This is a genomic window from Hymenobacter elongatus, from assembly GCF_004745955.1.
Lineage (GTDB): Bacteria > Bacteroidota > Bacteroidia > Cytophagales > Hymenobacteraceae > Hymenobacter > Hymenobacter elongatus.
The window spans coordinates 1-57,671 of sequence record NZ_SRLD01000034.1 but is presented as its reverse complement, the minus strand read 5'-3'; the positions used below and the strand labels follow the sequence as shown (position 1 = coordinate 57,671).

48 protein-coding genes and 2 pseudogenes are annotated in these 57,671 nt (G+C 59.8%); 36 read left to right on the top strand and 14 right to left on the bottom strand.

Annotation, left to right across the window (positions count from 1 at the left end; genetic code table 11):
• Positions 1-60: 60 nt before the first annotated feature.
• From E5J99_RS15885 to E5J99_RS15870, 4 genes are all read right to left on the bottom strand, one after another.
• Positions 61-681 carry a hypothetical protein gene (locus E5J99_RS15885; protein WP_210114461.1) on the bottom strand — a complete coding sequence of 207 codons (621 nt, stop codon included), beginning with the start codon at positions 679-681 and terminating at the stop codon, positions 61-63.
• Between the two features lie 477 nt (positions 682-1,158).
• Positions 1,159-1,662 (bottom strand): hypothetical protein, encoded by a 504-nt coding sequence (locus E5J99_RS15880; RefSeq protein ID WP_135498797.1) that lies wholly within the window; start codon positions 1,660-1,662, stop codon positions 1,159-1,161.
• Positions 1,663-2,071: 409 nt separating this feature from the next.
• Positions 2,072-2,746 (bottom strand): hypothetical protein, encoded by a 675-nt coding sequence (locus E5J99_RS15875; protein ID WP_135498796.1) that lies wholly within the window; start codon positions 2,744-2,746, stop codon positions 2,072-2,074.
• A 1,049-nt stretch (positions 2,747-3,795) separates the two neighbouring features.
• Positions 3,796-5,985 (bottom strand): glutamine synthetase III family protein, encoded by a 2,190-nt coding sequence (locus tag E5J99_RS15870; RefSeq protein ID WP_135498795.1) that lies wholly within the window; start codon positions 5,983-5,985, stop codon positions 3,796-3,798.
• A 279-nt stretch (positions 5,986-6,264) separates the two neighbouring features.
• Here E5J99_RS15870 and E5J99_RS15865 point away from each other — a divergent pair, with 279 nt between their 5' ends.
• The 17 genes and pseudogenes from E5J99_RS15865 (at position 6,265) to mtaB (ending at position 28,956) form a co-directional block, all read left to right on the top strand.
• The gene (locus E5J99_RS15865) at positions 6,265-8,121 is read left to right on the top strand and encodes an LTA synthase family protein (protein ID WP_135498794.1); all 1,857 of its coding nucleotides are present in this window, start codon (positions 6,265-6,267) and stop codon (positions 8,119-8,121) included.
• A gap of 50 nt (positions 8,122-8,171) precedes the next feature.
• Positions 8,172-8,540 carry a hypothetical protein gene (locus tag E5J99_RS15860; RefSeq protein ID WP_135498793.1) on the top strand — a complete coding sequence of 123 codons (369 nt, stop codon included), beginning with the start codon at positions 8,172-8,174 and terminating at the stop codon, positions 8,538-8,540.
• Between the two features lie 259 nt (positions 8,541-8,799).
• Entirely contained in the window at positions 8,800-9,273 is a 474-nt protein-coding gene (locus E5J99_RS15855) for a hypothetical protein (RefSeq protein WP_135498792.1), read from the top strand.
• A gap of 30 nt (positions 9,274-9,303) precedes the next feature.
• Positions 9,304-10,440, top strand: coding sequence for a heavy metal-binding domain-containing protein (locus tag E5J99_RS15850; RefSeq protein ID WP_135498791.1), 1,137 nt, complete (start codon positions 9,304-9,306; stop codon positions 10,438-10,440).
• Positions 10,441-10,482: 42 nt separating this feature from the next.
• Positions 10,483-11,208: a DUF305 domain-containing protein gene (locus tag E5J99_RS15845; RefSeq protein WP_135498790.1), complete on the top strand. Its 726-nt coding sequence runs from the start codon at positions 10,483-10,485 to the stop codon at positions 11,206-11,208.
• Between the two features lie 48 nt (positions 11,209-11,256).
• Complete coding sequence (locus E5J99_RS15840; protein ID WP_135498789.1) at positions 11,257-11,805, top strand: heavy metal-binding domain-containing protein; 549 nt, start codon at positions 11,257-11,259, stop codon at positions 11,803-11,805.
• Positions 11,806-11,930: 125 nt separating this feature from the next.
• Positions 11,931-13,181, top strand: a complete 1,251-nt coding sequence (locus E5J99_RS15835; RefSeq protein WP_135498788.1) for a TolC family protein — start codon at positions 11,931-11,933, stop codon at positions 13,179-13,181.
• Positions 13,178-13,786, top strand: a complete 609-nt coding sequence (locus tag E5J99_RS15830; protein WP_135498787.1) for a hypothetical protein — start codon at positions 13,178-13,180, stop codon at positions 13,784-13,786. Before E5J99_RS15835 ends, E5J99_RS15830 begins: the two co-directional genes overlap by 4 nt.
• Positions 13,770-14,918 carry an efflux RND transporter periplasmic adaptor subunit gene (locus tag E5J99_RS15825; RefSeq protein ID WP_135498786.1) on the top strand — a complete coding sequence of 383 codons (1,149 nt, stop codon included), beginning with the start codon at positions 13,770-13,772 and terminating at the stop codon, positions 14,916-14,918. Before E5J99_RS15830 ends, E5J99_RS15825 begins: the two co-directional genes overlap by 17 nt.
• A 60-nt stretch (positions 14,919-14,978) precedes the next feature.
• Positions 14,979-18,203: an efflux RND transporter permease subunit gene (locus E5J99_RS15820; RefSeq protein ID WP_135498785.1), complete on the top strand. Its 3,225-nt coding sequence runs from the start codon at positions 14,979-14,981 to the stop codon at positions 18,201-18,203.
• 131 nt (positions 18,204-18,334) lie between these two features.
• Positions 18,335-18,670, top strand: coding sequence for a four-helix bundle copper-binding protein (locus tag E5J99_RS15815; RefSeq protein ID WP_135498784.1), 336 nt, complete (start codon positions 18,335-18,337; stop codon positions 18,668-18,670).
• A gap of 437 nt (positions 18,671-19,107) precedes the next feature.
• On the top strand, positions 19,108-23,514 hold the full coding sequence (locus tag E5J99_RS15810) for a CusA/CzcA family heavy metal efflux RND transporter (protein WP_135498783.1): 4,407 nt from the start codon (positions 19,108-19,110) through the stop codon (positions 23,512-23,514).
• A 110-nt stretch (positions 23,515-23,624) separates the two neighbouring features.
• The gene (locus E5J99_RS15805; protein WP_167852175.1) at positions 23,625-24,800 is read left to right on the top strand and encodes an efflux RND transporter periplasmic adaptor subunit; all 1,176 of its coding nucleotides are present in this window, start codon (positions 23,625-23,627) and stop codon (positions 24,798-24,800) included.
• Positions 24,801-24,870: 70 nt separating this feature from the next.
• A complete protein-coding gene (locus E5J99_RS22305; RefSeq protein ID WP_167852174.1) occupies positions 24,871-24,978 on the top strand; it encodes a YnfA family protein in 108 nt (35 codons plus the stop codon).
• Positions 24,962-25,156, top strand: coding sequence for a hypothetical protein (locus E5J99_RS15795; protein WP_135498781.1), 195 nt, complete (start codon positions 24,962-24,964; stop codon positions 25,154-25,156). Before E5J99_RS22305 ends, E5J99_RS15795 begins: the two co-directional genes overlap by 17 nt.
• An 87-nt stretch (positions 25,157-25,243) precedes the next feature.
• Positions 25,244-27,292 (top strand): annotated as a pseudogene (locus E5J99_RS15790) (heavy metal translocating P-type ATPase).
• 323 nt (positions 27,293-27,615) lie between these two features.
• Positions 27,616-28,956 (top strand): tRNA (N(6)-L-threonylcarbamoyladenosine(37)-C(2))-methylthiotransferase MtaB, encoded by a 1,341-nt coding sequence (mtaB, locus tag E5J99_RS15785; RefSeq protein WP_135498780.1) that lies wholly within the window; start codon positions 27,616-27,618, stop codon positions 28,954-28,956.
• 83 nt (positions 28,957-29,039) lie between these two features.
• Here mtaB and E5J99_RS15780 read toward each other — a convergent pair whose 3' ends face one another.
• From E5J99_RS15780 to E5J99_RS15770, 3 genes are all read right to left on the bottom strand, one after another.
• A complete protein-coding gene (locus E5J99_RS15780; RefSeq protein ID WP_135498779.1) occupies positions 29,040-29,723 on the bottom strand; it encodes a helix-turn-helix transcriptional regulator in 684 nt (227 codons plus the stop codon).
• Between the two features lie 625 nt (positions 29,724-30,348).
• Positions 30,349-30,600 (bottom strand): hypothetical protein, encoded by a 252-nt coding sequence (locus tag E5J99_RS15775; RefSeq protein WP_135498778.1) that lies wholly within the window; start codon positions 30,598-30,600, stop codon positions 30,349-30,351.
• Between the two features lie 73 nt (positions 30,601-30,673).
• Positions 30,674-31,912 carry an ABC transporter permease gene (locus E5J99_RS15770; RefSeq protein ID WP_135498777.1) on the bottom strand — a complete coding sequence of 413 codons (1,239 nt, stop codon included), beginning with the start codon at positions 31,910-31,912 and terminating at the stop codon, positions 30,674-30,676.
• Between the two features lie 237 nt (positions 31,913-32,149).
• Between E5J99_RS15770 and E5J99_RS15765 the strand changes: the two genes are divergently transcribed.
• The 3 genes from E5J99_RS15765 to E5J99_RS15755 all read left to right on the top strand — a co-directional run bounded on the left by E5J99_RS15765 (position 32,150) and on the right by E5J99_RS15755 (position 36,283).
• Entirely contained in the window at positions 32,150-33,421 is a 1,272-nt protein-coding gene (locus E5J99_RS15765; RefSeq protein WP_394345953.1) for an asparagine synthetase B, read from the top strand.
• Positions 33,422-33,603: 182 nt separating this feature from the next.
• Positions 33,604-34,308: a DUF6252 family protein gene (locus tag E5J99_RS15760; protein WP_135498776.1), complete on the top strand. Its 705-nt coding sequence runs from the start codon at positions 33,604-33,606 to the stop codon at positions 34,306-34,308.
• Positions 34,309-34,435: 127 nt separating this feature from the next.
• Complete coding sequence (locus E5J99_RS15755; RefSeq protein ID WP_135498775.1) at positions 34,436-36,283, top strand: glycoside hydrolase family 2 protein; 1,848 nt, start codon at positions 34,436-34,438, stop codon at positions 36,281-36,283.
• Between the two features lie 131 nt (positions 36,284-36,414).
• Here E5J99_RS15755 and E5J99_RS15750 read toward each other — a convergent pair whose 3' ends face one another.
• The 4 genes from E5J99_RS15750 to lpxK form a co-directional block, all read right to left on the bottom strand.
• Positions 36,415-36,876 (bottom strand): hypothetical protein, encoded by a 462-nt coding sequence (locus tag E5J99_RS15750; protein ID WP_135498774.1) that lies wholly within the window; start codon positions 36,874-36,876, stop codon positions 36,415-36,417.
• An 85-nt stretch (positions 36,877-36,961) separates the two neighbouring features.
• Positions 36,962-37,573: a tRNA-(ms[2]io[6]A)-hydroxylase gene (gene miaE, locus E5J99_RS15745; RefSeq protein WP_135498773.1), complete on the bottom strand. Its 612-nt coding sequence runs from the start codon at positions 37,571-37,573 to the stop codon at positions 36,962-36,964.
• Between the two features lie 40 nt (positions 37,574-37,613).
• Positions 37,614-39,623: a putative porin gene (locus E5J99_RS15740; RefSeq protein WP_167852173.1), complete on the bottom strand. Its 2,010-nt coding sequence runs from the start codon at positions 39,621-39,623 to the stop codon at positions 37,614-37,616.
• Between the two features lie 13 nt (positions 39,624-39,636).
• Positions 39,637-40,692, bottom strand: a complete 1,056-nt coding sequence (lpxK, locus tag E5J99_RS15735) for a tetraacyldisaccharide 4'-kinase (RefSeq protein WP_135498771.1) — start codon at positions 40,690-40,692, stop codon at positions 39,637-39,639.
• Between the two features lie 162 nt (positions 40,693-40,854).
• Here lpxK and E5J99_RS15730 point away from each other — a divergent pair, with 162 nt between their 5' ends.
• The 5 genes from E5J99_RS15730 (at position 40,855) to E5J99_RS15710 (ending at position 46,410) form a co-directional block, all read left to right on the top strand.
• Entirely contained in the window at positions 40,855-41,553 is a 699-nt protein-coding gene (locus E5J99_RS15730) for a uracil-DNA glycosylase family protein (RefSeq protein WP_135498770.1), read from the top strand.
• Between the two features lie 21 nt (positions 41,554-41,574).
• Complete coding sequence (locus E5J99_RS15725; protein ID WP_135498769.1) at positions 41,575-42,675, top strand: Nif3-like dinuclear metal center hexameric protein; 1,101 nt, start codon at positions 41,575-41,577, stop codon at positions 42,673-42,675.
• Positions 42,665-43,417, top strand: a complete 753-nt coding sequence (locus E5J99_RS15720) for a zinc ribbon domain-containing protein (protein WP_135498768.1) — start codon at positions 42,665-42,667, stop codon at positions 43,415-43,417. The genes E5J99_RS15725 and E5J99_RS15720 overlap by 11 nt, the downstream gene beginning before the upstream one ends.
• Before the next feature lie 81 nt (positions 43,418-43,498).
• A complete protein-coding gene (locus E5J99_RS15715; protein WP_135498767.1) occupies positions 43,499-45,070 on the top strand; it encodes a tetratricopeptide repeat protein in 1,572 nt (523 codons plus the stop codon).
• Positions 45,071-45,129: 59 nt separating this feature from the next.
• Complete coding sequence (locus tag E5J99_RS15710) at positions 45,130-46,410, top strand: anthranilate synthase component I family protein (protein ID WP_245319043.1); 1,281 nt, start codon at positions 45,130-45,132, stop codon at positions 46,408-46,410.
• A gap of 135 nt (positions 46,411-46,545) precedes the next feature.
• On the opposite strand, the gene E5J99_RS15705 is transcribed toward E5J99_RS15710, so the two are convergent.
• Positions 46,546-47,187, bottom strand: coding sequence for a CatA-like O-acetyltransferase (locus tag E5J99_RS15705; protein WP_135498766.1), 642 nt, complete (start codon positions 47,185-47,187; stop codon positions 46,546-46,548).
• 69 nt (positions 47,188-47,256) lie between these two features.
• Between E5J99_RS15705 and E5J99_RS15700 the strand changes: the two genes are divergently transcribed.
• From E5J99_RS15700 to groL, 11 genes are all read left to right on the top strand, one after another.
• Positions 47,257-47,952: an HAD family hydrolase gene (locus E5J99_RS15700; protein ID WP_135498765.1), complete on the top strand. Its 696-nt coding sequence runs from the start codon at positions 47,257-47,259 to the stop codon at positions 47,950-47,952.
• 375 nt (positions 47,953-48,327) lie between these two features.
• Positions 48,328-49,770 carry a tRNA (N6-isopentenyl adenosine(37)-C2)-methylthiotransferase MiaB gene (gene miaB, locus E5J99_RS15695; RefSeq protein WP_135498764.1) on the top strand — a complete coding sequence of 481 codons (1,443 nt, stop codon included), beginning with the start codon at positions 48,328-48,330 and terminating at the stop codon, positions 49,768-49,770.
• Between the two features lie 41 nt (positions 49,771-49,811).
• Positions 49,812-50,075: a hypothetical protein gene (locus E5J99_RS15690; protein WP_135498763.1), complete on the top strand. Its 264-nt coding sequence runs from the start codon at positions 49,812-49,814 to the stop codon at positions 50,073-50,075.
• 37 nt (positions 50,076-50,112) lie between these two features.
• Positions 50,113-50,328, top strand: coding sequence for a type II toxin-antitoxin system HicB family antitoxin (locus tag E5J99_RS15685; protein WP_135498762.1), 216 nt, complete (start codon positions 50,113-50,115; stop codon positions 50,326-50,328).
• A 23-nt stretch (positions 50,329-50,351) separates the two neighbouring features.
• Positions 50,352-50,810 (top strand): hypothetical protein, encoded by a 459-nt coding sequence (locus E5J99_RS21635; protein ID WP_135498761.1) that lies wholly within the window; start codon positions 50,352-50,354, stop codon positions 50,808-50,810.
• A gap of 44 nt (positions 50,811-50,854) precedes the next feature.
• A complete protein-coding gene (locus tag E5J99_RS15675; RefSeq protein ID WP_135498760.1) occupies positions 50,855-52,180 on the top strand; it encodes a sigma-54 interaction domain-containing protein in 1,326 nt (441 codons plus the stop codon).
• Positions 52,161-52,697 carry an LptE family protein gene (locus E5J99_RS15670; RefSeq protein ID WP_135498759.1) on the top strand — a complete coding sequence of 179 codons (537 nt, stop codon included), beginning with the start codon at positions 52,161-52,163 and terminating at the stop codon, positions 52,695-52,697. Before E5J99_RS15675 ends, E5J99_RS15670 begins: the two co-directional genes overlap by 20 nt.
• A 311-nt stretch (positions 52,698-53,008) precedes the next feature.
• The gene (locus E5J99_RS15665; protein ID WP_167852171.1) at positions 53,009-54,382 is read left to right on the top strand and encodes a hypothetical protein; all 1,374 of its coding nucleotides are present in this window, start codon (positions 53,009-53,011) and stop codon (positions 54,380-54,382) included.
• The gene (gene secG / locus E5J99_RS15660) at positions 54,382-54,774 is read left to right on the top strand and encodes a preprotein translocase subunit SecG (protein WP_135498757.1); all 393 of its coding nucleotides are present in this window, start codon (positions 54,382-54,384) and stop codon (positions 54,772-54,774) included. The genes E5J99_RS15665 and secG overlap by 1 nt, the downstream gene beginning before the upstream one ends.
• 291 nt (positions 54,775-55,065) lie before the next feature.
• Positions 55,066-55,356 (top strand): co-chaperone GroES, encoded by a 291-nt coding sequence (gene groES / locus E5J99_RS15655; protein WP_135498756.1) that lies wholly within the window; start codon positions 55,066-55,068, stop codon positions 55,354-55,356.
• Positions 55,357-55,397: 41 nt separating this feature from the next.
• Positions 55,398-57,041: a chaperonin GroEL gene (gene groL, locus E5J99_RS15650; protein WP_135498755.1), complete on the top strand. Its 1,644-nt coding sequence runs from the start codon at positions 55,398-55,400 to the stop codon at positions 57,039-57,041.
• A 159-nt stretch (positions 57,042-57,200) separates the two neighbouring features.
• On the opposite strand, the gene E5J99_RS21355 is transcribed toward groL, so the two are convergent.
• On the bottom strand, positions 57,201-57,374 hold the full coding sequence (locus E5J99_RS21355; RefSeq protein WP_167852170.1) for a hypothetical protein: 174 nt from the start codon (positions 57,372-57,374) through the stop codon (positions 57,201-57,203).
• Positions 57,375-57,552: 178 nt separating this feature from the next.
• Positions 57,553-57,671: pseudogene (locus E5J99_RS15645) on the bottom strand (IS5/IS1182 family transposase); the annotation flags it as partial.

Below are 57,671 nucleotides of genomic sequence, written 5' to 3'. Positions count from 1 at the left end.
TGAGTGATGTATAGCCCTAGCCGGACGAGACATCACGCGCTTAGCGTCCTGAGTCGCTACTCAGATTGTCGGTTCCGGTGCCGGGCCCATGACGCTTGCCCGTCGAAACAGCAACGCCGCGCCTATCCACAGCACGACGAAAAAGGCATTCACGCTCAGGATATCCACGATATTCCCGGCTTCCTCAGAGGCAACCTGGTGCGGCCCAATAAGCAGCGCAAGCACGGCGACACCGATTTGAGCGAGGGCCGTTGCGAGCAATGTGCGGGCCATGCCACGCGGCCGGAAACGCGCGGCGAGGGCCCCGCTGATTGCGACGGCAAGCACCCCGCCATACATCAGGTTGGCCGGGTTATTCTCGCTGCCGATGAGCCCCACGGCCAGATTCGTCCAGACGAGCAACAGCACCACCGCCACCGCCGCACCCACGGCAACCCGATAGGCAGTGTTGCCTCCTTTGCTCGCCACCACCTCATAGGTGAGCCCAGTGCCAAAAAGCAGCGTGCCCGCCACAGCAAAGTCAAATAAGTCCCAGACTACTTCCTTGGTAAACTGCATTGCTACCAGGGGTATCAGCAGCAGGAATCCAATAGCAAGCGCAATGCGCGCAATATTTCGGGGTTGCATGGTCATGGCAGTGCTTTTTGTAGTAGTAAAAAAAACAGGAACGAAGCGCAGCATGTATCCCCGGCTGGTGAGCGCCACTGGCGGCAGATACCCAAGGCAAGGAAGTATGAGCGGGACGATGCAAAGAAAACAAAAGAACTTTGTATTTCAAAGTAATCATAAGTAGTTGTCGTCAGCCTTTGGGTTTTGAATAGGCATCAGGCATTTTGCGGTGTCCGAAGTTGCCGTTGCTACCCGTTGCGGCAGGTCCTGTTCAGTTTCGTCTTGGCTTGTAAGCGCTTTTTATGAGCTGGGACTCAACCTGCGGCTGGAGCAGGAAGCGCAGCGCCAGGTGGGCTAGTAGCGCGTACGCCAGGCCGGGCAGCAGAACAGCCGCGGCGGCGGGGTGGGCATGTCAAAAAAACTGTTTACATACTGGAAACGACCGTTCACAGCATGTAAAAGGGCTTATTAGCTTATTTGAACCACCGTTTTCTTGAACGAATCGTTGCGTTAGTCAACTAACCAGAAGGAAGCCTAGGCTACGTTGGCTCAATCGAGAGACGACGCCATGAACCGTTTGTGACGGGTGTACCGTCCAGCAGTGGCTGCTAGCAAGTGCGGGAACACCTTTTCCAAGGGACTTTTGACCAACAATGAGGTCAGGTAATAAGTCTGTCCGTGACACTGTATTTTCAGGTAGTGGTAGGACTGAAAGGCATAAATCTCCCAATCTATTTGCAGGTACACGCCCCCAGCAGCATGTAACTCGACTGCCTCTATTTCCACGTACGGCAGCACGACTGTTGCTCCCACATGCGTCAGTTCCAGCCGGTCGTCAAAGGCGGCGACGCTCGTGTGGCGATTGCGCAGGTAATACTCCCCATGCACGTAAAGCCCAGGAGCGAAGTACGGAGCCATTGCTAACAAGATAAAGCCCACCGGCAACGCATAAGACCCCGTCACAGCCAAGAGAAATCCCAGCGCCACGAGCGAATAGAACAGGTGCTGCAGGGCGTACAGGTGCGTGAGTGGCGTGATAGCAAAGGGGCGCATCCAGTAGAAGCAGACAGGGAGAAATGTACCGGACAAAGGTGTGCTAAATGCGCCGGCAGGCAAAACCCTCCTTTCGTCAAACGCTTAAAGGTAAGCCTAGTCCCCGCTAAAGTACCATAATCTTAGTATAGGGGTAGTAAGGGCAAAAGCTGCCCTTATTCCAAGACCCCGCTTATAACTCCGATTATGTTAAGGGACAGAATCCAGATAAGGGAGGCAGTAGTTGCACTTCCCCACTGCCCCCAAAATTCTGTTTTGCTTTAGCTACCATTGTCCCTATCTGCTAGATAGAGTACTCAGTTCAGCAAGATATCCCAAGGCAACCTATTATTCCGGGGCAGAACAAATACCTGCCACTAGGTTATGCCAACTACTTGAGGCCTAGCGAGGTCGCTGTTTGGATTTGCGCTTAACTTTTTTTTGTGTCTATCGGGGCCGCAGGGAGCGTTTTAGTGGCCGCATTCACGCCAGTCAATCGTTCTTGCACTTGGTCGTAGCGGGTGACATCAAATGCTTTTTTGGTGCGGTACACCTTACCAGTTTCTTGTTGCAGGAGCACGTAAAGGCTTTTCTCAACATCCGGGTATACCCGAAATTTGGAAAAAGCGGCGTACTGCTCTGCTTGGTCTCCGCTGTAACGGATAAAGCCTTGCTGTCCGTAGGCCAGTTCACCAACCTGATTGCTTGCCAAGGTACTGCCCTCGCTAGGTTGTTGAGAAGGCTTAAGAAAAAACAAACCGACCGTATGTTCGTCCAACTTAACATTGGTTGTGGAACTCATACCGGTTTCTCCTACCCAGCCCCCGTACGTAATCAACTCGACATTAGAGCCCGTAACTTCTCCTTTAAAAACTCTGTAGACTTCAATTGTGGTAGCCGTGTAAATGGATGTGTGTTCGCGATTCCAAAAACTGCGAAAAGCAGTGGGCCGGCCTTCTACAATCAGGCTGGCTTGTTGGGTTAGTTGAGGTAGCTTGACCTCATGTGACACGTCCATTTGCGGGCTGCGCAACTGCTGTGCCTGCCCAGGACTACCACTGCCTAAGGCAATACATAATAGTGAGAGAGGAAGGAGTGTTTTCATACTGAAAAACGCTTAGAAGGTGGAAGTTCAAAACGTGTGCCGCAGGTGTGTAGAACAGACAGCAGGAAGTTTGGCCTTGGTTAAAAATTTGGCACAAAAGTTAAACGAGCCGTTGCTTGCCGGTCACCCGGCGCTGCCTGGTTCACGCTCACCACTGCGCGGCGTTGGGCCCAGACAGGTACACCTTGCCGGCCCCAATCAACAGGTGGCCGTTATGCAGGTAAAAATGGGGCCGGAAAGTGGGACCTCTTACGCATTCTGATGGCCCCACCTTGTTGACCTGTTCGGTACCCTCATCGCTTCTGCCTACATCAGGGCCAACGACTAACACTTCGACCCACGTTGAATAGATGACGGCACGCTGGAGTGTTAGCAGTTGCGCAGTTGTCAAGGCGAGTTCGACTTCTCCGGTAAACTATGGGAAACCTCGCTAATTTGACGTAGAAGTCTTATTCATTGTCAAGTGGAAGCTGATTTCCAGCCCGTCGTTTAACTTTTGGACCAAACTTTTAACCAAGGCCGAAGGTGCTGTTTGCCAGCGCATGAAACCAACAGCGTCTAAGAAATGCAATTACATTGTACGAACGTTTGCTTCTATGAACACGCGCCTGATTCGGGTAGGCAATTCCCAGGGGATTGTACTGCCCAAGAAGTTATTGCAGCAGTACCACGTTGCCGGTGAGGTCGGCCTGCAGTATTGATACTTATTACGCGAGCCATCAGCCAGCGCCGCCACTAGCACTTTACTTTTTTCCTGTCGTGCTTGATCTAGCGTCCGCTTGTCGAAGCATACAGAAACCAGCCTTTTTGTACGCCTCCAATCATGCACTGAAAGTGGGGGCAAATTTGGGGGCAGTCAGATGATATCTATATTCTACCATAGCTTAACACAGCACACAAAAAGTCCCGCCACACTATATAGAGACCTTTTCACTAAGCTACGTTAAGCCCCAAAACAAAAAAAGCCGCCCCACCCGGAACGGCTTTTAGTGAAATCGGGAACCGGAGAAAATTCCCACCCAACTCCGGCCCGATTCTAACCCCTGGGCTTAGTGCCGGAACAATAGTTCGCGGTACTTTACCAAAGGCCAGTCCTCATCGGCCACCATCAGCTCCAGCTTATCGACGGAGCGGCGGATGGGGTCGAAATGCATTTTTACCGTGTCGCAGTACGCTATGGCACGCTCCCGGGTATCGTCAATCTTGTTGGCCACCTTGCGGGCATTCACCATCTCATCCACCTGGGTCTTAATGGTTGAAATGTGGCGCGAAATGGCTTTTATCGTGTCAATCGTCACTTGCGCGTGTTCGTCGTCGAGGCCGATTTCGCGCAGGCCGCGCACGTTGCTGATCAGCTTGGTCTGGTAGGCCACCGCCGTCGGAATGATGTGATTGACAGCCAGGTCGCCCATCACCCGGCTTTCGATCTGAATCTTCTTGATATAGTCTTCCAGCAAGATTTCGTGGCGTGCGTGCAGCTCCACGTGCGAGAAGATGTTGTGCTGGGCAAACAGGTCGGCGGCATCTTCGCGCACCAGCGCATCCAGGGCCTGGGGCGTGGTCGGAATGTTGCTCAGGCCGCGCTTTTCGGCCTCGTCCTTCCACTCGTCGGAGTAGCCGTTGCCTTCGAAGCGGATGTCTTTGGAGGAAATAACGTACTCGCGCAGCACCTCCACGATGGCCACTTCCTTCTTTTTGCCCTGCTCGATGAGCGCATCGACGGAGTCCTTGAACTCGATAAGCTGGTTGGCCACGATGGTGTTGAGCACCGTCATCGACGAGGAGCAGTTGGCCGACGAGCCCACGGCCCGGAATTCGAACTTGTTGCCGGTGAAGGCGAAGGGCGAGGTCCGGTTGCGGTCGGTGTTGTCGAGTAGAATGGCTGGAATCTTATCGATGCCCAGCTTGAGGTAGATGTTGTCGCCTTTGTCGAGCGGCAGCTTGGCCGTGCGCTCCAGCTCGTCGAGCACCGAGTTCAGTTGCGAGCCCACGAACACCGACATGATGGCCGGCGGCGCTTCGTTGGCGCCGAGGCGGTGGTCGTTGCTGGCCGAGGCAATGCTGGCCCGCAGCAGGTCGCCGTAGCGATGCACGGCCTTAATGGTCGTGATGAAAAACGCCAGGAACTGCAGGTTTTCCTTGGGCCGCCGACCGGGAGCCAGCAGGTTGACGCCCGTGTCAGTGCTCATTGCCCAGTTGTTGTGCTTGCCCGAGCCGTTGACGCCCGCGAAAGGCTTCTCGTGCAGCAACACCTTCAGGTTGTGCTTTTCGGCCACACGGTCCATAATGTCCATCAACAGTTGGTTGTGGTCCACGGCCAGGTTGGCATCCTCGAAGGTGGGGGCGCACTCGTACTGGTTGGGCGCTACCTCGTTGTGGCGGGTACGCAGGGGAATTCCCAGGCGGTTCGACTCTTCCTCGAAGTCCAGCATGAAGGCGTGGACGCGGCTGGGAATCGAGCCGAAATAGTGGTCTTCCAGTTGCTGGCCTTTGGCCGGGGCGTGGCCAAACAGGGTGCGGCCGGTCATCACCAGGTCGGGGCGCGCATCGAACAAGGCTTTGTCGACCACAAAGTACTCCTGTTCGATACCCAGCGTGGTCGACACGCGGTTCACGTCCTTATCGAAGTACTGGCACACATCCAGCGCCGACTGCTCCAGGGCCGCCAGCGACTTGAGCAGCGGGGCCTTGTAGTCGAGGGCTTCGCCGGTGTAGGCCACGAAAATCGTGGGGATACACAGGGTTTTGGCCCCGGCCGTTTCGATGATGAACGCGGGCGAAGTCGGGTCCCAGGCGGTGTAGCCCCGGGCTTCGAAAGTATTGCGGATGCCGCCGTTGGGGAACGACGAAGCATCGGGCTCCTGCTGCACCAGCGCCGACCCTTTGAAGTTCTCCACCGGGCGGCCATCGGAGTTCAGGTCAAAAAAGGAGTCGTGCTTTTCGGCCGTCGAGCCGGTGAGGGGCTGAAACCAGTGCGTGTAGTGGGTAGCGCCCTTGGCCATGGCCCAGGTTTTCATGGCCGAAGCCACGGCATCGGCCACGGAACGCTCTACCGGAGCGCCCTGCTTGATGGCTCCTTGCAGCTTCTTGAAGTATTCGCCCGGCATGGTGGAGCGCATGGCATCCAGGTTGAACACGTTTTTGCCGAAACTATCGGAACGGCGCTCGTCGGACGTAGCAACAGCCACCGGCTTACGCTGAGCGACTAGCTCAAGGGCTTTAAAGCGAAGAATTGCCATGTAGTATAAACAGGGAGCAATGGTTGGGAATTGACAAAGGCAAAGGTACGGGCATGTACGCATCATTTGCAAGCGCCACCTTTCAAATGATAGGGGTTTTCACAAAAAAGTCGTATTTTCACTTAGCACCCCCTTATTGCAGAGGGCTATTATTCATATTTTAGTCGTTTTATCCAACCAACGCCCTCCTACCCTCATCTATATTCGGGCTACCTTCGATTAACAACGAATTCCTCCCGCAGTTTCGTCCGCCACGGGCTTTCACCCTACCTTTGGGGCGTGAGAAACCGCTTTGCGTTCCAGCCGCGCTATTTCCTGTTCTGGCTGGTATTCTTCGTCAGCACGAAGGCTGTTTTTTTGCTGTACCACTTTCCCAAGGCGGCGGCGCTGCCGGCGGGCAGTCTGCCGCGCGTGTTCGGCTACGGCCTGCGGCTCGACGCCTCGGCTACGGCCTATTTGAGCCTGGTGCCATTTCTGCTGCTCGTCATCGGCAGCGCGCTACCGCCCCGCTTCTTTCCCACCCGCCTGCTGCAGTTCTACACGGCCGTACTAGGTGTGGTCGTGGCTTTTTTTGCTGTGGCCGACCTGGAGCTGTACCGGGCCTGGGGCTTCCGGCTCGATGCCACCCCGCTGCAATATCTTGACTCACCGGCTGAAATGGCGGCTTCGGCCGGGAGTGCCCCGCTGCTGGTGATGGGGAGTATGCTGGCCGGGGTGCTGGTTTTGGGCTGGTGGCTGTATCAGAAAATCGTGGGACCTATCCCTACCCTGCCACCGGGTTTTGGGCGGGGCCGGGCCGTGCTGGCCAGCGTGCTGTATCTGGCGCTGCTGATTGTGCCCCTGCGCGGCGGCGTGCAGCAGATTCCGATTAATCAGAGCGACGTGTATTTCTCCAGTGTGCCCTTCGCCAACCACGCGGCGCTGAACCTGCCCTGGAACGTGGTGAATGGGCTACTGCTTTCTGATGGGGGCCCCAACCCCTACCAGTTTCTGCCCGACTCGGTGGCCGCCCGCACGGTGCGGCAGCTCTACGCTCCCGGCCTAGCCGCCGATACTGCCGCTGCGCCCCTGCTGCGCACGGCGCGCCCCAACGTGCTTTTCATTATCCTGGAGAGCTTTACGGGCAAGTTTGTGGGCAGCATCGGCGGCGAGCCGGGCGTGACGCCGAACCTCGACAGCCTGGCCCGCACCGGGGTTCTTTTCACGAATATCTACGCCGCCGGCGACCGGAGCCAGAAGGGACTGGTGGCGCTGCTGAGCGGCTACCCCAGCCAGCCCACCACCAGCATTATTAAATATCCGCGCAAAACGGAAGGACTGCCCCACCTCAACCGCTCGCTCGAAGCGGTGGGCTACCGCTCGCATTATTACTATGGCGGCGAGTTGTCGTTTGCCAACATGAAAAGCTACCTCGTGGCGGCCGGCTACGACCAGTTCACGGAGCGGGCCGACTTCCCGCTCCGCCAGCAAAACTCCAAGTGGGGAGCCCAGGACCATGTGCTTTTCGACCGGGTACTGCAGGACTTGCGTACGCAGCCGGCCCCGTTCTTTGTCACGGCTTTCACCCTGAGCAGCCACGAGCCGTTCGAGATTCCCATTCCGCGCCAGTTTCCGGGCACCGACGAAACTGCCCTGTTCCGCAACTCCGTGTATTATGCAGACTGGGCCCTGGGGCGCTTTCTGCACACGGCCCGGCAGCAGCCCTGGTGGGATAATACGCTGCTGGTACTCGTGGCTGACCACGGCCACCCACTGCCCGGCAACGACGCCAATGATACCCCCCGCAAGTTTCGAATTCCGCTGATGCTGGCCGGAGGAGCACTGCGGCCAGCAGCTCGGGGGCGCGTCATCACCACCATCGGCTCCCAAACCGACGTGGCCGCGACTCTGCTCACCCAGCTGCGGCTGCCCACGGCCTCGTATACCTGGAGCCACGACTTGCTGCGGCCCTTACGGCAGCCATTTGCCTTCTACTGCTTCACCGACGGATTTGGCATGGTGACGCCAGCCGGCACCGTGACGTATGACAACGTAGCGCGCCGCGTTATTGCCCGCGACTCGACCGTTGCCACTGCCCAGGTGCGCCAGGGTCAGGCGTATGAGCAGGTGTCGTTTGGGGAATTCCTGGCTAAATAAAGCAGCTACTCCGGGCAACTTTTTAGGGCGGCCTTCCCGTAGAGAAGCTCATGCAGGAGCTCATTTTTGTTTATAACGCCGATACGGGGCTGGTCAATGGCTTGCTGGACCTGGCCCACAAGGTGGTGTCCCCGGCTACCTACAAGTGCTCGTTGTGCGCCCTGACCTACGGAGCCCGGATGCGGCCCGAGTGGAAGGCCTTTCTCAACTCGTTGCCGGTACGCGCCCGGTTTTTTCACCGGGATGATTTCTCGGCCACGTACCCGCAGCTGGCCGCAACGAATCTGCCGGCCGTATTCCGGCAAGCCACCGGCAAGAAGCCAGCTCTCTTCGTATCAGCTGCCGAGCTGAACCAGACCGATTTACCGGGGTTAATGCACCTGCTGCAGCAACGGCTGTCTGCCGTCACGGCTCCATAACTGGTAGCAATACTACGCCCGGTGCACTCGGCAGCACACAGAATTGTGCGTTACCAGTGCATAATTTCGCTTGGCAACACCTTGGGATATTGCTGCGTAATGCGTTTTAGGCTGATGCCAGTTGGGTTTTGCTGCGAATTTCCTGCTGCGTCCCGCCTTAGCCGCGAAGCTTTACTACTACTATTTAGTAGATGATTAATAGCTAATACGTTTTCCTTATCGTAAAGCCTCCTACTTTTGCGGTTGCTTATACCTGTCCATGTTCCGTAGCCTGTTCCTCTTCCGACGCTTGCTGGCGACGACCTTCCTGGTCGTCTTCGTCAACGTGTTCGTGGGGCAGTGCTACTGCGCGACGGCCAGCCCGGCCCGAAGCACAGGCGCGGCGGCAGCTCCCCAGCCGACCCCAGCCAAGCCGACCCATCCGGGGTGCCACGGCCACACCGCCGCCACGGCCAAACCCCAGAAGAGCAAGACCACTCAGCCGCACAAGTCTGCGGGCAAGCACGACTGCTGCAAGGACAAATCGGCGTCGCTGCTTTCGTCGCTGACCATTCCGGTTGAGAAGAGCGTGCTGGTGTTGGCACCCGCGCTGCTGCCAGCGGCTACCAGCTTCACGTTTCAGCCCGCCGCCGCGGCCTGGGACCGGACCGGCGCGGTGGTACTAGTGGCCCGGCAGCACCTGCCGCCCAAGATACCCGACATCCGTATTTTCATTCAGTCCCTCACGGTCTGAATCTCCTGACGCGCTACGGCTCGCGCCGGCATGGCTTTGCTATGTCCGGGGCGGGCTTTTTCGTTTGTGTGTCCGCTGGCCATTGCCGCCCCTGATTTCCCCTTGCTTCCTGGTTTTGTACTGTTCCGCGCCTGGCTTCAACAGCTGGCGACGGTCGTCATCCCACCGTTTCGGGATGCCAAGGAAAACCAGTCGTTTTGCACCATCATTTTTCCTCTCATGTACCGCATTTCTGTTTCCTTACTAGCCTGCATCAGCTTGCTCACGGCCGCCGGCTGTTCCTCCGATTCGGCTTCCAGCAGCCCCACTGATACCGTAACCACTCCTACCGACGGCCCCGCCGCTGGCACTGCCGACCACGGCGGCGGCCACACCTACGCCTGCCCCATGCACCCGGAAGTGACCAGCACCAAAGAGGGCGAAAAATGCCCCAAGTGCGGCATGAATCTGGAGCACAACGATAAGGTGGCCAATGGTAAAACGTACCAGATGAAGTTCGAGGCGCAGCCCGCGCAGCTTACGGCCGGGCAGCCTGCTACGCTGGCTTTCACGCCCCAGGAGGCCGCTAACGCCGCCGCGCCGGTGCCGCTGGCCGTGGTGCACGAGAAGAAAATCCACCTGATTATCGTCAGCAAAGACCTGTCACAGTTCTACCACGAGCACCCCGAATACACGGCTCAGGGCGACTACAAGGTGAAATACACCTTCCCGAAAGGTGGCGACTACGTGCTGTTTCAGGACTACACACCCACGGGCTCGGGCCACCAGCTGGGCCGCCAGCCCCTCACGGTACAGGGCCCGGCGTATGCGCCGGTAAAGTTCAAGAACGACGACATGCAGTGGGAGCAGGATGGCTACCAGGCCACGCTTGCCTTCGACAAAGCCCTGACCGTGGGTCAGCTGCTGGGCATGAAAATCACCATCAGCAAGGGCGGACAGCCGGTAACCAATCTGGATAATTACCTCGGGGCGCTGGGCCACGTGGTGGTTATCAGCGAAGACACGGAGAGCTACCTGCACGTGCACCCCAACGACCAGGCCGACAAAGGCCCAACCATCGGCTTCAACACCAACTTCGAAAAGCCTGGCCTGTACCGCGTGTTTCTGCAGTTCAACCACGCCGGTCAGATTCATACCGGCAACTTCACGATTAACGTGAAAGCCTAACCCCATTTCCATTCTTTTCTCCTACCCTCTACTCCAGCACCCATGAAAAAATCCGCTTTTTTACTCGCCGCCCTCTGCTCGGGCACCTTGCTGCTCGCCAGCTGTGACAGCACCAAAACCACCGAAACCACGACTACCGACACGGCTGCTACCGGCACCATGGCGGACTCGTCGGCCATGAGCGGCGACATGGCTGGCATGGACCACTCCCAGATGACCGATGGAGCCGGGGCCTCCCCCCTGATGGCGTCGATGAACGACATGATGGGCAAGATGGACGGCATGAAGATGAAGGGCAATACCGACCACGACTTTGCCCACATGATGCTGGCGCACCATCAGGGTGCCATGGCAATGGCTGACATCCAACTGCGCGATGGTAAAGACGCCACCATGCGCCGGATGGCCGAGCAAATCAAGGCCGACCAGCAGAAAGAAATCAGCGAGCTGGAAGCTGCCGCCACCCGCCTCGACAGCGCCCCGACCAACTACAAGCCGATGGACCCCGCCGACCCGTTCACCAGCAAAATGAAGCTGTCGATGGACGGCATGATGCAGAACATGCCCAAGCCGGTAGCTAACCCGGACATGAACTTCAACATGCTGATGACCGTGCACCACCAGAGTGCCGTGGACATGGCTAAAGCGGAGCTGGCTCACGGCAAAGACACCAAGCTCAAGGCCATGGCCCAGATGATGGTGGCCGCCCAGGAAAAAGAAATTGCCGCCTTTAAGGAATGGCACAACAAGAACGGCGACAAAATGTAGCCCAATACCCCGCGCATGAGACTATCTCACTTCACTAACCTCTCTCCCATGAAATTCTCCCAGATTTTGCTTGCCGCGGCTTTGCTGACCGCTCCTTTTGCTACCTCGGCCCAACACAGCCACAAACCCGGTGTGGCGGCTCACGGCCACAAAGCGGCCGGCGAAACCCACGGCCACCGCGCGCCCCACGGCGGCACGGTACGCACCGCCGGCAAGTTTCACATTGAGCTAGTGCAGCACGCCGACGAAGTGCATGTGTACCTGCTGGATGGCAAGGAAGCCACGGTAGCCACCCAAGGCACCACGGGTACCATCACGCTGCTCACCACAACCGGCAAAACCAGCCGCTTGGCCCTTACGCCCGTAGCTGACCACTTCACTGCCAAGGTGCCCGCCGGCATGACCGTACGCACCGCCATTGTGAGCTTCAATGCCACCGGCAAATCGTTGAGCGCGCGGTTTGAAAAGCTGGACGCGGCCAAAGCGGCCCAGGCCAAAACCATGAGCTATGCTTGTCCCATGAATTGCGAAGGAAGCGCCAGCAACCAGCCCGGCAGCTGCCCTAAGTGCGGTATGGCCTTGGTAAAAAAGCCCTAATCTGATGCTTGGTCCGGCCCCGGCTGAAGTGGAGCCGGGCCAAGTCCTTCCTGCTGCCAGGCACGGACGGCCAGCCCAGCAACTAGCCACGCTGGCCGTCCGTGGAGCAGTCAAATTGCTTTAGAATGAACGATATCCGAATTAAAACCACGCTTTCGGCCCTAGCCTTGCTGCTGGTGCTGGCCAGTGCCGGGCCAACGTGGGCCCAACGCCTGGTAGTGCCGCTGGACAGCGCCGAGAACCAGGCGCTACGGCGGCACCCACGGCTGCGGCAGTCGGCGGCGGAAATAGCCGAGCAGCGGGCCCTGAAGCGCGGCAGCTTCTCGCCGGCCAACCCCGATTTTCTGTTTTCGGCTCCTACCGGGGAGCAGTGGGCACCCGGCGTAGTCCAGACCATCGACTTTCCGACGGTGTATCGGCGACAGGCCCAGGCGGCCCAGGCCGGCATCGGTTTGGCTGAGCGGGGCCTGGACGTGAACCGCGCCACCGTGCGCCGCGATGTGCGCCTGACGTACCTGAACCTGCAGTTTGCCGAGGCCCAGCTACGCCAGCTTACGTACCAGGATAGTTTGTTTCAGACCCTACAAAAGGCGACCGAGCGGCTTTTTGCGGCCGGTGAAGTGACTTCGCTGCAACGCATCAGCACGGCCGCCGAAGCCCGGCAGGTGCTCAACCAGCTGGAGCAGTCCCGCGTGGACTTGAGTGCGGCGCAACGGCGGCTGGGGCTACTGCTGGGCTTACCGGCCGGCACGGAGCTGGCTTCAGAAGCGGATCTGCGCCAAACCGGCCCCGCGCTGGCCCAAACCGGCACGGAGCTGCTGAGCACGCTGCCCACATCCGACAGTGCCGCCGTGGCTGCCAGCCCCGCGCTGGCCTATGCGGCCCAAAACCTGGCCCTGAGCCAATCGGGTATTAGTCTGGTGCGGGCGCGCCGCACGCCGGCCCTCACCGTGGGCTACCAGAACCAGGCCTATGACAACTCGGCCATCAAATACCGGTTTCAGTTCGGCGTGTCGGTGCCAATTTATTTCTGGACCTACCGCGCCCAGCTACAGGCAGCCACGGCCCGCAGCACCGCCGCCCAGGCCCAGCTACAGGTACAGCGCCTCGACCTGGGCAGCCAGTACCAGCAGGCGCTGGCCGATACGCGCAAGTTCTCGACCTCGCTGAGCTACTACGAGCAGGCCGGACTGGCGCAGGCCGCCGCCATCATCAGCCAGTCGCAGAGGCTGTTTCGGGCCGGCGAAATCAGCTACCTCGTCCTGATTCAAAGCCTGAACCAAGCCTTCACCATTCAAAACGCCTACCTGGCTACCATCCGCGACTACCGGCAAGCCATTGTTGAACTCAATTACCTGCGGGGCCAAGAACCATGAGAAACCTACTATTAATCCTGCTGCTGGGCCTGTTGGGAACGGGAACGGCGGCTGCCCACGGCGGCGAAGACCACGGCGACGCGGCCAAAGCCGGCACGGCCGCCGGGGCCACCTCCTTCTCGGTGGCGGCGCTGTCGGAGCAGTTTGAGGTGCTGTTGCGCTACGAGCCGCTCACGGGTGGCAAGCCCGCCGACCTGCGCCTGTTCCTGTCCGATTATGCCACCAACGCCCCCGTCAAAGGCGCGAAGCTCACGCTGACTAACCCGGAAGATGCTGCCCTGAAATGGACCGTGACGGAGCACGAACCAGGGATTTACTTGGTGGAAGGCGAGTTTCCGGCCAATAAAACCTACAGCTTCACAGCCAATATCGTGGCGGGTGAACGAGCTGACTTGCTATTGCTGGAAGGCATAGCCGTGGGCAAAAAACTACCCGTGGCCGCCGCTCCGGTGGCCGCCACGCCTTCCTTTTTTGGCTCCTGGAAAAACCTGCTGCTGCTGGCCGGGGCCTTCTTGGCGGGCATTGCCCTCACGGCGCTCCTCATGCGCCGCCGCGCGGCTGCTCCCCTCACTCCTACCTCTGCTGTGTATGAAAACCAAGCATAAATACCTGGCTGCCACGGCTGTGGCCGGCTTACTGCTGGCCACGCTGCTGCCCCCGCCGGCCCCACTACTGGCCCACGGCGGCGAAGACCACGGCGACGGAGCCAAGCCCAGCGCCGGGGTGGCCCTCACCGACGAAATCAGTCTACCCAAGGAGAGTCAGTACCTTTTTGGGGTACGTACGGCTTTGGTGGCCTACTCCAATACCTACACTCGTCTCACGCTGTACGCCACGGTATCAGCGGCGGCAGGCGGTGAGGGCCGGGTGGTAGTGCCCCAAACCGGGCGCGTCGTCAGTTTAGCGGCGCAGGTGGGCCAAACCGTGCGGGCTGGTCAGACGCTGGCCGTGGTGGAGCAAACGCTCGACGCCACGCAGCAAATTGGCCTCAGCACCGAACGGGCCAACGCCCAGGCCGAGCTGCGCGCGGCCCAGCAGGACTACGCCCGCCTGCAAACCATTGCCGACATTGCTGCCCGCAAAGATGTGGTAGCCGCCGAATTGCGCCTGCGCCAGGCGCGGCAGAACGCGGGTATTCAGAACGGTCAGGCCAGCCAGCGGCGCGTATCCATCACCTCCCCCATCAGCGGCACGGTGGATGTATTCAGCCTGGCCGTGGGCCAGCAGGTAAGCCAGGGCGACGAGCTGTTTCGCGTCATCAACCCCGGTAAGCTGCGGGTAACGGCAGAAGTATTTGCCCAGGATTTGGGCAAAATAACACCCAGCGCGCAATTTCGGGTGGAAGGCCTACAGGGCCAAGCGGGTGGTGCACCGGCCCGTTTGGTAGTATTTTCTAACGTTGTGAACCCCGTGAATCAGGCCCGCCAGCTTATCCTGGAGCTGGATGCCGCAGGCAATTCGCAGTTCCGCGCCGGCCAAGCCGTGAACGTGCAGGTGGTGGGCCAAAGCACCGGCGGCCAACAGCAGCTCGTGGTGCCCACCTCCGCCATCACCGACCTGAGCGGTAAGCCGGTCGTATTCGTGCACGGCGAGCCGGAGCAGTTCAAAATCCGCTACGTGCAGCCCGGCCCGGCCAACGGCCAGCAAACGGTGCTGCTCGGCGGCGACGTGAACGAAAACGACCGGGTGGTGACGGTGGGCACTTACCAGCTTAAGTCCATCTATCTGAACCAGTAAGACCGACAAACACCCCTCCTCAGCTGATAGAGGGTGTTTCGCTCAACCTGCTCCAATCCCATGCTCGATAACATCATTCGCTTTGCTCTGCAAAACCGCCTGCTTATGCTGGCCTTTGCCGTGGGCCTGCTCATTGCTGGCACGTACACCGCCCGCCAGCTGCCGGTAGACGTACTGCCCGATCTGGACCGGCCCCGCGTGACCGTGTTTCTGGAAGCCGCTGGCATGGCCCCCGAAGAAGTGGAAGCCCTCGTGACGCTGCCCGTGGAAACGGCCCTGAACGGCGCTACCGGCGTGGCCGCGGTGCGTTCTAACTCAGCCATTGGCCTGGGCATGGTGTTCGTGGAGTTCGACTACGGCACCGATATCTTCACGGCCCGCCAGATTGTGAGTGAGAAGCTACAAACTGTGGGGGAGCAGCTGCCGACGGGCGTGGCCCCGGTACTGGGCCCTATTTCGTCGGTGATGGGCCAGATTATGCTCGTGGGCCTCTCGGGTGGGGCTCAGACGAATGCTGCCGACCTGCGCACGCTGGCCAACTACACCGTGCGCCAGCGTCTGCTCAGCATTCCCGGCGTGGCCCAGGTCATTCCCATCGGCGGCGACAACCTGCAATACCAGGTGCTGCTCGACATGCCGCGCCTCAACGCCGTGGGCCTCACCATCACGCAGGTAGAAGACGCGCTGCGCCGCTCTAATCTGAACACCACCGGCAACTTCTTCGACCGCAACGGCTCGGAGGTGCTCATCCGCAACCTGGGCCGCCTGCGCTCCGTCGACGATATCAAGAACATCATCGTTGGCTACCGCGAGGGCTCGGCCATCACGGTGGCGCAGGTGGCGAGCGTGGAGTTTGGAGCCCGCTTCAAGCGCGGCGACGGCAGCGTGAACGGCCAGCCGGCCGTAATTCTGAGCATCGAGAAGCAGCCCGGCGCGGCCACGGTGGGCCTGACGGAAGCAGTAGAAAAGGCGTTGGTAGAGCTCAAGCCTTCGCTGCCTAAAGATGTGCGGGTGAATACGCGCCTGTTTAAGCAGGCCGACTTTATTGAGTCGTCGATTTCCAACGTGGAGGAAGCCCTGCGCGATGGTGCTATTCTGGTGGTCATCGTGCTGTTTGCCTTCCTGCTGAACGTGCGCACCACCTTTATTTCACTGGTAGCCATTCCGTTGTCTTTGCTCGTCACGGCGCTGGTATTTCGCTTTGCGGGCATCAGCATCAACACCATGACCCTGGGCGGACTGGCTATTGCCATCGGCGAACTGGTGGACGACGCCATCGTGGACGTGGAAAACGTATTCCGCCGACTGCGCGAAAACCAGCAATTGGCCAACCCGAAACCGGCGCTGCAAGTCATTTACGCGGCTTCTTCGGAAGTGCGCAACTCCATCGTTTACGCCACCATCATCGTGGTGCTGGTGTTTTTGCCGCTGTTTGCGCTCGAAGGCATGGAAGGCCGCATTTTCGCGCCGCTGGGCATTGCCTACATCACCAGCATCGTGGCCTCGCTATTCGTGTCGCTCACCGTCACGCCGGTGCTGTGCTACTATCTACTGCCCAGGATGAAGCAGATTCGCGAAGCCGAGCAGGAAGGCCGCCTTATCCGCTGGCTGAAGCGCAAGGATACCAGTGTGCTGAACTGGGGGTTGCTGCACCCAAAACTGGTACTGAGCACGGCCGGCCTGTTGTTTGTGCTGGCCGCCGCCCTGGTGCCCTTCTTCGGCACCGAGTTTCTGCCCCCCTTCAACGAAGGCTCGCTCACGGTGAACTTCTCGGCCCCGGCCGGCACCTCGCTGGCGGAGTCGAACAAGCTGGGTACGCTGGGCGAGCAGCAGATGCTCAAGATTCCGGAAGTGGCCTACACGGCCCGCCGCACCGGCCGCGCCGAGCTGGACGAGCACGCCGAATCGGTGAACAATTCGGAAATCGAAGTGGCTTTCAAAACCGAGGAAGAGCTGGAAAAGGAAGGCCTGGAAATGCGCAGCCGCGACGAAATTCTGACTGACATGCGCGAAAAGCTGGGTCTGATTACCGGCGTAAACGTGAACATCGGCCAGCCCATTTCCCACCGCCTCGACCACCTGCTGAGCGGCGTACGGGCCCAGGTGGCTATTAAGGTGTTTGGCAACGACCTGCTGGAGCTGCGCCGCTACGCCAACGAAGTCCGCAATGCCGCCGCCACCGTGCCCGGCGTGGTAGACCTGCAGGTGGAAAAGCAAGTGCAGATTCCGCAGCTGCTGGTGCGCCCCCGCGACGCGGCCCTGCGCGCCTACGGCCTCGACCGTGGCAGCGTAGTAGCCACGCTCGAAACCTTGTTTCAGGGCGAGGTGGTATCCCAAATGCTCGATGGCCAGCAGCGCTTCGACCTCATCGTGAAACTACCCGAAAACCAGCGCAACGACGTGGCCACCATTGCCCAGACCCGCATCGAAACGCCCGCTGGCGCCCTTATTCCCGTGAGCCAGGTGGCCGACGTAAGCTACGAGCCCGGCCCCAATACCGTGAACCACGAAAACACCCAGCGCCGCATCAGCATCTCGATGAACGTGGCTGACCGCGACCTGGGCTCCACGGTGAAGGAAGTGCAGGCCCGCATTGCGCAGCAGGTGAAGCTGCCGCCCGGCTACTACCTCACCTACGGCGGACAGTTTGAAAGCCAGCAGTCGGCCTCGCAGAAGATTTTGTGGCTCAGCCTGTTCTCGCTGGCCGGCATCTTCCTGGTCTTGTTTTCGCACTTCAAGTCGCCGCTGATGGTGGGGCAGATTATGCTGAATATCCCGCTGGCGCTCATTGGCTCGGTGGTGGCGGTGCTGCTCACGGGGGGTACGTTCAGCATTGCCTCGCTGGTGGGCTTCATTACGCTCACCGGCATCGCCTCGCGCAACGGCATCATGATGATTTCGCACTACATCCACCTCGTGGAGCACGAGGGCGAAAAGTTCGGCAAGGAGATGATCGTGCGCGGCTCGCTGGAGCGGCTGGTGCCCGTGCTGATGACGGCCCTGGTGGCCGCCCTGGCCCTGGTTCCGCTCACGCTGGCCAAGGACGCGCCGGGCAAAGAAATCCTGTATCCGGTAGCCACGGTGATTTTGGGCGGCCTGCTCTCTTCCACCTTCCTCGACATCATCGTGACGCCGGTGGTGTTCTGGCTCGTGGGCGAAAAAGCCCTGGCGCAGTACCGGCGCGGGCACGGCGAAGTCAGCCTCGATGCGCACCCGCGGGAGCTGGACGCCGCGCCGCTCACGCCGCTAGCCGACCAGAATTCCAGTCGGCCCGCCGGGGTCTGAGCCCCGTTCTTGCTTGCGGGTATTTGTCCGGCGATGCTGGATTATATAAGCTTCAAGCCGAATTGTGCATAACGAAGTAGGAGGTATCAGAGTAAGCATACGGAAGCTTTTACCCTTAATCCCCTTTTATCATGCCCACCCACAACCAATCCTTGCTCGACGCCCTCAACGCTTGTATTGCTGCCTGCGAGTACTGCGCATCTTCTTGCTTGAAAGAGGAAGACGTGAAAATGATGGCCCGCTGCATCAGCATCGACCGTGACTGCGCCGACATGTGTGCCCTCACGGCCCGCTTTGTGGCCCGCGGCTCGGAGCACGCCCAGCACGTGATGCGCGAGTGCGCCGAAATCTGCAAAGCCTGCGGCGACGAGTGCGAAAAGCACGGTGCCCACATGCAGCACTGCAAGGAGTGCGCGGAAGCCTGCCGCCGCTGCGAGCAGGCCTGCCGCCAGGCAGTGGCTGCCTAACGTATTTTCACTGCCATAAAAAGCCAGTCTGTCACCACGCAGGCTGGTTTTTTTATGGCCGTAGTGTTGGCGTACTCGGGTGCCAGCCACCGCCATTTTGGCCAACACACTTATCTGCATTCGTGAACTTTGTAGTTCGCTTTACCCGTGCACCGCTCCTAAAATCACGCTAACGTAGTACCCGCTATGCGTTATGTTTGTGTCGCTTCGTATAGGCGCATGTTCGGCAGACACCCTGCTTTTTCGGTAGGCCCGCTCGATATGGCAACGTACCTAGTGCCACTACTTATCCCATCTGAGCTGGTCAGCAACATCTACCACTGGCCACAGTTAGCGGTACGGCGTCCACGGACTGCGAAACCGCGCTAGTCTCCTGATGCGGACCCGGCAGAGCGACGCAATTTTCTGAACGTGTTAGACTTAAACCACTCCAGCGGATGTTCGACCGGCTGATTTATTTCTCCATTCACAACAAGCTTATCATCGGGCTGCTGACCTTGGCCCTGGTGGCCTGGGGAGGCTACTCACTCAGCCGGCTGCCGATTGACGCGGTGCCCGATATTACCAACAACCAGGTGATTGTGTACACCGTGGCGCCGTCGTTGGCGGCTACGGACATCGAGCGGCTCGTCACGTTTCCGGTGGAGCAGAGCGTGGCTACCATTCCGGGTCGGGAGGAAGTCCGCTCGTTTTCGCGCTTCGGCCTCTCGGTGGTTACTATCGTGTTCGAAGATCAGGTAGATGTGTACTGGGCCCGGCAGCAGGTGGCCGAGCGGCTGCGCGAGGCCGAAAGCCAGATACCGGCCGGCGTGGGGCGGCCGGCAATGGGCCCGGTAACGACTGGCCTGGGCGAAATCTACCAGTACTTGGTGCGCGCCAAGCCGGGCTACGAAAAGAAATACAGCCCCACCGAGCTGCGCAGCATGCAGGACTGGCTGGTGCGCCGGCAGCTGCTGGGCACTCCCGGCGTGGCCGACGTCAGCTCCTACGGTGGCCTGCTGAAGCAGTACGAAGTGGCCCTCGACCCCGAGCGCCTACGCTCGTTGGGCGTAACCATCGCCGAGGTGTACCAAGCCGTGGCCCAGAACAACCAGAACGCCGGCGGGGCCTACCTCGACCAGAACCCCACGGCCGCCTTCATCCGCACCGAAGGACTAGCCGCCACCCCGGCCGACATCGGCCGCATTGTCGTCCGCAGCACCGCCAACGGCTTGCCCGTGCTGGTGCGCGACGTGGCCGAGGTGCGCTTGGGCGCGGCCGTACGCTACGGTGCCATGACGCTGAATAATCAGGGCGAAGTCACGGGCGGGCTGGTGCTCATGCTCAAGGGAGCCAATGCGGCCGAGGTTATCCGGGCCGTGCAGGCGCGCATGGCCACCATCCGCAAAACCCTGCCCGAGGGCGTAACCGTAGAGCCGTTTCTGGACCGATCCACGCTGGTGGGCCGAGCCATCACTACCGTGAGCACCAACCTGGCGGAGGGCGCGCTGATTGTCATTTTTGTGCTCGTGCTGTTTCTCGGCAACTGGCGGGCGGGGCTGGTAGTGGCCTCGGTGATTCCGCTGGCCATGCTGTTTGCCGTGAGCCTGATGCGGCTGTTTGGCGTGTCGGGCAACCTGATGAGCCTGGGTGCCATCGACTTCGGGCTGATTGTGGACGGGGCCGTAATTATTGTGGAGGCCATTGTGCTGCGCCTGCACGGCGGGCAGCTGCGGGTGGCCGGCAACCGCCTCGCTACCGCCCAGATGGACGAGGAAACCTACCACGCGGCCAGCAAAATCCGCTCCTCGGCCGCGTTTGGCGAAATCATCATCCTCATCGTGTACCTGCCGCTGCTGGCCCTGGCTGGCGTGGAAGGCAAGATGTTCCGGCCCATGGCCCAAACCGTGGCCTTTGCCATCCTGGGCGCTTTCATTCTCTCGCTCACCTACGTGCCCATGATGGCCGCGCTGGCTCTGAGCCGCTCCACGGAGGTGAAAAAAAACTTCGCTGACCGCATGATGGCCTTTTTCACCCGCCTCTATCACCCGCTGCTGAAGGGCGTGCTGCGCCACCCGGCCCTCACGCTGACGGGCGCGGCCGGGCTGCTGGTGGGCGGGTTTCTGCTGTTTCGCACGCTGGGCGGCGAATTCATCCCGACGCTGACCGAGGGCGACTTTGCCGTGGAGATGCGCACGCTCACCGGCTCGTCGCTGAGCTACACGGTGGAAAAAGCCCAGCAGGCCGGGGGCATTCTGAAGCGGCAGTTTCCGGAGGTGAAGCAGGTGGTGGCCAAAATCGGCTCGGCCGAAATTCCCACCGACCCCATGCCCGTGGAAGCCGGCGACCTGATCATCGTGCTCAAAGACCAGGCAGAGTGGACCTCGGCCGACAACCGGGAAGCCCTGGCCGAGAAGATGGCCGCCGCCCTGAGCGTCATTCCCGGCGTCACGTTCAGCTTCCAGCAGCCCATCCAGATGCGGTTCAACGAGCTGATTTCGGGCGCTAAGCAGGATGTGGTGCTGAAAATCTACGGCGAGGACCTGCAGCAGCTGGGCGACTACGCCCGGCAGGCCGGCCGCCTGGCGCGCCAAACCCAAGGGGCCGAAGATGTATATGTGGAGCAGGTGACGGGCCTGCCGCAAATTGTGGTGGCGCTAGACCGTGGCCGACTGGCCCAGTTTGGCCTGAACGTGGCCGACGTGAACCGCACCGTGCAAACGGCCTTCGCCGGCGAAGTAGCCGGCCAAGTGTTCGAGCAGGAGCGCCGCTACGACCTGGTGCTGCGCCTGCGCGCCGACCTGCGCCGGGACATCAATAGCGTGCGGCGACTGTTTGTGGCCGCCCCCAACGGCCGCCAGGTGCCGCTGGAGCAGGTGGCCACCGTGGAGCTGCGCGAGGGCCCGAACCAGATTCAGCGCGACGATGCTAAACGCTACATCACCGTGGCCTTCAACGTGCGGGGCCGCGACGTGGAAACCGTGGTGGAAGAGCTGCAAAGCAAGCTCGACCGCCAGCTGAAGCTGGCTCCGGGCTACTTCACCACTTACGGCGGGCAGTTTGAGAACCTGCGCCAGGCCACCGAGCGGCTGCGCATTGCGGTGCCGGTAGCGCTGGGGCTCATCTTTGTGCTGCTGTTCTTTACCTTCCGCTCCTTTAAGCAGTCAGTGCTGATTTTTACGGCTATTCCGCTCTCGGCCATCGGCGGGGTGCTGGCACTGTGGCTGCGCGGCATGCCGTTCAGCATCTCGGCCGGGGTGGGCTTCATTGCGCTGTTTGGGGTGGCCGTGCTCAACGGCATCGTGCTCATCGGCTACTTCAACCAGCTTAAAGCCGAAGGCGTGACGGACCTGATGGAGCGCATCCTGCACGGCACCGAAGTGCGCCTGCGCCCGGTGCTGATGACGGCCACGGTAGCTTCATTAGGCTTTTTGCCCATGGCTCTGTCACAGTCGGCCGGGGCGGAGGTGCAACGGCCGCTGGCCACGGTGGTCATCGGCGGGCTGGTGTCGGCCACGCTGCTCACGCTGCTGGTGCTGCCCGTGCTGTATGCGCTGGCGGAGCGCCGCGCCGCCAAGCAGGTGCCGGTTTCGGCCAAAGCAGCTACCCTAACGGCCGTGTTGCTGGTAGTGCTGCTCTTGCTACCGCCGCAGAGCCAGGCGCAACAGGTGCCGCTAGCGGGCCCACTCACTGCCTCCCAGGCCGTAGACCAGGCGCTGCTCACCAACGGCACGGTGCTGGGCGGGCAGCGCGCCCTCGAAGCCCAGCAAGCCGTACGCCGTGCGGCCTATGATTTCGGGCGCACCACCTTGCAGGGCAGCTACGGCCAGTACAACTCCGCCAACCACGACAATCAATTCACCATCAGCCAGTCGCTGGCTCTGCCCGGGGTGTACCGCCGCGCCGCCGCCCTGGCCGATGCCCGCATTGCCGGGCAGCAAGTTCAGCTGAGCCAGGTGCGGGCTGAGCTGCGCCGCCAAGTCCGCCAGAGCTACGAGCAGGCCGTGCACGCCCGCCACCGGCTGCGAGTGCTGCGCGGGCAAGACAGCCTGTACACCGAATTCCTGCGCGCCGCCAACCTGCGCTTCAAAACCGGCGAGGTAGCCCGCCTGGAGCCCGCCACGGCCCTGGTGCAGCAAGGTGAAATCCGGACCCAGCTGCTGGCCGCCCGCACCGACTTCCGCGTGGCACAGCGGCAGCTGCAGGCCCTGCTGCAAGTGGCCGCCGCCGTGACCGTGGCCGACAGCGTACTACGTCCGTTAGCGCTTCTGACGAGTGCCGCGCCTGCCGATACGGCCGCGCTGGCCCGCAGCCCCCAGACCCAGGTGCTGCGGCAACTGGTGGCCGAGCGCCGGGCCGAAACCCGCGTGGAGCAGGCCCGTGGGCTACCCGAGTTTACAGTGGGCTATTTCAACCAGTCGCTCATCGGCTACCAGCAGGTGGGGCCGGGGATGGAGCGCTATTACGGCCCCGGCACCCGCTTCCAGGGCGTGCAGGCGGGCGTGGCCGCGCACCTGTGGCGTGGGCCACAAAAGGCGCGGGTGCAAGCCGCCCGCCTGCAGGAGCAAGTGGCCCAGGCCGGCCTCGAACGGGGCCAGGCCCAGCTGGCAGGCCAGATAGACGAGCTGCTGGCCCGGCACGACGAGCAGCAGCAGCGCCTGCGCTACTTCGAAGAAACTGCCCTGCCCCAGGCTACGGTCATCACCCGGCTGGCCACGCTGGGCTACAAAGCCGGCGAAACGGGCTATTCTGACTACCTGCTCCACCTGGAGCGGGCCCGCCGCCAGCGCCTCGACTACCTCGATGCGCTGCTGCAACACAACCAAAATGTCATCGAGCTGGAATACCTGCTGGGCGCGCAATAGTCCGCTAATTGAGCCGGAACGCTCAGCTAAGCGTTATTCTTAGCGTGAAAATGTGCCTCGGCTTTTACTACCCCAGCAGGACACCAAACTTCAATTTCACCGCTTCCATAATGCGTCATTTACCCCTGTACTTGTTGCTGTTGAGCCTGCTAGCCAGCTGTGGCACCAGAGAAGAGTCTGCTAAAACGGAAACTGCTGCAGCCACCACCGTAGCGGCTGCCGAAGCCGCCGTGGCCGACCGTGTTACGCTGTCTGCCGCCGAGCAACGGGCCGGCAGCATTCGACTCGGCAGCCTCGTGGAGCGGCCCATGAGCGGCGGCGTGAAGGTGAACGGCGTGCTCGACGTGCCCCCGGAAAATCTGGTGTCGGTGAGTGCGCCGCTGGGCGGAATCGTGGACCGCACCACGCTGCTGCAGGGCACAAAGGTGCGCGCCGGGCAGGTGCTGGCCGTTATCCGCAACCCCGATTTCGTGCAGCTACAGCAGGACTATCTGGAATCGCGCAGCCAACTCACGTTTGCCCAGGCCGAGTACGAGCGCCAGGCCGAGCTATACCGGCAGGAAGTAGCCCCCCAGAAAAACTACCAGCGCGCCCAGGCCGAGTACGAGGCGCTGCAGATTAAGACCAATGCCCAGGCCGCCCGGCTGCGGCTGGCCGGTTTGCCCCGTGGCGGTGCTATTGTGAGCACCACCGCGCTCCGGGCCCCGGCCGGCGGCTTCGTGAAGGCCGTGAATGTGAGCGTGGGTCAGAGTGTGACGCCCACCGACGTGCTGTTCGAAATCGTGGACCCCGAGCACCTGCATGTGGAGCTGATGGTGTTCGAAAAAGACATTCCGCAGGTGAAAGAAGGCCAGCTGGTGCGCTTCTCGCTCGGCAATGACTCGGTGGGCCGGGAGCGCACGGCCCACGTCTACCTCATCAGCAAAACCATCAGCGACGAGCGCACCGTGCGCGTGCACGGCCACCTCGACCGCGAAGACGAGCAGCTGCTGCCAGGCACCTTCGTGCGGGCCGTCATCGAAACCAACCGCCTCACCGTGCCTACGCTGCCCGAAAAGGCCGTGGTGCAGTTCGGCGGGCTTGCCTACGTATTTGTGGCTGAAAGTGCTGCCACTCAAACCAGTTCCGTCACCTACCGCCTGGTGCCCGTGACCCGGGGCGTGAGCGAAGACGGCTACACCGAAGTGCGTCTGCCCGCCGCCGAAGCCGGCAAACCCCTGCGCTTTGTCGTAGAAGGGGCGTACTCCTTATTGAGCAAGCTCAAAAACGCCGAGGAGGAAGAGTAAGCCTTGCTGGCACTGCCTTTTTCACAGTCGTCCCCTACTCCTTATCCTGTCGATTCTACAGCCGCGGTTGGTGTTTTTTCTGGCTGGTCTCGGCGCAATTGAGTTTGCTGCGTTTGGCAAAACCTACGCCGTGTACGGCGGCATTTTTATCCTCATATCCATTGCCTGGGCCTGGTAGTTCGACGGCTTCCGACCCGACTGGTTCGACGGCATCAGCGGGGCCATCTGTTTCGTGGGCATCGGTGGTGTGGTGTGGTGTGGTGTGGTGTGGTGTGGTGTGGTGTGGTGTGGTGTGGTGTGGTGTGGTGTGGTGTGGTGTGGTGGCCCCGGCCCCGGCCCCGGCCCTGAACGAGTAGAAACGGTAGCCTGTTTACCAGCCGCTGCCGTTAGGGATAAGTGGCTTTAGTGCTGCTTCCCGCTTTCATTGTCTTGCGCTGCTTCTCATGCCAAACCCGACATCTGCCAACACCAACGAGGAGTTGAATACCGCCAAACAGGTGCGGCCCGAAAACGTGGGTGCCCTGAGTCGCGCACAGCTCACGTCCGGGGCGGCGGCTTCGCCGGAAGGGCACGACGTGCCCGGCCACGACCACAGCGCCCACGACGACCACGAAGGTCATGACCATGGCCCGCCCGGCACTCGCCCCTACCTCGCGCCGGCCCTCAGTCTGGGGCTGCTGCTGGCCGGCCTGGCGCTGGACTATTACGCTACTGTTTTCTTTACGGGCTCCGTTCGGCTGCTTTGGTACGGGCTGGCAGTGGGGCTGGTGGGCTGGAAAGTGATGAAAGCCGCCGTGCTCAGCATTCCCAGCGGCAACGTGTTCAACGAATTTCTGCTCATGAGCCTGGCCACGTTCGGAGCATTTGCCCTGGGCGAGTACCCCGAGGGCGTGGCCGTAATGCTGTTCTACACCGTGGGCGAGCTGTTTCAGGACGCGGCCGTGAACCGGGCCAAGCGCAGCATTCGGGCCCTGCTCGAAATTCAGGCCACCGAGGTAATCGTGGTGCGCGGCTACCAAAGGCTGGTACTCGACCCCAAAGCCGTGCAGCTGGGCGATACCATCGAGGTGCGACCCGGCGAAAAAGTGGCCCTCGACGGCACCCTCACCACCGGCCCAGCCAGCTTCAACACCGCCGCCCTCACCGGCGAATCTGTTCCCCAAACCAAGCAAACCGGCGACGTGGTGCTGGCTGGCATGATAAACCAGGAAGCACTGGTGCAAGTGCTGGTAACGGCCACGTACCAAGACACCAAGCTGGCCAAAATTCTGACCCTGGTGCAGCATGCGGTGGGCCGCAAGGCCAAAACCCAGCAGTTTATTACTCGGTTTGCCCGCGTATACACGCCCATCGTGATGGCGCTGGCGGTGCTGCTGGTCCTGGTGCCGTTGCTCGTAGTCGACGACTACGTGTTTCGCACTTGGCTGTACCGGGCGCTGGTGTTCCTGGTCATTTCCTGCCCCTGCGCGCTGGTTATCAGCATCCCGCTGGGCTACTTCGGCGGCATCGGGGCGGCTTCGCGGGCGGGCATCCTGTTCAAGGGCTCCAATTTTTTGGATGTGCTGCGCGAAATCGACACCGTGGTGCTGGACAAAACCGGCACGCTCACCCAGGGCGTGTTTGCCGTGCGGCAGGTGTAGCCCGCCCCCGCCACCGAAGCCGCCCAGCTGCTCCGGCTGGTGGGCGCGCTCGAAACTAAATCCACGCACCCCATTGCCAGGGCCGTGGTGCTGCACGTGGGCGCGGCGGCGGCCGGCGTCCCCGTCGACAACGTGGAAGAAATAGCCGGCCACGGCCTGCGCGGCCAGGTCGACGGCCGCGCCGTGCTGGCCGGTAACACCAAGCTGCTCACCAGATTCGGCGTACCCTACCCGCCGGAAGTTGACCAGGTGGCCGATAGTATCGTGGTGGCGGCCATCGACGGGAAGTACGCCGGCTACCTCACCGTAGCCGACGCCCCTAAGCAAGACGCGGGCCGGACCGTGCAGGAGCTGCGGGCCGACGGTATCACCAAAATAATCATGCTCTCGGGCGACAAAGACAGTACCACTCAGCGCGTGGCCAACGAGCTAGGAATCGACGAGGCGCACGGGGACTTGCTGCCCGAAGACAAGGCCCGCTACGTGCAGCACTACAAGGACGCGGGTCGCAAGTTGGCCTTCGTGGGCGACGGCGTGAACGACGCGCCCGTGGTGGCCCTGGCCGACGTGGGCATTGCCATGGGCGGCCTGGGCGCCGACGCCACCATCGAAACCGCCGACGTCGTTATCCAAACCGACCACCCGAGCAAGATTGCCACCGCCCGCCGCATTGCGCGCGCCACGCACTCGGTGGTTTGGCAAAATATCTGGCTGGCATTTGTGGTGAAGGGCGTGGTGCTGGCCCTCGGGGCTGGCGGCTTGGCCACGATGTGGGAGGCGGTATTTGCCGACGTAGGCGTGGCCCTGCTGGCCATTCTCAACGCTGTGCGCATCCAGCAGATGAAATTCTGAGCCGAGCGATAGGCTGAATTTTTACTACCCCGCAGCCTGATACAGAACATTTTTTTTCAACCACAGCGATGCTCGCCAGGAAACCAAAGCGCGGCTGGCGTTGGTAAAACGACTACCTTTGCGGGCCTGTTTCACCGCTTCTGGCCGCTTGCTGGTTCCGTGCTATGGGTTTCAAAACACCACCCCCACGGAACATAGCAGAACGGGCCGCAAGCGTCTGCGGCCGGCCCCGACCCAGTGTTATGGCTCGTCGCTAGTGGTCAAGTAACAAAACAAAAGTGTCCTTTTGCCCGGAATTACCGGTTGTTGGAGGCACGCTGTATATGGAAACCAAAAAAGTTGCCTTTTACACGCTGGGCTGTAAGCTCAACTTCTCCGAAACGTCGGCTATCGGCCGCCAGTTTGAGGAGCGCGGCTTTCACAAAGTTGCCTTCGAGGACGCGGCCGATATTTACGTTATCAATACCTGCTCCGTCACCGACCACGCCGACCGCAAGTGCCGCAAGGTGGTAAAAGAGGCCCTGAAGCATAACCCCGAGGCTTTCGTGACCATCGTGGGCTGCTACGCGCAGCTCAAGCCCCAGGAAATTGCCGACATCCCGGGTGTCCACGCCGTGCTGGGTGCCGCCGAAAAATTTCAGCTGGTCGATATTCTGGCCGGCTTCGAAAAACCCGCGCCCGGTCAGCCCGGCCAGGTCTACGCCTCTCCTATTGCCGCCGCCACCGAGTTTCACGCCGCCCACTCCTACGGCGACCGCACCCGTACGTTTCTTAAGGTGCAGGATGGCTGCGACTATTCCTGCTCGTTTTGCACCATTCCGCTGGCCCGGGGCAAAAGCCGCTCCGGCAGCGTGCAGAGCGTGGTGGAGCGCGTACAGAAGCTCGCCGAAACCGGCGTTAAGGAAATCGTGCTGACGGGCGTCAACCTCGGCGACTTCGGCTTGCAAGGCCCCGAGCGGGAGCGGCAGGAAGATTTCTACGGCCTGGTACAGGCCCTGGATACAGTCGAGGGCATCGAGCGGTTTCGCATTTCATCCTGCGAGCCCAACCTGCTCACCGACGAAATTATTCGCTTCGTAGCTCGCTCGCAGCGCTTCATGCCCCACTTTCACATTCCGCTGCAAAGCGGCTCCGATAAGATTCTGGGCCTGATGCGCCGCCGCTACCGCCGCGCCCTCTACGCCGAGCGCGTAGCACTGATTAAAGAAGTAATGCCCCATGCCTGCATCGGGGTGGATGTCATCGTGGGCTTTCCCGGTGAAACGGAGGCTGATTTTCTGGAAACCTACCAGTTTCTAAACGAATTGGATATCAGCTACCTGCACGTTTTTCCGTATTCGGAGCGCGAGAATACCCTGGCCCCCACGCTGCCCGGCCGCGTGCAGGACCGCCACCGCCACGACCGGACGACGCAGCTACGGAGCCTTTCGGAAAAGAAGAAGCGGTTCTTCTACGAACAGCACCTCGCTACGGCAGCTCAGGTGTTATTCGAAGACGACGTGACGAATGGCCAGATGGAAGGCTTCACGCCCAACTATATCCGGGTGGTAGCCAAATATGATCCACTGTTAGTAGGTGAGGTAAAGCATCTGCGCTTGGCAGCTGTCAACTCGCAAAACGTTATGGAGGCCGAAGAAATTGGCGTGGATATTTTTCATCACTGATATCCCTTGGGGTTTCCACAACATATAAAAAGGCCTGTCAATTGATTTGACAGGCCTTTTTATATACCCAAATGAGAAATATATTATTTAAACATTTGTTGCTTCATCAGATCCATCATTTGTTGCATCATCCGTTGCTGCTCCTGCAAATGCTGGTTGCGCAGCTCAGCCATTGCCAGTTGATGCGCCATCTGCTGCGTGTATAGCGCAGTCTGCCAACTGGTATCAGCTGGTGCGGCGGCCACGCTTGCGACGGCAACCACAGCCGGCGACGGCTCGGCACTGATGGGGGCAGCAGCAGCGGCTGTACTAGGAGGAACAGGCTGAGCAGGCACAGTATCTGGCCTGGTTTCAGCTTCGATGGCATCCTGAGCCATTATTTTATCGGGTGTCTGCGGTAGCTCTTTTGGTACGGGCGAAGCACTGGCTGCTACCGGCAGCGGAGCCTTAGTAGCTGTTGAAGCCGCAACAGGGCTAGCGCTCTGCATTGGCCGGCTCCGATGCGTAGCTTGGTCAGCACCGGTGGCAACCGCCGGGTCGGTGGCAAGCATAGGGCCAACGCCTTGAAGAACCCAAGTCTTTGATACATTTGGGTATACCTCAAATACCTTACACAAAAGGTCAAATCCGGGTTTATTACGCTCATCCACAATGTGCTGAATAACCGTCGCCGTCTTTTCCAGAGAGGTGGCAAAGGCATTCTTACTTATACCCAAATGAGATATAAGCTCACTAAACCGCTCTCCTACTGTTGTTGAGACTTCCATATACCCAAATGATTTTCATGATACCGAAAAGCAAATATACACCCAAATGTTTAACAACGATTATTCATTTCCCCTTTGCCAGCTAGGCGGTTATGGACAGTAAGAAAAAAGAATGTTCTGGTCGAGCAAGGCGAGACATCTCGCGTGCTGACGTATGAGTAGTAATTCAACGACCACGCGCGAGATGCTTCGCTACGCGCCGCATGGCGTTCTTTTTCCCTACTATCCACACACCGGTAAAGCATGGTAAGGCCAGTAGTATAGCGCGCTTGCGTAAATGACTTATTCGATTCTTCGCCGTGGTGCTCCTACCCTACTTCTCTTTCCTCTCCCGACCATAGCAAACCTCATCCACCTATCATATCTGAAGGGATGAACAGGTCGGCGGCAGCTATTGTAGCTGAACGATTTTATCAGGCTGTTGCTACGGTTGACGAATACTTCGTCAGGCAGTTGGTTAGGCCGAGTCCAATTCATTCCGCCTCAACTGGGCTCGCCACGCATCAGTGTGTTGGGCCAGCATATCCACTTCACTTAACTCGGCGCAACGGCGGCCAAACTACAGCGACACCTCTCGGCGCACGAGTTCCAGCAGTTGCGGATACTAGTGCGCTTTAGGCAGTTGCTACAGCACAGTGCGCGCTAGCTCCGGATACAGGGGAGAGCCGGCGGCGGCAGTACCCAAGCCCGCCAAGTCGTGCCGTACGAGTAGCTCGACCAGTGCCGTAAACGCAGATCCAAACCGCTGCTCCGCCTCGTACACGTCTGGAATCTGGGCGTACAGGAACTGCCGCCGCTGCTGCGCCAAGAGCTCCTGACGCAGCTGAGTTTCATCGGAGCGCCGCTGGGAGTTGCCGTTTACGGCCCGGCTTAGCAAGGATACTAAAACGAAAAACCGAACATACTACTGGGCTTATGTGCGCTGAAGACCCGCCCGTTTGCGGCAGTTATTACTCGTAGCGCAAGGACTCAATCGGGTCGAGGCCGGCGGCTTTGCTGGCCGGGTAGTAGCCCGAGGCCAGGCCCACGGCAATGCAGATAGCCAGGCCCATCGTCATCCAGAACCACGGCACGAGGAAAGCTCCTTCCCCAATAAAGAGGGAAATAGAGTTGCCCATCGTGACACCCAGCACGATTCCCAGCAGGCCACCGAGCACGCATATTACGATGGCCTCGATCAGGAACTGCTGCCGAATCTGGCGGGAGGTAGCCCCCAAAGCCTTGCGAATACCGATTTCGCGGGTGCGCTCCGTCACCGACACCATCATGATATTCATCAGGGCAATGCTGGCCCCGAGCAAAGTGATGAAGCCCACCAGGCCGCCGCCCATGCGCAGATTACCCGACAGCGAATCGAGCTTGCCGGCCAACGAGTCGCTGCGCTCCACCTCGAAGCTGTCTTGCTGCGCCAGCTGGTCGTGGCGCACGGCGCGCATGATGCCGGTGGCCTGGCCCGTGAGGTAGGTTAGGTTTTCGGGGTCCAGCGTCGCGGTTTTAATGTCGTAGGTCAGGGCCCGCTGCCGGGGCATCTGGTTGCCGGTTTCCAGCGGAATCAGCACCATACGGTCGGCCCCGCCGCCGCCCATGGTGCTGCCGCTCTTCTCCAGCTCGCCCACCACCTGAAACCGACGACCCAGCAGGTAGATATACCGGTCGACGGGGCTTTGGTTGGGAAACAGCTTGTCGGTAATTTCCTTGCCCACAATGGCCACATTGGTACCATTGTCCAGTTCGATCGACGAAAAAGCCCGGCCCCGGGAGAGGTTATAATTCTGAATCTGAAGGTAGTTCTCGTCGCCCGCCACCACGTTCATATTGGGGTTGGTTTTCTGACCTTCGGCCTTCACTTCGGCGGCTCCGGCAATGTAGGCCGAAATGCCCACCTGCCCTTCGTCCCCCAACTGCTCCTTGTACTGCTTGGCTTGCAGGTAGGTAATGGCCGGGTAGGTTTTGCCCTGCACGCCGCCGCGCCGGACGCGGTTGGTGTAGCCCTTGGCTTTCATCTCGAACGAATTGGCACCCAAGCTGGCAAATGTCTGATTCAGCGAGTACTTGATGGCGTCGATGGCCGTCAGAATGCCAACCAGCGACATGATGCCGATGCTCACGATCAGGGCCGTAAGAACGGTACGCAGCAGATTACTGTGAATGGAGCGGAAAGCCTCCTTGATGTTTTCGAGCAGGTGCATAGCAGCGACAATAATCGTCCGGGCGAAGCGGCTAAAAATGGTTTAATCGAGCGCAAACGCTGATTTGGCCTCAATAGCTGGTTTCGCAAGGTAACCGCTTTCCGGCAAACTCCGGCCTGTTTCGCTACATTTGTTTAGGCCTGTTTGCCCAACCTGGCAACCCCGACGGAATTCTGCGGGTCTGTTTGTTGTACGGTTATTTTACCTTCCCCCCTGACTTAGCAGAACCCGATGGTGCTGAAGCGAATTCTGCCTCTTTTGCTGCTGGTTGCGGCGTGGCTCGGCGGCCCGGCCGTGGCGTGGGCCAACCATGTTTTTATTCCCATGGACCAGGTGCAGAAAGAGCATCTGAAGGCCTACGGCATAGCCTACTGGCTGCTGGCCCGGCAGGTAGAAGTCGACTGGCTGCTGAACTACCGGGGCGGCAGCTTTGCCTGCGAAAACGCCCAGGGGCTGGAAAATGAGCTGGCCGTGCGGGGCATCACCTACCAGGTGATTTCGGAAGCGCAGTACGGCAGCATTCTGGCCGAAATAGCCGAGCCCAACGCCAACATGGACATCATGAAGCTGGAGAAGGCCCCCAAAATTGCGGTGTACACGCCCAAGGGCAAGCAGCCCTGGGACGATGCCGTGACGCTGGTGCTGAGCTACGCCGAAATTCCTTATACCGAAATCTACGACGACGACGTGCTCAACGGCGTGCTGCCCAAGTACGACTGGCTGCACCTGCACCACGAGGATTTTACGGGCGAATACGGCAAGTTTTATGCCTCCTACCGCAACCGCCCCTGGTACCAGCAGCAGCAGCGCGACGCCGAAGCGGCTGCCAAGCGGCATAATTTCGCAAAGGTGAGCCAGATGAAAGGTGCGGTGGTGACTAAGATGCAGGAGTTCATTGCCGGCGGCGGCTTTCAGTTCGCTATGTGCTCGGCCACCGACACCTACGATATTGCCCTGGCTGGCCTGGGCCTGGATATGGTGGAAAGCATGTACGACGGCGACCCGGCCGACCCTACTGCCCAATCCAAGCTCAACTTCAACCGCACCCTGGCCTTTAAGGACTTCCAGATCGTGCGCGACCCGTACCAGTATGAGTACTCCAACATCGATATGCAGCCCGGCGAGCGGGGCGTGTACGAGGACAACGACTATTTCCAGCTCTTCACCTTCTCGGCTAAGTATGACCCCGTACCGACCATGCTCACCCAGAACCACGAGAAGACGGTGAAAGGCTTCATGGGTCAAACCACGGCGTTTCGCAAGCAGCTCATCAAGTCGGATGTGGTGATGATGGGCGATAATAAGGCCTCGGGCGAAGTACGCTACATGCACGGCACGCTGGGCAAAGGCACCTGGACGTTCTATAGCGGCCACGACCCGGAGGACTACCAACACCTGGTGGAAGAGGAGCCGACCGACCTGTCGCTGCACCCCAACTCGCCCGGCTACCGGCTGATTCTGAACAACATACTGTTTCCAGCAGCCAAGAAGAAAAAGCAAAAAACCTGAGTTGGCCCGGCCTTTTTCTTTCATCTTTATCTTGTCCTATTTCGTGTCAGCTTGCTTGGCGCGAAACGGGTTTTCCTCTGCTTATTACGTAACTCTCTGCTTATCTGATGGTCTTTTTATCCTCTCCCCGTATTATCATACTGCTTACGGCCGTCACTCTGCTGCTCACCCCCTTCGGCTGTATGAAGAAGTCGGACCCCACCCCCACGCCGCCAGCGGTGGCCACCACCGGCTCCCTGGAAGGCACCGTGCTTCCGGCCACGGCCCTTACGAAGGTAACAGCAACTTCCAGCGGCGGGCTCATGTTTCCAGTCCTGCCTGACGCCACCACGGGTCTGTTCAACCTCGCCAACCTGGCTCCCGGCCAGTACACGCTGAGCTTCACTGCCGCCCCCGGCTACACGGCCCCGGCCAACCGCACCATTACCATTGTGGCCGGCCAGAAGGCCGGGGCGGGCACCGTCACGGTCAGCTCCGACGGTACCGTCCGCAGCGGCACCATGAGCTGGACCACCGACGGTATCCAATACAGCTCCGGCACCATTACCGGGCAGGTAGATGATGCGGGCCACATTCTGAGCCTCACGGCAGAGGCCAGCAACGGCACCCGGCGCGACCAGTTGAGCCTCACACTTCACCGGAGCTTTTCCGGCAACGGCACCTACCGGTTGGGCGGTACGTACGAAATCGGCCAGCTGGTGCGCCTGGACGGCGGCATCCGCACGGGCGCTTTCCTGGCCGATGGCAGCGGCACCGTTACCATCACCACCTACAGCGTAGCCAACGGCACCATCAGCGGCAGCTTCGGCTTCAATGGCACCGACCCCAGCTCGTATCCGGCCAAGTACGCCACGGTAACCAACGGCACATTTGCCCTACGCTTTTAGGACCCGCCCCGATTGATTGCCTGACCCCTGCCGCTTCGTGCTGGCGGGGGTCAGCATTTTTTCGCCTGTGTTCGGGCCTCGTTACGTATAGTCAGCCATCGTCCGGTTTCTACCTAACGCCTTTCCAATGAACTCCGAACACACGAACTACGGCCTGTCGGCCAGCCAGGAAGAAACCCGCCCGATTGAGGAAATGCGCAACCCGCTGCCCCGCGCCGTGCTGCGACTCAACAACCACGTGCTGCTGGACGGCGAATGGAATTTTGCCCTTGATGCCGACGACAGCGGCCTGCGGGATGGCTGGCACCTGGGCCACAACTACGAGCATAAGGCCCAGTGGCCGGGCTCCATCGAGGCCCACATGGCGCAGGCCAAGGGGCAAAGTCAGCCGTCGGGGTGGCAGGATAAAGTGGTGGCGTGGTACGAGCGGGAGTTTACGCTACCCGAAATCGAAGCGCCGTTGCTGCGCTCCATGTTTCAGCTCACTTTCGGGGCCTGCGGCTACGAAACGCGGGTGTGGCTCAACGGCCGCCAGCTGCGCACGATTGAGGGCGAAGACGTCCATTACGGCGAGTACACGTCATTCTCTTATGAACTGCGGGAAGAAAATCTGCACCTCGTCAATCGGCTTACGGTACGCATCGCCGACACGATGGACGCCGAAACCACCCGTGGCAAGCAGGAGTCGCACATTTATAAGCGCGGCGGCATCTGGTACCAAACCTACACCGGGGCCGTACGCAGCGTGTGGCTCGAAATGGTGGAGCGCAACCGCCTCCGCTCCCGCCTGGGCGTCGATAGCGTGGTGGAAGACCAGCTGGTGCGCTTCAACATCGCCACCCGCATCCACGACCCGGGCCCCTACACGCTGCGTCTGCAGGTGTTTGAGCAGGGCCGCAAAAACGGAGTGCCGCCGCTGTTCAGCTCCGATTTTCCCCTGCGCCTCGAAGCCGGCCAGAAGCAGCAGCGCGTGGTGATGGAAATGCCCGGTGCCCGGCTCTGGTCACCGGAAACCCCGCACCTGTACCAGCTCGTGGCTCAACTCATTGATTCGGATGGCTACGCGGCCCAGATCGAAACCCACTTTGGCCTGCGCAAAATTGAGTCGCGGGGCAAGCATGTATACCTGAACAACAAGCCAACCTACCTCGACGGTATTCTCTACCAGCCCGGCACGGCCACGTACGAGGAAATGCAGCGCCACATGCACGCCATGCTGGCGTTGGGCTGCAACCTGGTGCGGGTACATATTGCCGGTGTCGATCCGCGCATTTATAACCTGGCCGACGAACTGGGCCTGCTGCTGTGGGTGGAAGTGCCGAGTCCGCACACCTCCAGCCCGCGCAGCCGCCAGAACCACCGCGAGGAGCTGCTGCGCATGCTAGCCCTGATTGAGTCGCATCCCTCGGTGGTTATCTGGAGCCTGTACAATGAGGACTGGGGCTGCCAGGATATTGCCACTAACCCCGAAACCCGCCGCTACATCACCGATACCTACCACTACCTGCAGATTGAGCACCCGCAGTTTCTGGTTGTTGACAATGATGGCTGGCAACATATTTCTGCTGAAGGCCGCCTGAAGTCCGACCTACTCACGGCCCACCTCTACACCCCCGACCTTCCCCGCTGGCGCGACCTGCTCGACCGCCTCGTGCAAGGCGAGCTGATTGGCGTAGCTGCCTTCCCGCTAGTTATCGGCGATGCCTTCTTCTACCGGCGTCAGAAACCCCTGATTGTGAGCGAATGGGGCGGCTTTGGCTTTGCCGATTATGGCGGCCCCCAAGCCGGTGAGGAGCGCACCGAGCGTATCCGGCAGTTTAAGCAGGAGCTCCGCTCCCGTCCCATTGCCGGCGACGTATACACGCAGGCCACCAATATTGAGGATGAGCGCAACGGCGTTATCGATCCGCACACCGGAGAACTCTCAGTGCCGGCGGGGCTGCTCAACTCCCGACAGACTCAAGGGCCAGCCTAAGGCAAGTGATTCGGCAAGCCAAAACAGTACTTCACAAACGCGAAAAAGCCTTGCATCTGCCTTTCCAGCAGATGCAAGGCTTTTTTTGAGATTCCAGTGTACCGCCGCTAAGCGCAACAGCGGCTGGTCAGCTACTTGTCGAAATGCACGAACTGACGGGGAAATTCGGGAATCTCCTTGTTGCTGTAGGGGTCCACGTCCAGCGTCAGCTGAATCACGACCGGCTGTCCCTTATTCACCCCATATGCCAGTATCTCATAGGCCATGCCCTTGTCGGTGGGGTAGCCAAACTTGTAGGCTTTGGCGGGCGTATTTTGAATGAAACACGCTACCTCTTGCAAGTCAATTCCTTTCAGCTTTTTCATCCGGTCCTTACTATACTCGGCCGGTCCGCTGCGCAGGTCCCCGTAATTGACGTACATCAGCATGATGTCGAACTCCTCGGAGCGCACCTGGTAAGGCGACACCAGCGTGGCACTGGCCGGCACGGCATACTGCTGACCACAGAAGTCTACTTTGGGCGGGGCAGTCTGGCCAAAAGCCAGTCCCGTCGTCGCAAAAAGCAAAAGCAGCAGGGCGTATAACGCTTTCATATACTGGGGAGTACGACGGTTTGGGCAAAGACTACGCGAGATGCTCATCTTTCGTGCCAACTAATGATTCTGGTTGCTGCTTCACTTAGTGCATGCGGTCGTCGCGCACGGGCAGGTTGGTAATGATGTCACCTTCTATCTTCAACAGCTCCTGCAGCCGCACATCCACCTCCTTTGGGTCGCGATATTCCTTGGCCAGATCTACGTAGCTCACGAAATGGGCGGCTTCCGACACCATCAGCTCGTAATAGAATTTACTGAGGTCGGGGTCAGGAATGTGCTGCCAGAGCAGCTTGAACCGCTCACAGCTCCGGGCCTCAATCAGGGCGCTTACCAGCAGCATGTCCATGAGCTGCCGGTCGCGGTGGTCGCCCCGGCGCACGTGGGTCATGAGCTGCACCACGTAGTCGTCGCGCCGCTGCGGGCCCAGGGCAAAACCGCGCTTGCGCAGCTCCAGCAGCACCCGCTCGAAGTGGGCCCATTCTTCCGCCACCAACGCCGTAAGCTCATCCACAAGACGGGTTTTCTCGGGATACTTCACGATGAGCGAAATGCCGGTACTGGCTGCTTTCTGCTCGCAGTACGCATGGTCGACGAGGATATCCTCAATATTTTTGCTGGCAATATTCACCCACCGCGGGTCGGTATTCAGCTTGAGCTTAAGGATGGTTTTCTCCTTGAATTCCGGTGCTTCCATATCTTATGCACGCCGGGATGGCGCGTAGTTTCCCAGTAACTTAATCAAAAAACTGCCACTTGATACCCAGCTGAAACCGCCGGGGCAGTCCCGTGTACAGAGGCGAGGCGAAGTAGCCATTACCGAAGTCGTAGAGGCCTTGGTTGACGTAAGCCACTTTCAGGAAAACGGACACCGTTTTGATATCGGTAATGACAAACACATCGGCCACGGAATAGTTGCGGGCCGTGAAGCGGTCCTGCAAATAGAATTGCTGGGTGCTGGGGCTATAGTCGTAGGGTTTGAAGCCTGACTGGTAGTAGACCTCAGCCCCGATCTGCCCGAATAACGCCTTCTTGAACAGATAGTTCTGGTAATACACTTTGCCATTGGCCACCAGGCCCGGGATGCGCAGCCCCTGCCCGTCGCCGCCGATGGTACCGGTGGCCTGATTGTCGAAAAAGAACCTACCCACGTTGAAACGGTGGCGTAGCGCCCCAATCAGCAGGGTTTTGGCCGTCGGCAACTGCGCGGGCCGGCCCTCCGTCTTGAAAAACACTTCTACGCCTTTTTCCGCGGAGGAGGAATCCTGCTTGTAATACACCAAGTCGTTGATGTTCACCACGCTGCCGGAAAGCTCCACATACTGCCGGCCCAGCTTCTGGCTGATGCGGCCCGTAATCTGGTTGACGAGCGTATTGCGGAATTTAGTAGATTCTCCCGTGTAGTCCCACCGGTAATGGTTACCGCTGAACTGCTGTTGGGTCAACGTTGGCGCGTAGGAAGAGCTCAGAAACTCCCCGCTCAGGGGGCCCAGCCGGGCCGAGGCGCGCACCCAGTATTCGCTCAGTCCTTTGCCCTCGGGCACGGTTTGCACGGCTAGTATTTCGCCCGCCGTTTCGATGGCCACCAGACTACGGTAGCGGAAACCAGCGGTGCCGCCCAGAAATACCTGGCCGTATTGCGGCGCAGTCGGCAGCGTGGGCCTGATCTGGCCCACACCAGCGGTTTCGTAGTAGCTACGAGCGCTGAGCTTGGCATCCCGGTAGCGGCCGTAGAGGCGGTATTCCACAGCGGGCGTGTGGCCCATTACGCCTATCGTATTTTCCCACTGGCGATACTCAGCCCGGTCGTTGGTCAGCGTGGGGCTCAGCAAGGCGCGCGGGTAAAACTGCAGGCGGTTCGTGAAGGGGTCCGTTATCAGCCGCTCGTCGCTGTATTTGTTGAACTGGCGCTTCCAATCGACAATATGGTAGGCCGTGAGGCCCCGGCCCAGCAGCCGGTAGGTTTGTACCAGGCGCACCTCATCCCGGTCATCCACGTTCAGCGCCTGCGTCAGATTTACCCGCTCCAACGCGTAGTCGAACAGGTTGCGCGTGCGTAGGCCACCAATCGTATCGGCGGGCTGGTAGCGAATACCGCCCTGCTCGGCCGCCCGGTGCCGGGCCGTACTCACGTTGAACAGGCCGTGGTAGCGGTCATTGTTGCTTTGAAAGCGGGCAAACAGCAGCACGTTGGAATGCTCGGCCAGCCCTTCGCGCCCGTTGGTTTGTAGGGCTTTGTTGGAAGCAAACCGTTCGTAGGCCAAGCCAATATTGGTGTTTTTACCAATGCTGCGGGTGTAGGAAAGCTCAAAAACCTGCTCGCCGGCCCCACTCTGAATGAAGCGAAAAAACGTGTAGGGCGAGCGGGTGTCGTAATACGGAATAGTGGCCGAGTTGCGCACGTACTTGTCGAAGGCGTTGCGGCCGAAGCGGGCCCCAAGCGCCAGGTTGGGCTGCCAGAGCAGGTGGCGCGAGGCCGTCCCCACGTTGCCCAGATCCTGCTGAAACGTGCTGTCGTGAAACCAGTAGCGGGCCTGCATCTGGTTGGTCAGGGTGGTATCGATAAGACGGCCTTCATACTGCTCGCGCAGAATATCCTCCTCCCGGATGATGCGGGTCGTTTTCGCCCCGTAGAGCACCTTAGTGGAGTCGTCGAGCACCTGGGCCCGCACGGCGGCCGGGCCCAGCAGAAACAGGCCGAGCACCAGGCCCGGGAAAACACGACTCAGCGGGCGGAAACGAGGCAACGGAAGGAGCAAATCAGACAACAGCGTGGGGCTGAAATAAAGGAGAAAGTAGCTGCCGCAGCTGGGCGGCTCCATCGGCCAGAAACTGAACCTGGATGGGAATATAGAAAATCGGCAAATGGGCAACTACCGACCGGAGCCCAGGCTCCAGCAAGCGGGTAGCATCCTTTTGCGTGGTCAAAACGCACTGTCCCGGCCGTAATTGCGCGGCAACGGCCGAAATATCGGCGGCACTGAACGGATGGTGGTCGGCAAAAGCGGCATGGTGCACGATGCGGTAGCCAGCCTGGGTTAGGTAGTCGCGTAGCGGGCCGGGCTGCGCAATGCCTGTCAGCAGCACAATATCGGCCCCGATACCCGGTTCTTTTCCCCCAATCGATACCGGCTCGCCATAGCTGTAGGTCGAAAACAGCACCGGCACCTGCGGGCGGGCGTAGCGGCGGATGCGGGCCGTAATAGCCGTCTGTTCAGCCGCGTCAAGTTCAGCCGCGCACTTCGTAACGATAACCACATCGGCCCGGTCGGCACCGTGGCGGCTTTCCCGGAGCCGGCCAGCCGGCAGCACATAGTCTTGGTAGAAAGGTCGCTGCTGCTCCGTTAGCAAGATATTCAGGGTGGGCCGCACGCGCCGGTGCTGGTAGGCATCGTCCAGCACCACAGCCATTGGGGCGGGCTGCTGGCCCAGTAGAGTCGTTAGGCCCACGCGTCGGTCTTCGCAGACTGCCACCGGTACCCGACCCTGAAAATCCTGGTAGTGCTGCAGGGGTTCGTCGCCGATGGTGCCCGCCGTAGCCGCCGCATCAGCCCCTACATAGCCCTGGGTGTGACGGCCATAGCCCCGGCTCAGAATAGCGGGCTGCTGCCCGGCCAGCAGCAGCTCCCGCACCACCCAGGCCACGTGCGGCGTTTTGCCGGTGCCGCCCGCCCGCAGGTTCCCAACGCTGATAACAGGCCGTGCAAAAGCCGTTGATTTCTTTATACCACTGTCGTATAGCCAGTTGCGCACGCGCATCACCCTGGCATAGAGCCAGGCAAAGGGCAGCAGCAGAAAAGCGAACGGGTGAGGCATAGCGCGGCGGCGGAAACGCGGAGGCGCAAAAGTACGCCTACTTACGCAAGGCGCGAAACAAAGCCCCCGGCGGCCAGCGGTTCTGCTGTGTCCTTGTTCATTTTCCGGAACAGTTGCCACGCGCCGGGCGCTTGCGTATGCCAGGGCGCTACCTTGCCCGCTATGTCCACCTTCGCCACCCGCCTGCTCCATTTTCTTACTACGTTTCCGCTGCCCCAGGCGCTTCCCGATGAGGCCGTGGCGCTGAGCCCGTACCAGGAAGCCACACCGCTGGCACTACTCACGCGCTTCACGCAGCACTACTATCAGGACAACCGGCCGCGAATCGCGCTGTTGGGCATCAATCCGGGCCGGCTTGGCAACGGCCGCACCGGTGTGGCCTTCACCGACCCCGTGGCGCTGGCCGACAACTGCGGCATTGCCAACGAGCTGCCGCGCCACCGGGAGCTGTCGAGCCGGTTCGTGTATGAAGTCGTAGCGGCCATGGGTGGTCCGGCGGTGTTTTACCAGGATTTCTTTCTGGGCTCCCTCTATCCGCTGGTGCTGCTGCGCCACGGCCGCAACTATAACTACTATGATTCGCCGGACCTGACCAAAGCCCTGGAGCCCGATATCCGGCTTTCGCTGCGGCGGCAGGTGCTGGAAGTAGGCCTGGCGCAGCACACCGCCGTGTGCCTGGGCCGCCGCAACGGCCAGCATCTGCTGCGGCTGAACGCGGAGCTGGGACTATTCGGCCAGATTCACGTGCTCGATCATCCGCGCTACCTGATGCAGTACAAGCAGCGCGAGCTGCCGCAGCACGTGGCCCGCTACGTGGCGGTCCTGAATGAGTGCCGGGCTACTACCATGGCCGCGCACTAACCAGACCTGTATCTTTGCCCCATGCCGACCGTTGCCGACCTTGCCCGCGTTCTTGAAAAAGTCGCCCCCCTCGCCTACCAGGAATCCTACGACAATGCCGGCCTGCAGTGCGGCGACCCGCAAGCCGACGTCACCGGCGTACTCATTGCCCTGGACTGCACCCCGGCGGTAATCGACGAGGCGCTGGCCCGGGGCTGCAACGTGGTGGTAGCCCACCACCCGGTGGTTTTTCGGCCGCTCAAGCGCCTCACCGGGGCCACCGAAGTCGAGCAAACCCTGATAAAAGCCATTAAGCACGATGTGGCCATCTACGCCGCCCACACCAACCTCGACAACGTGCTACCGGGCGTAAACCGCAAGCTGGCCGAAAAGCTGGGGCTAACGAATCTGCGCATTCTGGCTCCCCAGAGCGGCACGCTGGGCAAGCTCATCACCTACGTCCCGACTACGCACGTCGAGGCCGTGCTACAGGCACTCTACCAGGCGGGCGCGGGCCAAGTGGGCGACTATTCCGAGTGCAGCTTCCGGGTAGAAGGTACCGGCACCTTTACGCCCGGCGCGGGCACTGCGCCGTTTATCGGGCGGCGCGGGCAGCCCGAAAGCGTGCGGGAAGAGCGCGTCGAAGTATTGCTGCCCCTGCATCTGCACCAGGCGGCGCTGCGGGCGTTGCGGGCGGCTCACCCCTACGAAGAAGTTGCCTACGAGCTGGTGAAGCTGGAAAACACGCACCAGGATGTGGGAGCCGGTATGCTGGGCGAATTGCCCGAAGCACTGTCGCCAGCCGAATTCCGGCAGCACCTGCGCACGGTGTTGCAGGTGCCCGTCGTGAAGCACACGGCGTTTGCGCGGCCTATCAAGACGGTAGCGCTGTGCGGCGGGGCGGGCAGCTTTCTGATCGGGAATGCCCGTCGGGCCGGGGCCGACGCGTACGTCACGGGCGACTTAAAATACCACGAGTACTTCGGGGCCGAGGGCCAGCTGCTGCTCTGCGACGTGGGCCATTTTGAAAGTGAGCAATTTACCGGGGAAATCTTCCGGGATTTGCTTGCCGCCAACTTTAAAAGTACTTTTGCGGTCTTAATTGCTGAGACTTTCACCAACCCTGTCCGTTATGATTTCTAACCCTTCCACGGAAACCACCGTCGCCAGTAAGCTGGAAGCCCTTCTGAACCTGCAGCGCCTCGACTCGCAGCTTGACGAAATCCGGCGCGTCCGCGGCGACTTGCCCGAAGAAGTGCGCGACCTGGAAGACGAAATTGCCGGCTATGAGGTGCGTGTACATAAGTTTGATGAGGAAATTCAGTCACTGAACGACCAGATCAAGCAGCGCAAGCAAAACGCGAAAGATGCCGACGGCCTCATCAAGAAGTATGAGGACCAGCAGCAGAACGTGCGCAACAACCGCGAGTACGAGGCTATTGCCAAGGAAATCGAGCTGCAGCGCCTGGAAATCCAGATTTCCGAAAAGAAAATCAAGGAAGGTCAGTACCAGATTGAGGTAAAGAACACCGACATTGCCGGCACCAAGCAGCGCCTGGAAGAGCGCAAGAAGGACCTGACCAACAAAAATACCGAGCTGCAAACCATCGTGGGCGAAAGCGAAGCCGATGAGCAAAAGCTGCTCGACGAGCGCGAAGGTGCTCTGAAGCCCATCGAAGACCGCTTGCTGACGGCCTACACCCGCATCCGGGGCAACGTGCGCAACGGGTTGGCCGTGGTAATGGTGAAGCGCGACGCTTGCGGCGGCTGCTTCAACACCGTACCGCCCCAGCGCCAGGCCGATATCATCTCGCACAAGAAAATTATCGTGTGTGAGCACTGCGGCCGGGTGCTGGCCGACGTAGACGTGAAGCCCGTCGTTTAAGTACAACGCTTCGTTCTTCGAACGTAAACCAAAAAAGGAACGGCCTCTCAGTCGTTCCTTTTTTATTGCTCCCTTCCTCGCGTGCCGCTCTTTCCAGCCACCATCCGCATCCTCCCAGGAACCTGGCTAGCGCTGCTGGGGCTGCTACCGGCATTTCTGCTGTGTGCTGCCGGCCAGCCCCAGCATGATAGCACGGCCCCACCCCAGGCGGCCGGCAGTACGCCGGGGCCCGTTGCCGCTACGAGCCTTTCGGCTACCTCGCGCCGGGCCTACGCCGAGCTGCTTAAGCTGCGCGTAGAGCCGGCGCGGGCTATTCTGCGCGACGAGCTGCAGCGGTTTCCGACCAGCGCCGGGGCCTTGCTCGTTGCCGACTGCATCGATTTTACCGAGCTGATGGTGCTGCAAAACGCGGCCCGCTACGAGGCCGTGGTGCTGGCCCAGGACCAGCGGCTGGCAATTCTGGACGAGTCGGGGGAGCGGGGGCCGCTGCGGGAGTATGCGCGCGCCGAGATTCGCCTGCACCAGGCGGCAGCCCAGGTAACGTATCAGCACGAGGTGCAGGGCGCGTGGAGTTTACGCCAGGCCTACCAGCAGCTGCAAGCCGTGGCCAAGCGCTATCCGGACTTTATGCCGGCCCGTAAAACGCTGGGCATGTGCCAGTTTATGATTGGCTCGCTGCCGGCGGGCTACCATTGGTTTCTCAAGTTGCTGGGGCTGCCGGGCAGCGTCGCGGCTGGCCTCCAGAACCTGCGGCTGGCAGCCCAGCACCCCCACGATTTTCAGCCCGAAGCGCGCATCGTGCTGGCGCTGGTGGAGGAGACCTACTACAAGAAGGCGGAAGAGTCGGCCCAACTCGCGCAGCAGCTGGCCACTCAGCAGCCCGACAACCTGCTGTTCAGCTACCTGCTCATCAGCATGCAGAAGCGCCTGCACCATACCGATCAGGCCCTGGCGGCCTACCGCCGCCGCCCCACGGGCCCGGGCTACTTGTCTGTGCCCTACCTCCACCACATGGCCGCCGACCTGCTGTTGTACCAAGGCCAGTATGGGGCTTCGTTGCGCGCCAACCAACAATTTCTGCGCGAATACCAGGGCGCCCACTACCGTAAGGATGCCGCCTTCAAGCTCTACCTGGCGGCCTGGCTGAGCGGCGAGACGGCCACCGCCGAAAGCTACCGGCAGCAGATAGCGGCCGGGGGCCGAACGATAGTAGAGGAAGACGCCTATGCCCAGCGTTTCTACGAAGGCAAGATTCCGTTGAGTCGCACCCTCACCCGCGCCCGGCTTCAGATTGACGGCGGCTACTACCGGGCAGCCCTGAGCACGCTGCACGGCTTGCCGGCTTCGGCCCTGCTGCGCGACCGACTGGAAGAGCCCTACCGCCGGGCCCGCGCCTACCATGGCCTCGGCCGCCTCGACTCGGCCCGTCTGTTTTATACCCGCACCATTGCCCTGGCCGGCAAAACCTCTTACTACTTCGCGCCGCAGGCGGCGCTGCAAATGGGCTACTTGTGCCAGGCCGACGGCCAGCTGAATATGGCGCGGCTCTACTTCCAGAAAGCCCTGGATTCGCCCAAGCACGAGTACAAGAATAGCACGGATGCCAAGGCAAAAGTGGCCCTGGCGGGTCTGCCCGCCACGCAGCTTCGCTAGCGGCGGGCTACTTTTGCAGCCTTGCTCCTTTCTGCCAGCATCTTCCACTAGCTTCTGCTTTGTCCGTTCAGCTCGCTCTTGCCGCTTTGCCCGTTTCTGCCAGTGTATTTCGGGCAAAGGCCCTGCACTGGGCCGCGCGCTTCCGCTTGTGTGCCTACTACGAATCGAACGAGCTGGAGTACCCCCGTGGCCCTTTCACCCGGCTCCTGGCCCTCTCCGATGCCGGCGACGTTTCGCCTTCGTCCCTGGAAGAGTTGCGTCGGTGGCTGGCGCTGCCTAGCCCCGGCCCGCGCTGCGGGTTTCTTACCTACGACGTCAAGAATGAAATCGAAGACCTGCACAGCGACCATTTCGACGGCCTGCAATGGCCGGCCCTGCATTTCTTCGTGCCACAAACCTGGCTACACTGGCACGACAATAGCGTAGAAATACACGGCTATACCGCCGGCGTGCTGGAAGCTATTCTGGCTACGGAAGTGCCGGCTGCTACTCCCCCAGCCGTAGCGGCTATGCACCCACGCTTGGCCAAAACCGACTACTTGGCTGCCGTGGAGGCCGTGCGGGAAAATATTCTTGATGGCGAGGTCTACGAGCTGAACCTATGCCAGGAATTTTATGCCGAGCAAGTGGCATTGGACCCCGTCAGCACGTTTTTGCGCCTGAATGCCGCCTCGCCCACCCCATTTGCGGGGTTTTACAAATGGCAGGACCGCTACCTACTGTGCGCTTCGCCCGAGCGGTTTTTGCAGCAGCAGGGGCCGCAGCTGGTATCTCAGCCCATCAAAGGCACCATCCGGCGGGGTACTACGCCGGCCGAGGATGAGCAACTGCGCGCCCAGTTGCTGAACGATGAAAAAGAGCGGGCCGAAAATCTGATGATCGTCGATTTGGTGCGCAACGATCTGGCCCGCGTGGCCCAGACCGGCACCGTGCGGGTGCCCGAGCTGTTCGGCCTATACCCGTTTCGCCACGTCTGGCAGATGATTTCGACCGTGGAAGCGCAGCGACGCCCCGCGTGTGACCTGGTTGATATTTTGCGCGCCGCCTTTCCCATGGGCTCTATGACTGGGGCGCCAAAAATCCGGGCCATGCAGCTCATCGAGCACTACGAGCGCACCCGACGGGGCCTCTACAGCGGCAGCATTGGCTACGTGTGGCCCGGTGGCGACTTTGATTTCAACGTGGTCATTCGCAGCCTACAATACCACGCCGGCACCGGCTACCTCAGCTTCCAGGTCGGGTCGGCCATCACCTACGACTCCGACCCGCAACGCGAATACGACGAATGCCTGCTCAAAGCCCGCGCTCTGCTCGACGTGCTGGGCGCGGTAGTGCGCTAGCGAAACGGCAGGTTGCTGTTCTGGCGGGCCACTTGCAGCACTAAGCTCCGGCCCAGACCAGCACCAGGGCGTGGTGGTAGCCTGCGAATAGACGCGGCAGCTTTTGGAGTATCCCCACTAAGCCCAAATCATCATTTAATCCAACACTTCTCTTTTTAGCCGCTGCTCGAAAGCTTGTAGAAACTGTCCCACGTGGTAGCCGTCGGCTAATGCGTGGTGCACGTTGACGGCCACATTCATCCAGGTGGTGCCGTTTTCCTCATATGTTTGGCTAAAGGAAATCTTGGGGCAACTATCGGGGTGACTGAAGCTGCGGGCGTGAGTGAGGCCGGTGAAGCGCACCCAGGGAATAGCTGAACAATGCAGCACGTCGGGGCGGCCGGTGGTGGGGCCCAGGCGCAGGCCCGAGCTGGCCTGCACGGCTGCTATTTCGGCCGTGGCGGCGGCCACGAAGCCGCTCAGCTCGTCGTGCTGCTCGATGAAGGAAAAGGCAAACGTGTGGTCGGGGCGGCCGAGGGTGGCGGAGGCGTGGACCCGGTCGTAGCGGTACACCTGGCCGTCCTCGATGCGGGTGCGGAACTCGGGCACTTCGTTGGCCGCCTGCACGGCGTGGTGCAGGTAGTACAGAAAAAACGACACCCCAAGCCGCTTGGCTTCGGCCTGGGCCCCGGTGCAGTTTACCGGCGCGACCAGCCCAAAAAAGGGTTCTTCAAACGCCGAAAAGAAGGCAAAATGCTCGCGCCGGTTCCAGCTGGCTAAGTCGATACGCTGTTTCATGGGCGGCAAGTTCGGTAACTTTACGGCCTGCGCGAGCTTGTCACGCAGTTTTATCCTGCATTTTCTGCCATGCCCGCTGCCCACCTCATTGCCTTCGACGCCGACGATACGCTCTGGTCCACCCAGCCGCACTTCGACCAGGTAGAGGCCCGCCTACTCGAAATCATAGCCCACTGCGGCGAGCCGGCCCACCTCACCGAGCAGCTCAACGCCGTGCAGCGCCGCAACATGCAGCTCTTTGGCTACGGGGCCAAGTCGTTTATGCTCTCGATGATTGAAACTGCCATCCAGCTCACCGACGGCGCCGTGACGGGCCACGACATCCAGCAGATTATCGACCTGGGCAAGGACCTGCTGCGCTACCCTATCGAGCCCCTGCCCGGCGTGGTGGAAGTTCTCACCGAATTGCGCCGCCGTGGCCACCGCCTGCTGGTGCTTACCAAAGGCGACCTGCTCGACCAGGAAAGCAAGCTGGCCCGCTCCGGCCTGGGCGACCTGTTCGACCATGTCGAAATTGTGAGTGAGAAGGACGAGGCAACTTACCAGCGCCTGCTCAGCCGCCACGCCGCCCGGCCCGAATACTTCGTCATGATCGGCAACTCGCTCAAATCCGACATCATTCCGGTAGCCCGGCTGGGTTTTCGGGCCGTGCACGTGCCCTACCACGCCAACTGGATCTTCGAGCGGGTCGAGCCCGAGCAGCTGGCCGGGCTGGATTTTCACACCGTCCAGGACTTGCGCGAAGTGCTAGACTACCTGCTTTAGAAGCTGTTTGGGTTAAATCTTTAGGCCTCTGAAACGATGTAGCATACTTGCGTCTCGTCGACCGCGCCGATACAACGAGTTTCGTTCAACCACGAGACGCAAATATGCGTCTCTACGCCGTTCTGACTGTTCTTACGCTAACTCAAACCGCTTCTTAGACTTAGACAAAAACGGTCATGCTGAGCGCAGTCGAAGCATCTCGCAGGCTGACGCCAGATTACTAATCAAACGGTGCCACGCGAGATGCTTCGACTGCGCTCAGCATGGCCGTTCCAATTTAAAGGAGTGAACTTGCCTACAGGACAAGCCTCTGCCATTCTGTCATTTTAGGGCCAAAAAACTTACCTTTGCCCACCTTCTGTGTTTGTACTACTTATGTCGCAGCAACTGTTCACCTTAGATTTTCTCGATACCCCTACTTTGCCGGCCGCCGACCACGAGCCGGCCCAGGACGTACGGGTGAGCCCGGCTACCCGCACGGGCCGGCAGCGCAAGCTCTACATCGAGAGCTACGGCTGCCAGATGAATTTCTCCGATTCCGAAATCGTGTCTTCCATCCTCTTCGATGAAGGCTTTGATACCACCGAGCAGCTGGCCGAGGCCGACCTGGTGCTGCTCAACACCTGCTCCATCCGCGAAAAGGCCGAGCAGACGGTGCGGATGCGCCTTTCCCAGATCAACAGCCACAAGAAGCGCAACCCCGGCATGCTGGTGGGCGTGCTGGGCTGCATGGCCGAGCGCCTGAAAAGCAAGTTTCTGGAGGAAGAAAAGCTGGTCGACCTCGTCGTGGGCCCCGATGCCTACCGCGACCTGCCCAACCTGATCCGGGAAGTGGACGGCGGGCAGAAGGCCGTAAACGTGCTGCTCAGCCGCGACGAAACCTACGCCGACATCACCCCGGTGCGCCTGAACTCGAACGGCATCACCGCCTTCGTGAGCATCATGCGCGGCTGCGACAACATGTGTTCCTTCTGCGTGGTGCCCTTCACCCGGGGCCGCGAGCGGAGCCGCGACGCCCACAGCATTGTGCGCGAATGCCAGGACCTGGTGGCTGCCGGCTACAAGGAAGTGACCCTGCTGGGTCAGAATGTGGACTCCTATAAGTGGACGTCGGAAGACGGCGCTGAGTTCGTCAACTTCGCCCAGCTGCTGGAGCGCGTGGCCCTGATTAGCCCCGAGCTGCGGGTGCGCTTCTCCACCTCCCACCCCAAGGACATCACCGACGAAGTGCTGCACACCATGGGCCGGCACGAGAACATCTGCAAGTACATTCACCTGCCCGCCCAGAGCGGTAACTCACGGATTCTCAAGCTGATGAACCGCACCTACGACCGCGCCTGGTACGAAGACCGCGTGCTGGCCATCCGCCGGATTCTGGGCCCCGGGTGCGCCATCAGCACCGACATGATTTCGGGCTTCTGCTCCGAAACCGAGGAAGAGCACCAGGACACGCTCAGCCTCATCGACTGGGTGCAGTATGACATGGCCTACATGTTCTTCTACTCCGAGCGCCCCGGCACGCTGGCCGCCCGTAAGCTTGAAGACGATATTCCGCTGGCCGTGAAAAAGCGCCGCCTCCAGGAAATCATTGACCTCCAGCAGAAAAGCAGCGCCGCCCGCAACCAGCAGGCCGTGGGCAAAATGCACCGCGTGCTGGTCGAGAACTTCTCCAAGCGCAGCCAGGAGCACCTCAGCGGCCGCAACAGCCAGAACCAGGTCGTCATTTTCCCCAAGAAGCACTACCAGAAAGGGGACTACGTGAACGTGTTCGTCCACACCGGCACGGGCGGGTCGCTTTTGGGCGATTCGGTGGAGTAATGGTCAGTTGCACTATCAAACGTGACAACCAACTACCAGAATTGCTTACCGCACTGGAAAGCACATTTGGGATAGTTCTTTCTCCGGCGGAAAAGGTTGAAAGTTCGATTGGAACAACGCTTTATCCCTTCTTCGAGGCAAACTCACCTTTGGACAACCTAAAAATCAATGCGTTTGCAGACATCTGGTTTCCTGATGAACTTGACATTCATGTTACCGGAGCGCAAGAACAAAACCTTCTTTTCTGCATCGTTATCGACAAATGGCCTGGCATCGTCTTACGGCGCACTAGTTGGCTCTCGTGACGCTCCATCTGCTACAGACGCAAGCCCAGAAAATAAAATGGATAACACCCGATATCCCATCGTTATTCTTTGGAGCGCTGACGATAAAGCGTTTATAGCCGAAGTTCCCGATCTGCCCGGCTGTCTGGCCGACGGTGCTACGCAAGCCGAGGCCCTGGCTAACGTGGCCCTCATCATTGAGGAGTGGCTCGAAACTGCCAGCGAGTTAAACCGCCCCATTCCGGTGCCCCGGGCCCGGTTGCGCTACGCATGATCCTCCATTATACCACCCATGGTATGCAGAAAGCAGACAGTCTCACTCTCCACAGATGGGAAACGCCGTGCTCCGATGTCAGAGAGATTTTCTGGTTTAGAACTATCGAAACGCTCCTGCCCAATTACACGGGTTCCAAACTGTGCTTCAGTATTCGTGATAAGAAGCAGATCTACAACTTCATTTTCACGTGTTATGAGGTCTATCAAGTAACTGATGAACGGTATTTGCTGCACTACTGGGAAGTCACAAATCGGAATTTGGACCAGCGCATCGGTACCACGTTTATCGTCCGGAACTCCCAATGGCATGAATCCTTTACTGCCATGCGAGAACAGGCTGTCGGTACACTTCACCACTATGTTATTAGCTCCAATGATTCCTGCCTGGAAATTCTGACGAATAGTTTACCAGAAATCAGAGTTTCTGATTTACACGATGATCCATTCTTTATTGACTCTGATAGTGGTTCTTTAAAATAAAGTCCTGCGCTATTCGTCTTTCTCCCGAAAACCAACTTCCGACCTTGACACCTTCCGAAATACAATCTATCAAGCAGCGCTTCGGCATCATCGGCAACGCGCCGGCGCTGAACTACGCCATTCAGGTGGCCACCCAGGTGGCACCCACCGACATGACGGTGCTCATCAGTGGGGAAAGCGGCTCGGGCAAGGAATCCTTTTCCAAGATTATCCACGCCCTCTCGCCGCGCAAGCACGGACAGTTCATTGCCATCAACTGCGGCGCCATTCCCGAGGGCACGATTGACTCGGAGCTGTTTGGCCACGAGAAAGGCTCCTTCACCGGGGCCCAGGAAGCCCGCAAGGGTTACTTCGAGGTAACCAACGGCGGCACCATCTTCCTCGACGAAATCGGGGAAATGCCGCTCGGCACCCAGGCCCGCCTGCTGCGGGTGCTCGAAAACGGCGAGTTCATCCGCGTAGGTTCTTCGAAAGTACAGAAGACCGACGTGCGCGTGGTGGCCGCTTCCAACGTGAATCTGCTCGACGCCGTGCGCGAGGGCAAGTTCCGCGAAGACCTCTACTACCGCCTGAATACGGTACCGATTACCGTTCCACCACTGCGTGAGCGAGGTGATGATATCTACCTACTATTCCGCAAGTTCGCTTCCGATTTCGCCGAGCGCTACCGCGTGAAGCCTATTGCGCTAAGCCCAGAGGCCGTGACGGAGCTGCAACGCTTCAGCTTCCCCGGCAACATCCGCCAGCTCAAGAACGTGGCCGAGCAGATGTCGGTGCTGGAGATGGAGCGCGAGGTAGACGCGGCTCGTCTGCGCCAATACCTGCCGGCCGAGCAGAGCAGCCGCCTACCCATGCTGCTGAGTGCTTCCGGTACCCACGGAGCCGACGCTAACACCTATTCGGAGCGCGACCTACTCTATAAGGTGCTGTTTGACATGCGCCGCGACATGACCGACCTGAAAAAGATGGTGCTGGATCTGGCCTCCGGTCAGCGCCCGGCCGAAGCGCAGGAGCTGGTGCGGCAGAACAGCCATTTGTTCAACAATCTGAATGTGGCTCCCGCGTACGAAAATGGCCGCCTCACCCGTTCTTCTCCCTCCGACGGGGGCGCGACGGAATACTTTATTTCTCCGCGACCGGAAATAACGGTGGAAGACGCCGCGACTTATGAAGATGAGCCGCAGCGGGTGGAAGACATTCCGCACGAAACGGAGGAGGAAACCCTTTCCCTGGAGGCCAAGGAAAAGGAGATGATTATGAAGGCCCTCAAAAAACACCACAACAAGCGCAAATACGCCGCCCACGACCTCGGGATTTCGGAGCGCACGCTTTACCGTAAGCTGAAACAATATGACCTGGAGCAACTATAGCCGGCTGGGCGCGTGGCTGGTCGTGCTGGCCTTTCTGCCGCTGCTGGCCGGCTGCGGCGTGTATTCGTTCACCGGTACCAGCATCGACCCGACGGTCAAAACCATTTCGATTCAGACGTTTCAGAATACGGCCAGCAATGGACCTTCCTTTCTGTCGCAGCGCTTTACGGAGGAGTTCAAGGACTACTTTCAGCGTAATACTTCCCTGAAGCTGGTGCCGCGCGACGGCGACCTGCAGTTTGAGGGCCAGATCGTAGCCTACGACTTCGCGCCGGCGGCTATTCAAAATCAGAACGGTGTCGACCAGGCGGGCGTCAACCGCCTGACGATGCAGGTGCGGGTGCGCTTTACCAATACCAAAGACCCCAAGCAGGACTTCGAGCAGACCTTCCAGGGCTACGGCGACTTCCCGGCCACGCAGGATATTGCCCGCATCAACAACGACCCCACGGCCCTGCGGCGCATCACGACCAACGTCATCACCGACACCTTCAACAAGTCGGTAGCCAACTGGTAATGGCTACCTGGCGTTGGTTTTCCTCGCAACCGTGGGTTTCCTGGGTAAATTGATGCACTTTTGCCGCCCCACAAACTAGCGGCGCTTGTCCCGCATCCAGAGCTGGTACCGGGTTTCCGGCCCGAATGGCTGGCCGCTTCCCCTACTCACCACCTTCGTCTATGACCCGCGCGTCACTGTTGCAAATTCTTGATCATGTAAGCGTAATTTCGGGAGCCGAGATTCGTGAGCTGGAGCAACTGGCGGCGGCGTTTCCGTACTGTCAAACGGCGCATGTGCTGCTGGCCAAAGCCGCGCACGACCAAGGCAGCATGCTGGCCGGCCAGCGTTTGCGCCGGGCGGCTACTTACGCCGTCGACCGTCAGCTGCTCCGCCAGCTCATCGAAGATCCGGCCTTGTTTGCCAGCGCGCAGTCGGTAGCAACTGCTCCCGATCCTACTGCTGAGCGGCCATTCGATCCGGAGCCTGAAGTGAACTGCCTGGCCACTCAAGAATTTCCCGCAGCGTCAGAAACTGCCTTGTCAGCGCTTGCCGCCATCTTGCCCATCGGCGACAGCGCTTCCGCTGAAGCTTCAGGGCCAGTTGAGATGGTCGTGGAGGAGCAGTTGCCACTCCCAGTGGTCGAGGCTCCGACAGCATTATCGGATGAGGAACAGCCCGAATCCATAGTTCAGGCAGAACCAGTAGCGGTTCAAGACCAGGATCAGCCATCCTCTTCTGCTTTCCTTCTCGCTGAGCCCACCACCTCTGAGGAAGAGGCAATACCCGCCGCAGAACAGCCGACCGCCCCAGTAAAATCTACTGAAACACTAGCTGAGCTCAGCGTAACCGAAGCGGTTTTACCCGTCGATGCCTCCCTGGATTTGACGTCGGCAGCCGTAGAAGTGGAGACTATGTACACTCCGGCACAACCCGAATCTTTTCTTGAGGCACCAGAAGACAACTATGTTACTGAAGAACTAGTTACAGTTATAGAACAACCTTCAGAACTGATATCTATAGCGTCAATAGTTTCAGAGGCCGATACCCTTACCGACGAAGTAGCACCGACAGTAGAGGACGAGACGTTACCACCCGTAGCGCCGCCCATTCGGCCACCGGTGGAACGCGGTTCCTCCCGCTTTGAGTTTGGCCTTGGCCTACCCGATCTGGTGCGACAGGCAGTGTATGAATTGCCAACGCTGGAGCCCCAGGAAGAAAGCCCCGCCGTTGAGACGGAGGCCACGCGTGCAACTGGTTTTTACGGCGATGCACTCGTCGGGTACGCCCTTGGGGACGGCGGCAGCCGCTTGGGCTATTGCTTGCAGCCCACAGATGCCTTCACTGACGTGCTGCCGGGTACGCCGTTTTTTGCGCCCGATGCGCTGCTACAGGAGCAAACGCCCCGCTACCAGCCGGCCTCGCCGCCCGCTCCTTCTCCATTCGATCTGATCAACACGTTTTTGCGCACCCAGCCCCGGCTCCGTGCGCCGGCGGTGCTGCCGGCAGCCGAAGAACAGGCTGATTTGTCGGTGCGCAGTACGCGGGGCGTACCCGATATTGCGTCCGAAAGCTTGGCCAAAATCATGGTTCGCCAAGGCAAAATAGAGAAGGCCATTGAAATATATGAGCGGCTGATAGTGCGTCAGCCGGAAAAAAAGGCGTATTTTGCCGACCAAATTCAACAACTGAAACCCACTGAGTAATGTATCTTGCCCTTATCATTCTGATCCTTTTCGTGTGCTTGCTGCTAGCCTTAGTGGTGTTGGCCCAAAATCCCAAAGGGGGCGGATTATCCAATCAGTTTGGCTCCGGTGGTGCTGCTAACCTAATGGGGGTGAAGCGCACGGGTGATTTGCTGGAGCGCCTCACTTGGGGTTTCGCCATCGGCCTGATGGTCCTCACGCTGGGCACCCACGTTCTAAATGGCACTTCGGATGCGGCCGGTCCGACCCGCAGCGTAAACCAGCAGAAAGCCTTGGATACCCGCCTGCCCGCCACCCCAGCACCAGGTGCGCAGGCCCCGGGAGCCGCCGCGCCAGCTACGCAACCAGCTGCCGCACCCGCTACGGCCCCTGCTACCGTTCCGGCTCAATAAGCATTTCGCCTACTAGATTAACCGCTGGCTCTCCCGAGCCAGCGGTTTTTTTGTGCGGTATTTCATCGTCACTCGGCTGTAAAAATACTGCCGGTAGACTACCGATGCCGTAGCTTACTGGTAGCAGCTACCTCACTCCAGCCTGACACCTTGGACAGGACTTGGTGCAAAGGTGGCGTGAAATAGGGCTTAAACGTGTTCATTCTGTCAGGTTTGTAGAGGATGGCACAAGAAGTGTTGCCTGCGGCCTCAGGTTCCAACAACGAAAACCTTTCACCCAAAACGAACAATATGTCACTAAGCATGAAACCGCTGGCCGACCGCGTCATCATTGCACCGGCTGCTGCTGAGGAGAAAACCAAATCGGGCATTATCATTCCCGATACAGCAAAAGAGAAGCCCCAGCGGGGCGAAGTAGTGGCGGTAGGCGAAGGCAAAGTAGCCGACAGCGGTACGTTGATTCAGCCGCAGGTAAAAGTGGGCGACCAAGTGCTGTATGGCAAGTATGCCGGCACCGAAATCACCATTGAGGGCACCGATTACCTCATCATGCGCGAGTCCGACATTTTCGCCGTTCTGTAGAGTACCCTCTCCTTTCGACTTAATTTCCAGTAAAACATAAGATGGCTAAGAACATCCAATTCGATACCGACGGCCGCGACAAGCTGAAGCGCGGCGTAGACAAACTGGCGAATGCCGTGAAAGTAACCCTGGGTCCGAAAGGCCGCAACGTGGTTATCGACAAGAAATTCGGCGCGCCGACCATCACCAAAGACGGTGTGACGGTAGCCAAAGAAATTGAGCTGAGCGACCCGGTAGAAAACATGGGTGCTCAGTTGGTGAAGGAAGTTGCTTCCAAAACCGCTGACCAGGCTGGTGACGGCACGACGACGGCAACCGTACTGGCGCAGGCCATTTACACGGCTGGCTCGAAGAACGTAGCTGCTGGCGCTAACCCAATGGACTTGAAGCGTGGTATCGACAAGGCTGTAAAGGCCGTAGTTGAGAACCTGAAGCAGCAGTCGAAGAAGATTGAAAACTCTTCGGAAATTGCCCAGGTAGGTACCATTTCGGCCAACAACGACGCCGAAATCGGCCAGATGATTGCCGATGCCATGGACAAAGTGGGCAAGGAAGGCGTTATCACCGTGGAAGAAGCGCGTGGCACCGAAACCGAAGTGAAAACGGTGGAAGGCATGCAGTTCGACCGCGGCTACCTCTCTCCTTACTTCGTGACCAACCCGGAGAAGATGGAAGTAGAGCTGGAAAACCCCTACGTGCTCATCTACGACAAGAAAGTGAGCACCATGAAGGAGCTGCTGCCCGTACTCGAGCAGGTAGTTCAGACGGGTAAGCCCCTGGTTATCGTGTCGGAAGACGTGGACGGCGAGGCTCTGGCTACGCTGGTAGTAAACAAGCTGCGCGGCTCGCTGAAAATTGCGGCCGTAAAGGCTCCCGGCTTCGGCGACCGTCGTAAGGCGATGCTGGAAGACATTGCGGTGCTGACCGGCGGAACTGTTATTTCGGAAGAGCGCGGCTACAAGCTGGACTCTGCTACGCTGGAATACCTGGGTACGGCCGAGAAGATCATCATCGACAAGGACAACACGACCATCGTGAACGGTAAAGGTGAGAAAGCCACCATTACTGCCCGCATCAACGAAATTAAGGCGCAAATCGGCACCACTACGTCGGACTACGACAAGGAGAAGCTGCAGGAGCGTCTGGCGAAGCTTTCGGGCGGCGTGGCCATTCTCTACATCGGCGCTTCTACGGAAGTAGAGATGAAGGAGAAGAAGGACCGCGTCGACGATGCGCTGCACGCTACTCGTGCCGCCGTAGAAGAAGGTGTGGTTCCCGGCGGCGGCGTGGCCCTGGTGCGCGCCCTCGACGCGCTGGATGCTATTGACACCCACAACAGCGACGAGCGTACTGGCGTGAACATCATTCGCACGGCCCTCGAAGCTCCCCTGCGTACCATTGTAGCCAACGCCGGTGGCGAAGGCTCGGTAGTCGTGCAGAAAGTGCGCGAAGGCAAAGGTGACTTCGGTTACAACGCCCGCGAGGACCGCTACGAGAACCTGATGGCCGCCGGTATCCTCGACCCGACCAAAGTAACGCGCCTGGCCCTGGAGAATGCCGCTTCGATTGCCGGCCTGCTCCTGACCACCGAGTGCGTGATTTCGGACGAGCCGGAGAACGAGAAGGACCACGGCCACGGCGGCGGCGGTGCCGCCGGCATGGGTGGCATGGGCGGCATGATGTAAGATCAGCCGCTAAGCTTCTCGCTTAGAACAAAAAACCTCGCTGAACTTCGGTCCGGCGGGGCTTTTTTGTGGGCAATTTCCAAGCAGTCACTTTTTGCGGACGAGTTGGTGGCTGAATCCAATTAGCGCCAGTACGCTTCCCAATGACACCCAAGCCAGCTACTTCATCCGTTCGTAATCAGCACACAGGTCGCGGCCCGATACTACTGATAGGCAGGGGTCGTTGCTGACTTCATATTTCAGGCTGACCTGGATATTGAGCATGCTCAAACTACTATACAGCACAATTAAGCTAACGCCCACAATCAGCCAAATATGCACACGGTCTGACATCAGGGGACTTTAAGTAGTCGTGCAGAAGTAAGGGTATTGGATTTAGAACGTCATGCTGAGCTTGTCGAAGCATCTTTACCACCGTAGTAAATCAATTACTGCTGCGGTAGAGATGCTTCGACAAGCTCAGCATGACCGTCATTTTTGCTACGGTTACTTTTACTTGAGTACTTAGAGCCTATCCAAATAGGCAGTTATACCAGGTGATTCGAGCGCAAGCAAAATGGAGCATGGCCAGATAGTTTTCGGGTTTTTTGGCCCAACGAATCAGCAGGTGGCGGAAGCGGTTGAGCCAGG

Bases quoted from the DNA above. Each gene is read 5' to 3' on its own strand.
- miaB (WP_135498764.1), top strand. From the start codon at position 48,328: ATGTCGCAGCAACTGTTCACCTTAGATTTTCTCGATACCCCTACTTTG.
- E5J99_RS15670 (WP_135498759.1), top strand. From the start codon at position 52,161: ATGACCTGGAGCAACTATAGCCGGCTGGGCGCGTGGCTGGTCGTGCTG.
- E5J99_RS15840 (WP_135498789.1), top strand. From the start codon at position 11,257: ATGAAATTCTCCCAGATTTTGCTTGCCGCGGCTTTGCTGACCGCTCCT.
- E5J99_RS15730 (WP_135498770.1), top strand. From the start codon at position 40,855: ATGTCCACCTTCGCCACCCGCCTGCTCCATTTTCTTACTACGTTTCCG.
- E5J99_RS15750 (WP_135498774.1), bottom strand. From the start codon at position 36,876: ATGAAAGCGTTATACGCCCTGCTGCTTTTGCTTTTTGCGACGACGGGA.
- groL (WP_135498755.1), top strand. From the start codon at position 55,398: ATGGCTAAGAACATCCAATTCGATACCGACGGCCGCGACAAGCTGAAG.
- E5J99_RS15875 (WP_135498796.1), bottom strand. From the start codon at position 2,746: ATGAAAACACTCCTTCCTCTCTCACTATTATGTATTGCCTTAGGCAGT.
- E5J99_RS15855 (WP_135498792.1), top strand. From the start codon at position 8,800: ATGTTCCGTAGCCTGTTCCTCTTCCGACGCTTGCTGGCGACGACCTTC.
- E5J99_RS15835 (WP_135498788.1), top strand. From the start codon at position 11,931: ATGAACGATATCCGAATTAAAACCACGCTTTCGGCCCTAGCCTTGCTG.
- E5J99_RS15880 (WP_135498797.1), bottom strand. From the start codon at position 1,662: ATGCGCCCCTTTGCTATCACGCCACTCACGCACCTGTACGCCCTGCAG.
- E5J99_RS15705 (WP_135498766.1), bottom strand. From the start codon at position 47,187: ATGAAACAGCGTATCGACTTAGCCAGCTGGAACCGGCGCGAGCATTTT.
- E5J99_RS21355 (WP_167852170.1), bottom strand. From the start codon at position 57,374: ATGTCAGACCGTGTGCATATTTGGCTGATTGTGGGCGTTAGCTTAATT.
- lpxK (WP_135498771.1), bottom strand. From the start codon at position 40,692: ATGCCTCACCCGTTCGCTTTTCTGCTGCTGCCCTTTGCCTGGCTCTAT.
- E5J99_RS15850 (WP_135498791.1), top strand. From the start codon at position 9,304: ATGGCTTTGCTATGTCCGGGGCGGGCTTTTTCGTTTGTGTGTCCGCTG.
- E5J99_RS15825 (WP_135498786.1), top strand. From the start codon at position 13,770: ATGAAAACCAAGCATAAATACCTGGCTGCCACGGCTGTGGCCGGCTTA.
- E5J99_RS15845 (WP_135498790.1), top strand. From the start codon at position 10,483: ATGAAAAAATCCGCTTTTTTACTCGCCGCCCTCTGCTCGGGCACCTTG.
- E5J99_RS15860 (WP_135498793.1), top strand. From the start codon at position 8,172: ATGCAGGAGCTCATTTTTGTTTATAACGCCGATACGGGGCTGGTCAAT.
- E5J99_RS15700 (WP_135498765.1), top strand. From the start codon at position 47,257: ATGCCCGCTGCCCACCTCATTGCCTTCGACGCCGACGATACGCTCTGG.
- E5J99_RS15830 (WP_135498787.1), top strand. From the start codon at position 13,178: ATGAGAAACCTACTATTAATCCTGCTGCTGGGCCTGTTGGGAACGGGA.
- E5J99_RS15770 (WP_135498777.1), bottom strand. From the start codon at position 31,912: ATGCACCTGCTCGAAAACATCAAGGAGGCTTTCCGCTCCATTCACAGT.
- E5J99_RS15780 (WP_135498779.1), bottom strand. From the start codon at position 29,723: ATGGAAGTCTCAACAACAGTAGGAGAGCGGTTTAGTGAGCTTATATCT.
- E5J99_RS15885 (WP_210114461.1), bottom strand. From the start codon at position 681: ATGCTGCGCTTCGTTCCTGTTTTTTTTACTACTACAAAAAGCACTGCC.
- E5J99_RS15870 (WP_135498795.1), bottom strand. From the start codon at position 5,985: ATGGCAATTCTTCGCTTTAAAGCCCTTGAGCTAGTCGCTCAGCGTAAG.
- E5J99_RS15720 (WP_135498768.1), top strand. From the start codon at position 42,665: ATGATTTCTAACCCTTCCACGGAAACCACCGTCGCCAGTAAGCTGGAA.
- E5J99_RS15685 (WP_135498762.1), top strand. From the start codon at position 50,113: ATGGATAACACCCGATATCCCATCGTTATTCTTTGGAGCGCTGACGAT.
- miaE (WP_135498773.1), bottom strand. From the start codon at position 37,573: ATGGAAGCACCGGAATTCAAGGAGAAAACCATCCTTAAGCTCAAGCTG.
- groES (WP_135498756.1), top strand. From the start codon at position 55,066: ATGTCACTAAGCATGAAACCGCTGGCCGACCGCGTCATCATTGCACCG.
- E5J99_RS15665 (WP_167852171.1), top strand. From the start codon at position 53,009: ATGCTGGCCGGCCAGCGTTTGCGCCGGGCGGCTACTTACGCCGTCGAC.
- E5J99_RS15810 (WP_135498783.1), top strand. From the start codon at position 19,108: ATGTTCGACCGGCTGATTTATTTCTCCATTCACAACAAGCTTATCATC.
- E5J99_RS15760 (WP_135498776.1), top strand. From the start codon at position 33,604: ATGAAGAAGTCGGACCCCACCCCCACGCCGCCAGCGGTGGCCACCACC.
- E5J99_RS15755 (WP_135498775.1), top strand. From the start codon at position 34,436: ATGAACTCCGAACACACGAACTACGGCCTGTCGGCCAGCCAGGAAGAA.
- secG (WP_135498757.1), top strand. From the start codon at position 54,382: ATGTATCTTGCCCTTATCATTCTGATCCTTTTCGTGTGCTTGCTGCTA.
- E5J99_RS15820 (WP_135498785.1), top strand. From the start codon at position 14,979: ATGCTCGATAACATCATTCGCTTTGCTCTGCAAAACCGCCTGCTTATG.
- E5J99_RS15725 (WP_135498769.1), top strand. From the start codon at position 41,575: ATGCCGACCGTTGCCGACCTTGCCCGCGTTCTTGAAAAAGTCGCCCCC.
- E5J99_RS15815 (WP_135498784.1), top strand. From the start codon at position 18,335: ATGCCCACCCACAACCAATCCTTGCTCGACGCCCTCAACGCTTGTATT.
- E5J99_RS15805 (WP_167852175.1), top strand. From the start codon at position 23,625: ATGCGTCATTTACCCCTGTACTTGTTGCTGTTGAGCCTGCTAGCCAGC.
- mtaB (WP_135498780.1), top strand. From the start codon at position 27,616: ATGGAAACCAAAAAAGTTGCCTTTTACACGCTGGGCTGTAAGCTCAAC.
- E5J99_RS21635 (WP_135498761.1), top strand. From the start codon at position 50,352: ATGCAGAAAGCAGACAGTCTCACTCTCCACAGATGGGAAACGCCGTGC.